We start from the raw sequence: 54,886 nt of genomic DNA, 5'->3' as shown, positions 1-54,886 counted from the left end.
GCCAGGACACCGAAACCACCCGGCTGCGCCTGGCCATCGCCCGGCTCTACCGGCAGATGGCCCAGGCGTCCCACAGCCAGGACCTCAACCTCTCCCAACTCTCGGCCCTGGCCCGGATCGAGGAACACGGCCCGCTGCGGCTGGGCGAACTGGCCAGCCGGGAGGGCGTCGCCGCCCCGTCGATGACCCGCACCCTGACCGCGCTCAGCTACGGCGGCCTGATCGAGCGCCGACCCGACCCCGACGACCGCCGCTCGTTCCTGGTCACAGCAACCCCGCAGGGCCTGGCCCTGCTGGCCAGGCTGCGTCAGGAGCGCTCGGAACTGCTCGCCGACCGCATCGGGCGGCTCACGGCCGAGCAGCGCGAAGCCCTGCGGTCGGCCCTGGACGTCCTGGAACTGCTCCTGGACCAGCCGACCCAGAACGCTGCCGCCCCCGACGACCGGACCCCGATCGGCTAACGGATCAGCTAACGGTGGGCGGCGAGATCGTCCACCCACTGCGCCACCGAAACAACGTCGGCCTGCCGCGGGAACACCTTCTCGGTCAGCACCCGGTGCACCTCCGCGTCCCCGTCGGCGCAGGCGTCCGCCAGGACCGTCAGCTGGAAGTCGCGGTCGGCGGCCTCCCGCAGGGTGGAGAGCACCACCCCGCTGGTGGCGATCCCGGTCAGCACCAAGTGGGACACGCCCAGCGACCGCAGCACCACGTCCAGGTCACTGCCGACGAAGGCACTCACCCTCTTCTTCAGCACGACCGGCTCGCCGGGAAGCGGCGCGACCGCCGGATGGATGCGAGTGCCGGGACTGTCCACACCAAAAGCGTCGCCGGCGGTCTCGGCGAGCAGGCTGAAGGTGCGGTTGTTCGCGCTCACCTCGGGAAAGCCGGGCCGGAACGCCACCCGGACGAAGACGACCGGGATCCTCGCCCCGCGGGCGGCGGCGACAGCCCGCGCCAGACGGTCCAGCAGGACCTCGTCCCCGAACCGCTCCACCGTGCCCTGCTGCACGTCCATCACCAGAAGGGCAACGCCCATGGCTGTCCTCATTCCTGAGTATTCCTCAATCCTCTGTCTGATTCCTCCGCGCCGGCCCAGGTCCGACCGCGCCGCGCGGCAACGCTACGGCGGTGCCCGGACGGCCCGTCAGAGCCGTCGGCGCAACGCCGCGTTCAGCTCCGGGTGGCGAGGCGGCCCCTGCCTGATATGTCTGTTCCGCTGGGGTCGCGGGCGGGTTCACTGAGGTATTCGGCCGCCACGGCGCGGTTGTACCGGTCGAACATGGTGCCGAGGGTGTCCAGGTCCTCCTGGCTCCAGCCGGCGAGCAGAGCCGCCAGGCTCTCGGTGCGCCGCTCCCGGACCACCTCCATCCTGCGCAAGCCGTCGTCAGTGGGGGTGATGATGCTGCGCCGGCGGTCGGCAGGCGCGGGCGCGCGTTGGACCAGTCCGCCGCGCTGGAGGACGGAGACCTGGCGTCCCGCCGTCGAGGGGTCCAGGCCCAAACAGACCGCCAGGCTGTTGATGTCCATCGGGCCGTGCTGGTCCAGGGTGCGCAGGAGCAGGTACTCGGCCCGGTCGAGGTCGTCGTGGATGTCCGTGCGCCGGTGCAGCAGCTCGAAGTTGCGCGCCAGCACCGCCGTCTGCCGCTCGATGACTCCAAGGGCCGCGGACGTTTCGACCATGCCTGTCCTCACCTCTCCCCGGTATACCGGTACGATACATGTTATTGTCGGCATCATACCGGCTTTTCTGGGGGCCTCGCCCACGGCGGGCAGCCCCACCGGTGAAAGACGCGGGGGTGGAAATGGCCAACGGCTGGATATCCGAGACCTGGGACCGGGTGGTGGCCTCCGACCCGGGCCTGCACCGGTTGCGCATGGCCCTGTCGGCGGCCGTGGCGATGACCACCACTCTCGCCGTGGAGTACGGGTACGCGCGGTGGACCGACGCCGGCTACCAGAGCACCGTCATCGCCATGCTGCTGGGCACGGTCATGGCGATGATGGGCTCGATGGCCCTCACCGGCACCCGGACCTGGCCCAAGATCCGCACCGCCGCGTTCTTCCCGGTCGCCATCGGCGCCGGGATGCTCCCCGGTGCCGCCGTCGCCGGGCACACCGATGCCATGCTGGTGGTGTTCGTGGCGGTCATGTTCCTGGCGGTGCTGATCCGCCGCTTCGGCGTGGCGTACTTCTTCTACGGCTTCATGGTCTGGATGGGCTACTTCTTCGCGGCCTTCCTCGGTGCCCGTCTGACCCAACTGCCCACCCTGCTGAGCGACGTCGTGGTGGCCAGCGCCTGGGTGCTGCTGCTGTCGGTCACCGCGCTACGGACCCATCCGCGCCGCAACCTCGCCCGCCTCCAGCGCGCGTTCGGCGCCCGCGCCGGCGCCGTGGCCCGAGCGAGCGCGGACCTGCTCCTGTCCGATCCGGATGACCGGCGCGGCCGGGCCCGGCTGCACCGTAGGCTCCACTCGCGCCAGATGCGCCTGGCCGAGACCGCGTTGGTCATCGAGGGCTGGTCCGGCGACACGAGCGGGCTGCCACCGGGGTGGTCCGCACCAGCTCTGCGCCGACGCGTGCTCGACGCCCACCTGGCCATGGAGGAGGTCGCCACCGCCGCCGAGTCTCTGGCCCGCACCGGTGGACGCCTGGCCGGTGAGGCGGCCCACATCGCCGCGCACCTGGCCCGGCGCGAGGACCGCGACGCCGCCCAGCGCGCCCGCGCCCTGCTGGTCCTCGACCGGGTCGGCGACGAGCGGAACGGCCACGAGCGCAACGGCCACGCCGCCGAGACCGGCGGCCCCCGGCGCCGTGGCCCTTCCGGGGAGGGCGACTGCCTGGCCGGACACCTGGCCGCCGCCGCCCTGCGCTACACCGCGATCGCAGACCGGGCCGCTACGCCGCCCGAGATGGACGAGTCCGAGGAGTTCACCCCGGCGGTCACCCTCGCCCTGGGCGCCCTGCCAGGATCCGGCGCCGTTGCCGCCGACGTCCGCGCGCGAGGCAGCTGGAACCCGTTCCACCGCACCTCCCTGACCACCCGCCAGGCGATCCAGGTCGCCGTCGCCGCGACCCTGGCCATCATCGCCGGACGCGAAATCTCCCAGGCCCGCTACTACTGGGCCGTGCTCGCCGCCTTCATCGCCTTCGCCGGCACGGCCACCCGCTCCGAGACCTTCATCAAGGCCGGGAACCGGGTCCTGGGCACACTGCTGGGCCTGGGCTTCGGAGTGGCCCTGGCCCATCTGACCGCCGGACACACGCTGTGGGTCCTGGCCACCGTGGTGGCCAGCATGAGCTGCGGGTTCTACCTGGTGAACATCACCTACGCGGGCATGATCTTCTTCGTGACGATCATGGTCTCCCAGCTCTACAGCCAGCTGCACGAGTTCTCCGCGCATCTGCTCGTGCTCCGACTGGAGGAGACCGCGCTCGGGGCCGCGATCGGGATCGCGGTGGCCGTGCTGGTCCTGCCCACCAGCACCCGCGACACCGTTCAGGCCGCCCGCAGCCGCTACTTCACCGCCCTGGCGGAACTGCTCCGCGCCACCGCTGCGCACCTCGGCAGGTGGGAGGCGGTCCCCGAGACCGCCCCGGCCGCAAACCTGGACGCGCTCGCCCGCGCCGCCGACCTGCGCCTGCAGCAACTCGCCCTGGTCGCCCGCCCGCTCACCCGCACCCTCGGCCGGCCGGTGATATGGAACAACAACCCGGCCCAGGTACGTCACCGGATGACCGCGTACGCGGCCCTCACCCGACAGACCCGCGCCCTCGCCGCCAGCGCCCGTCCGACACCACAGACAGCCTCCGGCCCCGGCAACGCCCGAGCTGACCTCGCCCAGGCGGCCGCCGCCCTGGCCGAGGCGGCCGAGTTCCTTGCCGTCTCACTCCCCCGCCCCGGGCGCCCCGCTCCCGAGGTGGCCGGGCCGCTGGCCACCGCCGAGACACTGCTGCTGTCCCGCCCGCCCGCCGATCCCGCGGAACCGGAACCCACAGCAGAACAACCGCTGGCCCGACTGCGCCGACTCCTGTACGAACTCGCCATCCTCCCCCCGGTCGTCGCCATCCGCCCGGCGGCACAGGAAGGCCGTTCGGGGGCCTGGCCCGGGTCGAGCGCCACCACACCTCCCGCTCAGCGCGCTGCGGACCTCACCACCTCCGGTCCGGTCAACTCCGCCTGCCGACCGGGCGCGAACAGCACTCCGGAGTAGGCAGGTGGGGCAGTTCGTGGACGCTGCACTTGGGCAGGCCGGCTTTGCGGGCGAGGTAGTGGAAGCGGTGAGTGCCGGTTCGCCGGTTGTCTCCGGACCTGTCCTCATGAACTCTCGGACCGGTTCCTGACCGGTTCCTGACCGGTGCGAATTCGGGCAGATCGCCGACTTTGACATGCGCCGAAAGACCGACCCGGCTGGTTCGTGCACGAGTACCGACACGTCGCCTGAACTGCACAGACGGGTCGGCAGGACCAGTGTCCGAAAGTGAGCTCCGGTCGGTCTGGCGGCCTTGCGCAGCCCGCAGGACGCCCGCAAGCCTGGGTGAACCGGCTGACGGTTCCTGCCAGCCTCCGACCAGCCGCCGACCAGCGGCCACCGCCCGGCACCAGGCGACGTTGTGGCCGTTCACCGAGATATGACGCAGCGTCAATCCCTCACCGCCGCATGTCGGCTTCGTGAGCGTCACCGACCACCCTTGCGGCTGTCCGACGCGTAGCTCAGCGCCGCCCGGTAGCCGGCGCCCCCTCTTCACCGCCTGCAGGAAGGTCCCGCTCGTGCCGTCTTCCTCGACCGCCCCGCTGCTGAAGTACCGCACGTCCACCAGTCCGGCGCCGCTGCAGGCGGAGGCCGACGTCCCCACCCAGGCCACCGTCAACCTGGCCGTCCTGCCCGGGAGCCAGGCCGTTCACTGCTCCCGCATCGAGATCGCCGTCCCCGCCGACGACACCCGCGACCGGGCGTACTTCGCCAAAGCGCCGGTGCCTGCCAGCAGCAGCACTGACTGGACCTTCTCGGTCCGGAAGGACACCGGGCAGAAGTTGAACCTCCCCGGGGCTCCCACGGGCTCGTACTACCTCATCACCTTCGCGCTGCAGAACCCGCAGAGAGACCTGATCAACTACCCGCTGAACCTCGGTCTGAACGGCAGTCTCCTCTCCTCCGGCGGCCCACTCACCTACCGCATCCTGGAGCGCTCGAAGACCTCCGCGAGTGCCGGCTACACGCAGAAGTACAGCAGGCGGACCATGACGGTCGTCCAACCCGCCTTCTACTTGCACAGCTTCCTGGCCCGCGGCAGTCAGGCCGCGACGAGCGCGCCGCTCACGAGCTTCACCGCCGGCAGCCCCATCCACCTCAGCTGGGAGAGCAACGGCACCCACTTCCAGCTGTACGACGGCACATCCACCAGCCCCGTCCACCAGGGTTCCGCCACCTCCTTCAGCCTCCCGAACGGCATTGCCAGCGACACCACGTTCATCGTCGCGGCAACCGTGCTCTCCGGGACCCAGGGAGCCGCCAACGGCTTCACCCCGGTCCACCAGTACGCGACCCTCGCGCTCACCGTCCCCAACCCCACCCTGGACTCACTGACCGTCCGCCAGGGCATCGCCGCCCAGTCCACGCTGATCGTGAGCGGACAGCTGTACGCCAACGACAACCTCGTCGTCAGTGAGGGCGGGAGCAGGAAGTTCACCACGGTCGGCGCCAACGGGCTCCACGTCCTGGGGGACCTCTCCGCCGACTCCCAGCTCAGTGTCGCGGGAACCCTCGTGGCGAACGGCTTCCTCGTCGCCAACAACAACGTCATCGTCAGTGAGGGCGGACGCACGAAGTTCTCCTCGGTCAACGTCACCGGCCTCCGCGTCGTGGGATCGCTCGCCGTCGAGTCGGGGCTCAGCGTCGACGGAGACCTGGTGGCACGCGGCGTACTCCACGCCGACAAGGACATCAACGTCGGCGACGGCGGCACCACGAAGTTCACCACGGTCGGGGTCAACGGCCTCCGCGTGACGGGAGAGCTCGCCGCCAAGTCCGGGCTCAGCGTCGACGGAGAGCTCGTGGCGCACGGCGTACTCCACGCCAACAAGGACATCAACGTCGGCGACGGCGGCACCACGAAGTTCACCACGGTCGGCGCCAACGGCCTCCGCGTGACCAAGGACCTCACCGCCGAGGGCATCGTCTACGCCAGGAAGGGCGTCAAGAAGTAGCCTCTCAGCCTGTCGGGACGACAGGACGTGAACCTGCGCCCCCTTGCTCCCCGGTCAGCCACGCGTCCGCCCGGCTGTCGTCCCGTCGCCCTTGACGCGCACGGCGGATAATGTGCCGAGGCCGGCAAACCGGCTGCGCCTGTGGCGCCGACCGACTGAGAGGCAGAGAACGGATGACCCTGGAGGAAGGCCGACGCGTCAGGTTGACGGAGGACCTCGGAATCGGTGAAGCAGTCGCCGGTGAGCCCGGAGCCGTCGTCGGATTCCTCTCGCTGGGAGCCGGGACCGAGGGCACCGTCGAGCGGGTGGACGGGGAACTCCCGGAGAGCGAGGAAGTCCTCGAGTACCAGCGACTCAAAGCGCTGTTCGATGCCTACGGGCACACCATGCCGCTCGCGAGTCTGGAGCGGTTGGAGACGGAGATCGCCGCACTGGAGCCGGAGTGGGCCGCGTACCGGGAACGCGGAAGCCGGGTGACGGTCCGGGTCCGTTGGGACAACGGCTTCGTCCTCGACGGGGCGCACCAGGACATCCTCACGCCGCTGTGAGCGGGGCAGTCCCGCACCGGACCGGCCTCGCACAGTGCACTCGGCGGCTTCCCGCGCACACCGCGTGCTCAGCCCATCGGCGCCGCTCCGGTGTTCACCACGGGAGACCCCACGGACGCTCGTGCCGCTCGCGACCTGCGCAGGTCCCGCGTCACAGCGATCCGCTTCAGCCAGCGGTCCCTACCGTCGTAGCGGGCCAGAAATGGTCGACGGCCGTGCACGGCCCGGTAGTTGTCCACGATCAGGAGCTCGCCGGGGGCGAGGGCGACGTCGCTGCTGCAGCGCCGCAGTTCGTCCGTGAGTGCCTGCAACGCCGCCTGTGCCTCCTGGTCGTCCGGGTCGGTCCCGAGGAAGTACTCGTCGAAGGCCAGATAGGGTGCGGACGAGCTGCCGAAGAGTACTCCGGTGTGAAGTGGCGCGGGCGGTTGCTCGCCTCTCTCGGCGGCGCGGCGAAGATGCTCCTCGTCGGGGGTCAGCATGTACCGGGGTTGGGCGAGTACCCGGCGTTGCGCGGGGGTCAGCGCCAACTGGTCGACGGAGGCGTATTCGGTGGGTACCCGGTCGTCGTTGCGCAGGCAGAGCAGGCCGAGATAGTCGCAGCGCAGCGGGGAGAAGGCGTCCTCGGTGTGGAGATCGAGCACGCTGTCACTGCTGCCGGCGTTCTTCTCCTTCTCCTCCCCGCGGACCGGGCACAGGTCCTGTACGAGTTTGCCGTCCTGCACGGTGCTCCACGAGAACACCTCGCCCAGGCCCGAGGCGATCACCATGAGATAGAGCTCGTGGGCCAACGTGGTGTGCTCGACGCCTGCGGTCGTGCGCCAGTGGACGGGTGTCGGGCCCAGCGCCACGTCGTCGACGTTCCAGCCGCTGACGACGAATCCGCCGGCGGGCTCCTCGCGTCGAAACTCGTCCAGGAATCGGAGCAGCCGTTCCGGCAGCAGCCGGACGGCCGCAGGCACGGCCCGGAGCAGCTCGGTGGGCGCGTCCGCAGCCTGCGGATGAGCCGCTTCGGCCAGGTCGGCGACGGCCGCCCGCACCTGGTCCGCCTCCTGGTCGGTCAGTCGGAAGCGCAACGGACCGCTGGAGGGTACTGGCAGGGAAGGGACTGGCAGGGAGGGGACTGCCTGGCCTGTTGCTCTGCTGGTGATCACTGGCTCTCCATTCCTGAGGAGGTGATGTCCTGAGGCCGGCTCAGCAGGTCTGTGGACGTCCTTCAGACCCGGGTTGCCAGGTAGTCGCCGATCGCGACAGCGTCGATGCGGGTTCCCAGGAAGGTCGCCAGCGCGTCCGCCGGCGAGCAGACGATGGGCTCGCTGTCGTTGAAGGAGGTATTGAGCACCATCGGAACGCCGGTGCGTGCGTGGAACTCGGAGATGAGCCGGTGGTAGCGCGGGTTCGCCTCGGCGGACACGGTCTGGATCCGGGAGGTACCGTCCACGTGCACCACCGCGGGTATCCGTGCCGCCAGTTCCGGGCGCACCGGGCAGGTGAAGAGCATGAACTGGAAGCTTGCCGAGTCCCGTCCCAGGTCGAACCAGTCCCGGGCCCGTTCGGCCAGTACGCTCGGGGCGAAGGGCCGGAAGGGCTCGCGGTGCTTGACCTTCTCGTTCAACATGTCGCGCATGCCGGGATCGCGCGGATCAGCCAACAGCGAGCGGTTGCCGAGGGCCCGTGGACCGAGCTCCATCCGGCCCTGGAACCAGCCGACCACCTCGCCTGCCGCGATCCGTCCGGCGACTTCTCCCGCGATGTCCGGGCACCGTCGCGGGGCGGCGCCTGCCTGGGCGAATGCCGCGAGGATCTGCGCGTCGCTGTACTCCGGGCCCGTGTACTCGCATCCGTCGGTGGACGGCTGCGGCAGGACACCGCTGGTCGCGTGCCAGACGGTGAGCGCGGCGCCGACGGCTGTTCCGGCGTCGTGCGGAGCGGAGGGGATGAAGACACGCGCGAACGGGCCCTCTTCCTTGAGCAGCCAGTTCGTGGTGCAGTTCAGTGCGACACCGCCGGAGAAACAGAGGGTGTCCGTCGGGTGGAGTCGGTACGCCTGTTCTGCGAGCCCGAGAACCGTCTTGTTGTTCCAACTTTGCAGCGTGGCCGCCAGATTGATGTGCCGCTGCTCGATCGGCTCGTCGGCACGGCGCTGCGGCCCGAAGCGCTGCTCCAGCGCGTCGAAGCCGGGGAGTCGGAACTCGAAGGCGTCGTCGAGCACGTGTGGTTCGGGTCCCTCGCCGACGATCTCCGCCAGGGCGGCGCTGAAGGGACGAGGGTCGCCGTAGGAGGCCAGGCCCATGACTTTGGAGGCGTCGTAGGCGCTGAAGCCGAGGTAGGCGCTGAGCTTCTCCCAGACGAAGCCGACTGAATTGGGGTAGCGCAGGTCCGCCAGGGACTCGACGAGAGCCCCTTTGCCGGCTCCCAGCAGTGCTGTCGCCGACTCCCCGATCCCGTCGACGACCAGGACTGCGGCCTGGTCGTCCCCGCAGGGGAAGTATGCGGACGCGCCGTGGGCCACGTGATGCGGTATCCAGCGCACAGCCTCCGTGCAGTCGAAGCCGAGCAGGTCGGAAAGCCGATCGGGTATGCGTGCCAGTCCTGCCTGGAAGAGCGCCTCCCCGTCGGCGCTGCCCCAGTCGCCGGGGACGCTGAGCGGGTCCGTCCGAAAGGTGTCGCGACGTACCTCGGGATCGAAGGCGACGGCGACGAGGTCGATGTCCTCGCTCTCGAGCCCTGCCTGCTCCAGGCAGAACGCGATCGCCTCGACCGGCAGTGTGTCCGCGTTCGATACCAGCGCCGGCTTGCCGTGCTTGAGGCGATTGAAGCGTTCTTCTTCCGCGGCGGCGACCACCCGTCCGTCCATGACGAGGGCGGCGGACGACTCGTGGTAGACGCAGTTGATTCCCAGAACGCGCAACGGAGGGCCCTTCCGGAACGGGTTCCCGAATGGGCGTCACGACTCGGTTCCGCGCCCGTTCGAGGAGATCCTTTGATGACTCGGGAAGGCCATGTTCTGCGTAACTTCCGTGCTGTGGCAACACCTTGGCGACGGATCTTTCCCCGCGTCACGTCATCCAGCGCAGCCGATCCGACCTGCACGCTGTTGCCGACGGCACGTCACCATGGCCCCCTGGGCCGGCAACGCAGATGCCTTCCAGTTCGGACCGCCGGCCCGCATCCCGCTCAGGGAGCTGTCCAGCCCACTTGATCAGCCACTCCGCCGGCGTCATGATGGTCCTCCCATGAATCTTCATCTTCGCCATCTGCGCTGGCGCAGCGACGAGGACTTCCAGGCCTGGATGTCCGGCCCGATGCAGGCCGCCCCGAAGTCGGCCTGACCCCAAGGCGCGAACCCTCCCATGCCCCACGCGACCGCCCTCGACGGAACCCGTATCGCCTACCAGGTCCATGGGAAGGGCGAGGGCCCGGCCCTGGTCCTGCTCTCCGGCCAGGCGAACAACCACCACTGGTGGGACTCCGTCCGCGCCGACTTCCACGCCACCCGCCGTACGATCACGCTCGACTACCGTGGCACCGGCGACAGCGACAAGCCTGACGAGCCCTACACCACCCCCGGCTTCGCCGAGGACGTCGTCGCCGTCCTCGGCGCGCTCGGCATCGAGCGCGCCGACGTCTACGGCACCTCGATGGGCGGCCGGGTGGCCCAGTGGCTGGGCGCACGCCATCCGGAGCGGGTCCGCAGGCTGGTCCTCGGCTGCACCACCCCCGGCGGAGCCCACGGCATCGAACGCGACCGGACGATCTCGGCGGCGCTCGCGTCCACCGATCCGGCGACGGCCAAGGCCACGCTGCTCGACCTGATGTACACGCCCGCCTGGCTGGCGGACCACCCCCACGGCCCCTGGTACGTGCTGGGCGACCGCGACATGCCCGCCTACGCCCGACGCCGCCACCTGCTGGCCAGCCGCCGCCACGACGCCTGGGACGTGCTGCCCGACATCACCGCGCCGACGCTGGTCGTCCACGGCACCGCCGACCGGTTCAACCCCGCCGAGAACGCGCCCCTCCTCGCCGCCCGGGTCCCGGACGCCCGGCTGCACCTGATCCCGGACGCGCGGCACGCCTACTTCGAGGAGTTCCGCGAGGTCGCCTCACCGCTGGTGCTGGACTTCCTCGACGCGCCGTGACCTGCCAGACCCGGCCCGCCGCCCGGCCTGTCACCCGGCCCGCGCGTCACCCCGGCGGGACGATCTGTCCGGTGTTGTACTGGTTCCCATGGCCACCCCACAGAGCCGACACCCCCGGCGGAGCAGACGGCGCAGCCGGGCCGCCCGGGCGGAGACGGCCCGGCGGACTGCGACCCTGCGCACCCGGATCCGGCTGCTGATCGAGCTGACCGCCCGGGCCGGCGCCTACCGCCGGGGCCTGGTCGTCGCCGCGTCCAACCTCAGTCCGGAGGAAGCCGAGATCCTGGCCGACCTCGAGTCCCACGGTCTCCAGGTGCCGCAGCTCCACGACGTGCTCTGCGGCGGACACGTCCTGGTGGACGACCCCGCCCTCTACGAGGCGTGGCAGTTCCCCTGGGCCAGCCATCCGCGCATCTCCAGCCACCACAAGGACATCGACAAGAAGCTCTACCCGGACATCGGCATGCGCGGCCGAGTGGTCCGCGAGAAGCTGCACGGCCGCACCGCCACCGGCACCTGGATGCAGTTGGAGAAGACCCCGGCGGCCTTCGGCAAGAACAAGCTGCCGAGCGTGGACGACCTGCGGCACCTCATGGACTACGTGGTCTACCGGATCACTCGAAGCAACGTCGGCCCGTGGGGGCTCTCCCGGCTGACCGAGCGCCGTCCGCTCTACCTCACCCCGGCCCTGGCCCAGCCCACCGACCTCACCCCGCCCGTCGCCGAGGCCCTCACCGACGCGCTGCGACGGATCGAGGAGGAGGACGACGCCACCTCCGTCTCGCAGGACCTCACGCCGCGCTTCCCACCGCCCGAGCGCCCGGACCCCTCGGACGAGCTCGGCCTGGCGCTGACCGGCCGCGGCGGTCGCGGGCTCTTCGGCAACTCCGAGGTGTGGGTGAGCGAGGCGGCGCTGCCGACCACCGCGTCCGTCCTGTCCGCCGCCGCGACCGCCCGCCCGCAGCGCCTCACCGAATGGCTGACGGAAACGGAGGAGGAAGACTCCGCATGAGCGAACCGACCGCAAGCCCCGAACCCGATCCTGCACCACAGCCCGGCGACACCCAGGTCCCCGCCGGGCTGGTGTCGGCGGTGGTCCACCTGGTGGGCACCGGCGCGGTCGCGCTCGGCGCGTACACCATCGCCGAACTCACCGCCGTCGACGCGGTGGTGGACTTCCTCGCGGCCCGGCCCTCGGACGAGGTGCTGGCGGAGGCGGTCCGTTCGCTGGCCGCACGGCAGTTGCTGCTCGCCGGTGACGGACCGGGGAGGATCGAGGTGCGCGGCGACCTCGGCCTTGCCGTCACCTTCCAGCGCCGCGCCCGGCTCGTGCTGGACGCCCGCGTGGCCGGCACCGAGTCGGGCGAACCGTGGCGGATGCTGGTGCTGCCCCAGCCCGAGCGGATCTGCCTGATGGTGCGGATCGACGCGCTCGGCGTCCACGAACTCTCCCTGCACACACTGGAGGAGACACTGGGCATGGTCTCCGACTGGCTCCCGCGCGGCTCCTGGGCCGACGCGGACGGCCATACCGACCCGGACGCGGTACTGGCCGCGGCCGAGCGCTCCGCGCTGCTGACCGCCGTCCACTACAAGGCGGTGGGCTCCGCCGAGACCGCCGAGTCCAGCACCGACCTGGTCCTTGCCCGCCGCAACGGTCGGCTGCACGCCTTCATCCGCGACCCGCAGGACGCAACCCGCCTCGTCCCCAGCCCGCGCGCACGCGGCCGGGGCCTGCGCGAGATCGTCGCCGCGCTGCTGGACCAGACCGTGGCCAAATAGCCTTTGAGCACGGCGAGTTCAGGGCACGGTGAGTTCAGGGCGCGCTGAGTTCAGGAGGCAGTGGGTTCAGGACGCGCTGACGAGCTCCAGCGCCGCCAGCACCTCGGACCGGCTGGGCGCTCCGGCGGAGCGGCGGGCGACCCGGCCGTGCCGGTCGAGCACCAGCACCGTCGGGGTGCGCATCACGTCCGCCCGGCGGACCAGGTCCAGCCGCTCCTCGGCGTCGATCTCGACCAGCCGCACGCCCGGCCGGTCGGCCGCGACCTCGCCGAGCAGCCGCCTGGTCCCAGGGCAGTTGGCACAGAAGTCGGTGGAGAACTGCACCAACGTCGCCTGGCCGCCAAGCGGTTCGCCGAGGTCGGCGCCGGTCAGGCGCAGCGCCGCGCCCGGCTTGGCGCGCCGCATCCTCCCGTCACGCGCGGCCCGTACCAGGCCGAAGGCCGTCGCCGCAGCCAGGACGACGGCGAGGACGAGCAGTCCGGTGAGCTCACTCATGAGAGCCGGGCCCGGCTCCGGACGGCCAACAGGTAGACCTCGCAACCGAGGCAGTACCCGAAGACCGCGTTGAGGAAGGCCGCGGCGAGCGCCAGCGCCGTCGCGGCGACGCCCACCCACAGCGCGCCGGAGAGGTAGCCGACCGTGCCGACGAGCGCGAAGGCCAGGCCGACGGCCTGGGCGAACCGGGGCGGACGCTCGTCCTCCAGCTCGGTCGGCGGCCCGAGGCGCGGGCGCACCAGACGCCGGAAGAGGAAGCCGTACGGCGAGAAGCGCAGGCCGAGCACCGCGCCGAGCGCGAAGACCACGCCCTGCGCGGCGAGCAGCGCGCCGCTGCTGGTCACCAGGGCGAGGGCGAGGACCACGGTGGTCAGGGACGCGGCGAAACGCGGGCCGCGGGGATCGATACGGGACGTGCCGGAGCTGCCGAGAGGCATGCGGGGACTCCGAGAGGTTCGAGGGTGCCGGGGGTTCCTTGGGGAGGGGTAATCAGGAACGACGACACGCCGCAGACCACACCCGACCGAAGTCGATGTGGTCCCGGGTCACCAGGAACGTCGCTACAGGCACGCGTCCATTGGAACACCGCCCCCAGCTCAGGTCAACGCACCGCAGGTCAACGCACCGCAGGTCAACGCACCGCAGGTCAACGCGCGTGCGACGGCGTCCGGCGGCGGGTGAGGTCCTCCAGCAGCGCCACCGCGTGGCTCGCCTGCCCGTAGGGGACGAAGAGGTGGTCGTGATGGAAGCCCGCGACGACGTTGCAGCTGAGCCCGGCCTCGGCCAGCACGTCCGCGACGGCGGCCGTCATGCCGACCGCCTCCAGCGCGGAGTGGACCCGCAGCGTGATCCAGCCCGCGACGTAGTGGTACGCGAGCCCGGCGGCGTCGGCCTCCTCCTGGGGCACGACCACGGTCAGACCCTCCGGCTCCTGCACCGTCACCACGGGCCGGACCTCAGCGGGCACCGGCCCCGACAGCGTGCAGAACACGTACGCGCCGGGGTGGAGCTCGGGCTTCATCTCGGCCAGCAGCTTGTCCAGCCTGATCTCACCGGTCATGGCTCAAGGCTAGGTGCGGACCCGGGTCCCCGCCTGCGGACGTGCCCTCTGGTCCGGTCAGCTCGGCTTCACCCCGCGCACCAGGCCAGCGCCGAGCAGCGCCTCGTGTGCCTGGCGGACCCCACGCCGGACCCGCTGCGGATCCGGCGGGCCGCCCGGGGTGTCCTCCAAGCCCTCCACGAGTTCGAGCAGCGCCTCGCCCAGGGCCTGTGCCCGCACCTCCAGCCGCGCGACCCGCTCGTCCAGGGTCGTCGCCTCCACTGCTGTCGGCACTGCCGTGTCCGTCACCGGCTCCGGCTCCGTCACCGTCACCGTCGCCGTCGCCGTCGGCTGCGGCTGCGGCTGCGGCTGCGGCGGCCGCTCGTCCGCACCCGTCGCGTCCGCGCCTGTCGCGTCCTCTCCGATCCCCGAACCCGCAGGGCTGATCAGGCCGTAGTGCCCGTCGTAGCGCGCGTAGAGGACGGCCCCGCGACCGGAGGCCGGGTCGGCGAAGAAGAGGAAGGGGTGGTCCGAGGCGTCCAGGCTGGCCCTCGCCTCCGCGACAGTCAGCACCGGCGCGGCGCTCTTGAGCACCGTGACCTGGACCGTCGGCGGGGTCAGGCCCTCCGGGTCGGGGGCGACCTGGGCCAGCCGGAACGGGCCGGGGCCGAAGCGGTAGAGCACGCTGTCCTGGCCGCTGCCGGACTCGGTGAAGAGGTGGAAGTCGAAGTCCATCGTCTCCAGGGTGAACGCCGCCTGGTCGATGGACTCGCGCACCAGGGCGACGTCCTTGTGGCGGCTGATCACACGCTGGTCGGCGGGCAGTTGCACCCTCGTGGGGCGGCGCAGCGGCTCGATGCCCTGGCGCCAGTCGGTGATCCCGGAGTGGTCGCTGTCCGGGGCGGCGTGCCCGCGCCGGGCCCACTCCATCCGGGAGAGCTGGATGTCGAGCCGATCGCGCAGCACGGCGATCGCCTCGGCCATGGTGTCGGCGGCGACCTGGGCGCGGACGGTGCCGCCCTCGACGGCCAGCACCGCCTCGGCCATCGCGGGTCGGCCGGTGGCCTGGCGCGTCCGGCTCAGCCGGACGTCAGCCGCGCGCGCGTGCTCGCCGGTGTCGTTCAGCAGCTCCTGGACGGTCGCGCGGGCCAGCTCGGTCGTGGCCGAGGACAGCTCGCCGCCCAGCACCGTCACCTGCAGATCGGGCGAGAGCCCGCTCGGAACGTCAGTGGTCATGTCTCTTCGCTCCGCTCGTCGCCGGGGCCGTCACCTTCGACGGTAAGGCGGGATGGCCCCCACGTCGCACCGGCAAGGTCCCTAACCGGCCAAACTCCGACCATTGCCCCAACATTGCCCGGCCACTGCCCGACGACGGAGCGGTCAGGACGCGCCGGAGTTGGTCTGTGCCGGGCCGCCGTTCCCCTGCGACGGCGGCTGCACGCTGCCGCCGCCCGTACTGCCGACGCTCCCCCCGGTGTTGCCCGTGCGCGAGCCGCCGCCACCGTCGTGCGAGGGGACGAGCTTGCCAAGCGCCGAGAGATTGGGCAGGTCATGGGCGTAGCCCAGGCCCAGGAGCAGCGCGGCGGCGGTGGAACCGATCGCGGTCCAGCGGGTCACACCGCTCACCCGATGCAGTCCGATGGTGCGGCGACGGGCCCGCTCGCTCGCGGACACGGGCCCGGACCCAGCCCCGGGTATGGCTGCGTTCATCGCGGCCCCCTCACCTCTGCTCTCTTCAGTGTGCTTGAGTGACCGTCAACCTGAGGTTCGAACCGGCTTCAGATCCGGTAAAGAACCCCGGACCGCGACCACCGGGGGCACTCGCGCCACTCCGAGAGCTCTACGCTGAAGCAATGGCACAGGTAACCGATCCGGCAGCAACGGCGGCGCCTCTCTCCGTGCTGGTGGTCGAGGACGACCAGGGCATCGCCGACTCCCTGGTGCGCGGGCTGAGCAGGGCCGGCTACGCGGTCCGTTGTGTCGGCACCGGCATCGACGCGCTGGCAACACGGCCGGTTCCCGACGTGGTGCTGCTCGACCTCGGCCTGCCAGACATCGACGGCGTCGAGGTGTGCCGACGGATGCGCCGCCAGTCCGACGCCGCGATCATCGTCGTCACCGCGCGCGGCGAGGAGGCGGACCGGGTCGCCGCGCTGGACGAGGGGGCGGACGACTACCTGGTCAAGCCCTTCGGGCTGGCCGAGCTGCTGGCCCGGCTCCGGGCCGTGCTGCGGCGGACCCGCCCCACCGGCGCCGAGCTGATCGTCCACGGCCCGCTGACCGTCGACCCGCGCACCCGCCGGGTGACCGTCGGCGGCGAGGAGATCGCGCTCACCCCGAAGGAGTTCGACATCCTGCACTGCCTGGCCGTCGACCCGGGCCGGGTGGTCACCCGTCAGGAGATCCTGGAGCGTGCCTGGGACGCCCACTGGTACGGGCCGACCAAGGTGCTGGACGTCCACATGGCCGCGCTGCGCCGCAAGCTCGGTGTGCCCGGCCTGGTCGAGACCGTCTACGGACGCGGCTTCCGTCTCGGCAGCGACTTCACCACCGCCCCTGACCCCGACACCGACTCCAGCACCGGCCCGGACTCCAGCGCCGAACCCGACTCCAGCACCGACGCCGACGCTGACAGCGCGACCTCGTGACCCGGCGGATCGCCCTCAGCGTGCTGGCCCTGGTGGTCGCGCTGCTGGTGCTCGCGGTGGTCCCGCTCGGCATCTCGATGACCCAGCGGGAGAACGACTCGTTCCGCGAGGAGACCGCCGCCAAGGCCAGGACCATCGCCTCCGCCGCCGAGGAGCACCTCTCCGACAACCGTCCGGACACCGACGCCCGCGAGCAGATCGAGGCCGCGACCGACGCGGGCGACTGCGCGCAGGTCTACGACGCGCACGGCGCACTCTTCCTCACCACCCCGTGCAAGGCCGGGCCGCTCCCTGCGGGCGCGGTCGCCGAGGTGCAGCGGACCGGGCAGTCGCAGACGGTCCAGGACGACAGCCGGATGGCGATGGTGGTCCCGGTCGGCGACTCGGTGCCCGCCTCGGGCGTGCTGGTCTTCTCCCGGTCGACCGACGACCTCAACGACCAACTGCTCGCCATCTGGGGCTGGCTCAGCCTGTGCGGGCTGGGGGCGCTGGTGGCGTCGATGCTGGTGGCCACCCGGCTGGCACGCTGGGTCGGCCGCCCGCTGGTCTCGCTGGACGACGCGGCCGCCCGGCTCGGCGAGGGCGACCTGACCGCGCGCGCCGAGGTGACCCAGGGGCCGCCGGAGGTCCGACGGCTCGCGGCGACCTTCAACTCGATGGCCGCCCGGACCGAGAACCTGATCCACGGCCATCGTGCGGTGATCGCCGACGTCTCCCACCAACTGCGCACCCCTCTCACCGCGCTGCGCCTCCGGCTGGACCTGCTGGCCGCCGACGCGGCCGCCGATCCCGAGGGCGAGGACGACACCGCGCACGAGCTGGCCGGAGCGCAGGAGGAGATCGCCCGGCTCTCCCGGATGGTCGACGGCCTGCTCGCGGTGGCGCGCGCCGAGAACGCGGTGCCGCGCCAGTCCTCGGTCCGGGTCGACCAGGTGGTCGCCGACCGGATCGCCGCCTGGCAACCGGTCGCCGACGAGCGCGAGACCCGGCTGCGGCCCCGTGGCGGCCACGGCGTGATCGTCTCGCTCGGCGAGGGCGACCTGGAGCAGATCCTCGACAACCTGATCGCCAACGCCCTGGAGGCGGTGCCGGCCGGCGGCTCGGTCGAGCTGGTCACCTCACGGGACGCGGAGCGCGGTGAGGTCCGCCTCTCCGTGGTCGACCACGGCCCGGGGATGGACCAGGCCGCCCGCGAACGTGCCTTCCGTCGCTTCGACTCGGGCCGGGAGAGCGGAACCGGACTGGGCCTGGCGATCGTCCACCGCCTGGTGACCGCGAACGGCGGCAGGGCCGAACTCGAGCAGACGCCCGGCGGCGGGCTGACCGTGCACCTGCTCCTCCCCGCCGCCCCGCCCGAGGCGCGCGCCCCGCGCCGCGACCGACGTCCGCCGCGCAGCGGGCTGTCAAACCCAGGCCCGAACGGATGATCCCCGTCACCTTCCGGGCCGTGCGGGAGCTGCGCGAACGTGGACCCTTGCCAGTTCTTAGTAATTCCTGAACCGGAATCCGACCTCTCCCTGGGCACGCTGGACGAGCAGACCGCCCCACCCTCACCTGTCCAGGAGGAGTCAAGGATGGACTCGACCGAACATCCGGCCGCTGCCGACCGCGCTCGTTCCCATCGCCGGGACCGTTCCGTGCGTCGGGTCGGAGCCACCACGCGCTGGGTCACCGTGGCCGCAGCCGCCGGCTCCGTCGCGCTGGCCACCGGCTACGCCTCGGCCTCGACGCCCGCCGCCGGGGCGCACAGCAGCACGGCCGCGCCGAGCCCGGACGCCTCCCACGTCGCCCACACAGCGAAGCCGTCCGCGAAGCCGAGCCCCACCCACACGGTCGCGCCCAAGCCGAAGCCCCACATCACCCCCACGGTGGCTCCCCACACCGTGGCCCCGGCGCCGGTGCAGCAGCCCACCACCGCGCCCGCCCCCGCCTACACGCCGCCGCCCGCTCCGGCGCCCGTTCCCACCACTGCGGCCCCCGTGCCGACCCAGGCGGCCCCGCCGCCCGCACCCGCGCCCGCGCCGTCCCAGACCACGACGGGCGGTTCATGACGATGCTCGCCCAGGAGCCCGGCCAGGCCGTCTTCCCGGTCTTCGGTACCAGCGGACATCTGCTGGTCAGCGACCCGGGGCTGCTGCCCGAGGCCCTGGTCAGGCTCCAGTCCGAGCTGGCCGCGATCGACGTCGCGTGCAGCCGCTTCCGTCCCGACGCCGAGCTGGCCCGGGCCAACGCCATGGCCGGGTCGACCGTCGTGGTCGGCCCCCTGCTCGCGGAGGCCCTGGACGTGGCCTGGCGCGCGGCCGAGGAGACCGGCGGGATCGTCGACCCCACCGTCGGCGCGGCCGTCCGCGGCCTCGGCTACGACCGCACCTTCGCCTCGCTGCGCCCGGAGCAGGTCGGCGCGGCCACGACCACGCCCGCACCGGGGCTGGCCGGCATCGAGTGGGAGCCCGCCCGGCGTCGGCTGCGACTGCCCGCGGGCGTCGCGCTCGATCTGGGCGCGACCGCCAAGGCCTGGGCCGCCGACCGCTGCGCCGCCCTGCTCGCGCAGAGCACCGGGTGCGGCGTGCTGGTCAACCTCGGCGGCGACCTGGCCGCCACCGGGCCCGCGCCCGAGGGCGGTTGGCGGGTCGGTGTCGCCGACGACCACCGCGCGCCGCAGCCCGACTCCCCCGTCGTGGCCGTGGAGCGCGGCGGACTGGCCACCTCCGGCACCGCCGTCCGCGCCTGGACGCGCGACGGCCGCCGGGTGCACCACATCGTCGACCCGCGCACCGGCCGTAACCCGCAGCCGTGCTGGCGCACCGTCACGGTCGCGGCTCGGTCCTGCGTCGCCGCCAACACCGCCGCCACCGCGGCACTGATACTCGGCCCCGAAGCCCCCGACCGGCTGCGTGAGGCCATGCTCCCCGCCCGACTCGCGCACGAGAACGGCGACGTCGTCCGCGTCTGCGGCTGGCCCGCGGACGCGCCCGCTCCCCGGCGAGGTGCCGCATGAACCCCGCGCTGACCCCTGCTCTGCACTCGGCCCTGCTGGCCGCGTCCAGCGGGCCCAGCCCGCTCTGGTACGCCACCCGCGCGGGCGGCACCATCGCGCTGGTGCTGCTGACCGCGACCCTGGCCCTCGGCATCGCCGTCGGCGGACGCCACGAGCCGCGTACCCTCGCCCGGTTCGAGGTGACCTCGCTGCACCGCAACCTTTCCGTGCTGACCCTGGTCTTCCTCGCCATCCACATCGTCACGGCGATCCTGGACACCTTCGTCCACCTCGGTTGGTGGATCACCCTGGTGCCCTTCACGTCCGGGTACCGCACGCTCTGGCTCGGACTCGGCACGGTCGCGTTCGACCTGATGCTCGCCGTCGCGATCACCAGCGCGACCAGCGGCATCCGGCTGCGTATGGGACAGCAGCGCTGGAAGGCGGTGCACTGGCTCGCCTACGGCTCCTGGCCGATCGCGGTCTTCCACGCCGCCGGCACCGGCACGGACACCACGTCCACGCTCCAACTCGCCCTGTACGCCGTCTGCCTGGCCGTCGTCATCGCCGCCGTCTGGTGGCGGCTGTACCGCGCCGGGCCCGCGCACCGCGCCCTGCGCCTCTGGACGGGCGTGGCAACCCTGGCGGTCCCCCTCGCCCTCGCCGCGTTCCTGCACGTCGGCCCGCTGGCCCCCGGCTGGTCCCACCGCGCCGACGCACCCGTAAGTCCCGTGGCAACCATGGAAGGAGCCGTGACCCGATGACCGCAGAAGCCGCCTACGACTCCTACGACTCCGTCCACGCCACCCGGGCCCTGCCGCTCGCCGACGGCTCCCGGCCCGGCCCGCACGGCACCCGGCTCTTCTCCGGCTGGTTCACCGACGGCCGCCCGGCCGACCTGACGGACCATCTGGACCGCTACGGTCCGCCGCCGATCGAGCGCGCCGCCGGACGCCACGGGCACGAGTCCGCGCTGATCCGCGCCGCCGAGGCGGCCGGGCTGACCGGACGCGGCGGCGCCGCGTTCCCCACCGCGATCAAGATGCGGGGCGTCGCGTCCGGTCGCGGTCCGGCCGTGGTCGTGGCCAACGGCATGGAGAGCGAGCCGGCCAGCTCCAAGGACCGGACGCTGCTCCAGCTCGCCCCTCACCTGGTCCTGGACGGGATCGCGCTGGCGGCCCAGGCGGTCGGCGCCGACGAGGCCCACTTCTGCGTGGCCCGTCCCCGTACCGGGCAGATCCGCGAGCTGCGCGCCGCCCTGGCCGAGCGCGCGCAGCGCGGCCTGGACCGGATTCCGGTACAGCTGCACGAGCTGCCGCACCACTACGTCTCCAGCGAGGAGACGTCCCTGGTCAACTGGCTCAACGGCGGCGACGCCCGGCCGATGTCCACGCCCCCGCGCCCGTTCGAGAAGGGCGTCGGCAAGCGCCCCACGCTGATCGACAACGTGGAGACCCTGGCCCACCTGGCGCTGATCGCCCGTTACGGCCCCGAGTGGTACCGGGAGGCGGGCGCACCCGACGCGCCCGGCACCACGCTGGTCAGCCTCTCCGGCGCGGTCCGGCACCCCGGCGTCTACGAGGCCCCGATGGGCGCCACCATCGGCCACCTGCTCAACCACGGCGGCGGCCCGAGCGGCCCGCTCTCCGCGATCCTGGTCGGCGGGTTCTTCGGCAGTTGGCTCCCCGCCCGGACAGCTGCGGAGACCCGGTTCACCAAGGAAGACCTGTCCGCCCTCGGCGCGGGCCCCGGCGCCGGAATCCTGGTCGCCCTGCCGCACCAGGCCTGCGGACTGGCCGAGACCGCCTCGATCCTGAGCTTCCTGGCCAACAACAGCGCCCAGCAGTGCGGCCCCTGCCGCTTCGGCATGCCCGCCGTCGCAGACGACTTCGCGACGCTGGCCTTCGGCGAGGCGGATCCGTCGGTCCTGATGCGGCTGGAACAGCGCGCCGGTCTGCTCGCCGGACGCGGGGCCTGCCGCCACCCCGACGGGGCCTCCCGCCTCGCCGCCACGGCGCTGCGGACCTTCGCCGCCGACGTGCAGAACCACCTGCGCTTCGGCCCCTGCCCCGGCACCAACCTGCCCCCGGTGCTCGACGTCCCGGACAGCCCTGTCCCCGACCCGGAGGAGTGGAAGTGAGCGTCATGCCGTTCACGCGGTCCCGTGAGCTGACCCTGCGCATCGACCGGATCGCCTGCGAGGGCCACGGAGCCTGCGCCGAACTGCTGCCGGAGCTGCTGTCGCTGGACGAGTGGGGCTACCCGATCGTCCACTCCGCGACCGTCCCGCCGGAGCTGTTGGCGCACGCCAAGCGCGCCGTCGCCGCCTGCCCGGTGCTGGCGCTGCGGACGGACCGCTCCGCGCGCTGAGCCGGCCCGTCGGATAACCTGCCCGGGGGCCTCCGGGGCCTCCGTGGCCTGAACGAGTTCTTAGTCATCGATCATGCAGACTCTCCCCGACAGGCCCGCCGTAGGCCCGTCCGGAAGGAAGCACCGGTGACCACTGCAAGCGTCGCGCCGTCCCGCCAGGAGCAGCGGCAGTCGCACGGCCCCGAGGGCAACGCCCGACTGACCGGTGCCGTGGGGACCGTGCTGCTGGTGCTCTTCGCCGTGCAGGGCTTCACGATCCTGTCGCTGACGCAGCTGCTGCCGGTGCACTTCTTCTTCGGCATGCTGATCATCGGCCCCGTGCTGCTGAAGATCGGCACCACCGGCTACCGCGCCTTCCGCTACTACACCGGTGCGCCCGCGTTCCGCCGCCACGGCGCCCCGCACCTGGCGCTGCGGCTGCTCGGCCCGCTGCAGATCCTGATGTCCGTCGCGTTGCTGACGACCGGCATGACGCTGGCGCTGGTCGGCCCGGGCACGCTGGCCCAGCAGGTGCTCTTCCTGCACAAGGCCTCGTTCTGGCTCTGGGTCGGACTGACCTCCATCCACGTGCTGACCCACCTGTGGCGGCTGCCCCGGCTGGTCGGCTCGGAGCTGCGCCGCGACGCCGTCCCCGGGCGCGGCCTGCGCTGGACCCTGCTGGCCTCCTCGCTGGCCACCGGCGCCCTGATCGCCCTCTGGGGCCAGCACCTGGTCACCAACTGGGGACGCTGAGGCGACACCGCAGAAGGCCGCCCCCGCTCGACGCGGGGGCGGCCTTCTTGCTTCACCTGGGTCAGGAGACCGTCAACGGTGCGGAGAGGGCGACGTCGTACGGCGTCGTGTCGTCGTTGTCGATCTGCACCTGGTAGCCGCCCGGCTGGACGGTCGGCGCGGCGGCAGAGTCGATGTCGCCCTGGCTCACCGCCAACTGCCGCAGGTCGAAGCTGATCCGGACGGTCTTCGACTGCCCGGCGGCCAGGTCGACCCGGGTGAAGCCGACCAGACGCTGCGGCGGGGCGATGGTCTGGTCACTGACCGGCTGCGCCACATAGAGCGGCACGATGTCGGTCCCGGCCCGACTGCCCGTGTTGCTCACCGTCACCGTCGCGGTGACCTGGCCGCCGCGCGCGGATGCCGTCGGCGGCACGCTCAGGTCCTTGACCGCGAAGCTCGTGTAGGAGAGGCCGTAGCCGAACGGGTAGAGCGGGTTGTAGGCGTGGCCCGCCCCCGAACCGGTGCCCGGGAGTTGGTCGAAGAACTTCGGCTCGTCGCCGAGCGGCGAGGGCGCGGTGCCGTTGAAGTCACCGCCCACCGTGGTCGCGTCCGAGGCCCAGGTGATCGGCAGCTTGCCACTCGGGTCGATCGTGCCGAACAGCGCCTGCGCGACGGCCTGACCGGCCTCGGTGCTGCCCTGGAAGTCCATCAGCACGGCATTGGCGTTCTCCGCCGGGCCAAGGCCCAACGGTCGTCCGGCGATGACGACGACGATGACCGGCTTGCCGGTGGCCTCCAGCGCGGAGATCAGCGCCTTCTGGTCGTCGGCCAGCGCCGGGGCCGGGTTGTCGCCGAGCCCTTCGGCGTAGGCCTTCTCGCCGACGGCGACCACATACGCACTGGTGCTCGACGAGTCTGCCACGGCAGTCGCCTGGTCGGGCGCGTAGACAGCGTTCGGGTCCATCGACTTGATGCCGCCCAGCACGGTCGTCCCGGGCGGGATCTGGTTCGGGTCGCCCATGCAGCAGACGTGCCCGGCCCCGGCGACGCCCTGCCAGCTGACGCTCCATCCGCCGAGCTGGTTGGTCATCGAGTCGGCGCTGGGCCCGGTGACCACGATGTGGCTGCCCGCGGGCAGCGGCAGGGCGTTGTTCTGGTTGCGCAGCAGGACCAGCGACTCCTGGGCAGCCTTGAGGGTCTGGTCACGCCCGGAGGTGACGGCGGCGTCGGCGGCCGACGCGTCCACGCAGGGGGCGTTCGCGTCCGTCAGACAGGGCAGGTCGAAGAGACCCAGCTTGAACTTGAGCGTGAGGATCCGGCCGACGGCCTGGTCGATCCGCTGCTGGGAGATCCGACCGGTCCGCACGTCCTGGAGGATCGCCTGCTGCCACGAGGCCGGGTCGTTGACCTGCATGCTCATGTCCACACCGGCGTTGACCGCGGCGGCGATGGCGCCGGGCAGGTCGGCCGCGATGTGGTAGGTCGTCTGCAGCGCGGTGACGTCCTGGTAGTCGCTGATCACGACCCCGCCGAAGTGCATCTGGTTGCGCAGGATGTCGGTGAGCAGGTAGTGCGAGGAGGTCGCCGGGACGCCGTTGATCGAACCCGAGTCGACCATCACGGTGTCGGCGCCCGCGTCGATGCCCGCCTCGTAGGAGGGCAGGATGGTGGACTGGAGGTAGTTGAGGGGCAGCAGCGCCTCGTCCCGGTCGTGGCCGTTGATCGACTGCGAGTAGCCCGCGAAATGCTTGACGGTCGCGCTGACCGGCAGCGAGCCCTTGGGACCGGGGGCCTGCATGCCGGTGATGTTCGCGGCGCCCATCGCCTCGGCGAGTGCCGGTTCCTCGGACCAGGTCTCGTACGTGCGGCCCCAGCGGGGATCGCGGGCCAGATCCTGGACCGGTGCGAAGTCCCAGTTCCAGCCGGTGGACCGGAGCGCGTTCGCGGTGACCTGGCCGCCCGCCTGGGCGAGCGACGGGTCCCAGGTCGCGCCCATGCCGAGCGACTGCGGGAAGAGCGGCGCCTGGTAGGGGTGCCCGAAGCCGTGGACGGCGTCGACCCCGAAGAGCAGCGGCAGGTGCAGCCGCGAGTGCTGAATCGCGTAACTCTGGATGATGTTGTACTCGTTGGCCCAGTCGTAGCCGGTGTTCCCGGTCCCGCCCTTGCCGGTGGTGTCGACCGGGTCGTTGGTGCCGCCCGCCAGCACCGAGCCGACGTCCTGGCCGACCAGGATCTTCTGCATGCAGGACGGGTTGGGCACGTTGAAGCCGTTGTCGGCGCAGGTGGCGCCGTTCGGGTCGGTCAGGGTGGTGACCAACTGCTGGTCCATCTGCCCGACCTTCTCCGGCAGCGTCATGGCGTGCAGCAGCGCGTCCACGCGGGTGGCGACGGGCAGGGACCGGTCCAGCCACGCGGCGGAGCCCGACGCCGAACCGGCGCCCGGGGCGCCCCGGCCGGCGGAGGCGGCGGAGGCGTTCCCGCCGGCGGTGAGCAGCGGGACGGCCAGGGCGACCGCAGCGGTCGCCGTGGCAGCCGCCAACAGTCGGGGATGGCGGGTGGCACTGAAGAGCTGGGCACTGAAGCTGGAGGATCTGGGGATCGTCACGAGGACTCCTGGTTCGGGCCGTTCGGCTTCGATCGGAAGGGAGCGCTCTCTCACAGGCCGTCAGGCATGCCCCACCACCGCGCGGCGCGGGCATGCGTTCAACTGATGACGCCTCACATGGAGCCACTGATGCGGCACGAGCGTCAAGACTGCTTACAGCGTTGACTTCTTGAACGCAGGTGCCCTCCTGAGCGCCGACGCCGTCATCTCGTCAAACACAGGGACGGCTCAGCCAAGCGCGCGCGAGCGCTCCCCCACGGCGGGCGGTCCAGGTAGGGTCGGTTCCTTCCGCCTCCACGAAAGGCCCGCACAGGTGTCCTCCACCCGGCCGTGCTCCACTCCGGAGTCCTCCACGGAGTCCTCCACGCGGCTCCGCCTGCGCGCCGAGGCCGACCTCGACGCCTGCGTGCGCGTGCTGGCCGAAGTCCACGAACGCGACGACTACCCACAGGACTGGCCCGACCTCCCGGCCGCCTGGCTGACGCCGCGTCGGATGCTGACGGCCTGGGTGGCGACGGTCCCTACGCCTCGCGGCGATAGCGGGAGCGTCAACTTCGGTGGTGGAACCGGGATCGCAGGCCATGTCGCGCTCTCCGCGAGCGGGCCGGGCGACTCCGCACCGGCGCTGTGGAGCAGGGCGACCGGCCGTCCCGAGGCCGAGGCGGCCGTGGTCAGCCGGCTCTTCGTCGACCCCGCCGCGCGCAGCCTCGGCACGGGCGCACTGCTGTTGACGCGGGCGACCGAGGAGGCGCGCCGTCGCGGTCTCGCACCGGTCCTCGACGTGGTGACCACCGGCGCCTCCGCCGTCGCCCTGTACGAACGCGCGGGCTGGTCCCTGCTCGGCACGGTCGACCAGCAGTGGGGACCGGACCGCCTTGTCCCCGTCTACTGCTACGCCGCACCCGCGTGACGGCTTCTCAGCTTCTCCGCTTCTCCGCGCGTCGGCGGTCCTCAGCCGAGGCCGTCCGGCCCCTGCAGCAGTTCCGCGATGCGCGCGTCGACCTGCTGCCGGTCGTAGCCACGCCAGGCCACGTCGAACGCCGGCGGCTGCCCCTGCGCCTCCCCCTGTGCCGGAAGGTCACCGCGGGCGAGCGCCGCAAGGAAGGTGTCCACCTGCGCACGCACGTATCCCCGCCGCACCACGTCGAAGCCCGTGCGGACAGCGTAGTGCGCTCAGCCGCTGTACCCGAGACGCTTCGCCGCGAGTCCGGTCAGGATCTCGTCCGCGCCGCCGCCGATGGCGAGGATGCGGACGTCGCGGTAGTGGCGCTCGATCTCCGACTCGCGCATGTAGCCCATGCCGCCATGGAGTTGGAGGGCCTCGTGGACCACCCACTCCGCGGTCTCCACCGCCGTGTTCTTGGCGAAGCACGCCTCGGTCACCACGTCCCGGCCCGACCCGTCGCCCGCACCGCCGCCGGCCCCGCCGCCCGCGATGTGGCGTTGCGCCACATGGTGGGTGTAGACGCGGGCGACGTCGATCCGCCGCGCCATCTCGGCGAGCGTGTGCTGGACGACCTGACGGGAGATCAGCGGACGGCCGAAGGTGTGCCGCACCCGGCACCAGTCGACGGCCAGGTCGAGCGCACGCTGGGCATGCCCGTACGCCTGCGCCGCGAGCGCGAGCCGCTCGGTGACGAACTGCGTGGCGATCTGCACGAACCCGCTGTTCTCCGCCCCCACCAGGTTGGCCACCGGCACCCGCGCGTCCGTGAAGGACAGCTCGGCCGTGTCCGAGCAGCGCCAACCCATCTTCTCCAGCCGCCGGGTCACCGTGAATCCCGGCGTGCCGCGCTCCACCACCAGCAGCGAGATCCCGTGCGCGCCCGGTCCGCCGGTGCGGACCGCGGTGGTGACGAAGTCGGCCCTGCAGCCGGAGGTGATGAAGGTCTTAGCCCCGTTCACCACATAGTGGTCGCCCTCCCGGCGCGCGGTGGTGCGGATCGACGCGACGTCGGACCCGGCGTCGGGTTCGGTGATGCCCAGCGCACCGATCGCCTCCCCCGCCAGCACCGGCCGGACCCAGCCGTCGAGTTGGGCCGGGTCGCCCGCCGCGACGAGGTGCGGCAGGGCGATGCCGCCGGTCAGCAACGACGCCACCAGCCCGCCCGAGCCGCCCGCGCAGAGCAGTTCCTCGGTGACGGCCAGGGCGTCGAGCAGATCCCCGCCTCCGCCGCCGAGCGCGGTCGGCAACGCGACACTCAGCAGCCCGATCGCGGCGGCCTTGCGGTGCAGCTCGCGCGGGAGTTCGCCATCCTGCTCCCACCGGTCGAGCTCGGGCAGGACCTCGGCCTTGACGAAACGCCGTACCAGCGCCCGCAGTTCGCTTCGCTCAGCGGTCTCCGTCACAACTCCTCCCGGATCCTGGTCGCGTCCGTGCCCATCGCACCGCGTCCGACTCCGGGCGGTCCGGCGAAGGCCTGGGCGATCCGCAGCCAGGTGGCGGCGTCCGGGCCGACGGCCTGCAGATCGGTGTCGGCAAGGGCCCTGCGCTGGGTGACCAGCAGGCAGAAGTCCAACGCGCTGCCGCTCACCCGCTGGTCGGCGCCCTCCGGCCCGTAGCCCCAGACGCTGCCGCCCTGGCCGCCCGGCGCGCGCAGCTCCACCCGGAACTCGGCGGCCGGCGGCGTCAACCCGTGCACGGCGAAGGCGAAGTCGCGGGTCCGGACGCCGAGTCGGGCGATGTGGCGCAGCCCGTCGGTGGGTTCGCGGACCAGTCCCAGCGCGTCGTGGACGTCCTGGCCGTGCGCCCAGGTCTCCATCAGCCGTGCCGTGGCCATGGACGCCACGCTCATCGGTGGCCCGTACCAGGGCAGTCGCAGCTCCGGCGCGGCGTCGGACAGCGCCCGCGACAGTTCCTCGCGCCCGGCACGCCACTGCGCCAGCAGCCGCTCGCGCGGCCGGGCGGCCCACTCACGCGCACATGCGTCGACGTACGCGTCACCGGCCTGCAACGCGCGGACGCGCTCCTCGGCAAAGGCCTCCGGCGTCCGGACGGCGACGAGCGCCTTGGCGTCCGTCCAGGCCAGGTGGGCGATCTGGTGGGCGACGGTCCACCCCTCCGCCGGGGTGGACGTGGCCCAGTCGGTCTTCTCGTCGGCCACCACGGCGTCGATACGCCGTGACTCGGTGTCAAGGTCGGCCAGGATCGGCCGTGGGTCCGCCATGGATCGTCTCCCACTGCTGCGTTCCGGACAGCTCGCGCGTCGACGATGACACGGCGTCAGAAAAGAATCAATGACGCCTGATTGTTTTGCCACCCCCGCACGACCGGGAAATCCGTGAGCGCCGAGGAGGTATCCGCCGTCCGAGTGGTTGCCGGAGCAGACCCGGCTCGTTGTTCCGAGTATGAACACGGACGCACCGGAAGCCGGCCCTGCAGTCGCGGGCGAAGAAACGTTCCAGCAGACGTGGCTGCCAGGCCGTGAACCGGAGTCCGCGCAGCATCCGCGGCCGGCGCTCGCAGCTGCTCCAACACCCACTCCGACACCGGAACCGGAACTGGAGCCGGAGCCGATCTACGCCGATCTGTCCCGCGTCTGGGTGCGCGAGGGCCGGACCGTGCCCGGGGTCCCCGACCAGGAGTGGCAGCATCTCGCCCGCGCCGCGCCGCGCTTCTTCACCCCGCCGCTGTCGTCCGGCCTGCTCCCCGGCCCGCGGAGCGAGTCCTCGGGCCGCCATCGCCGCGACCCGGACAGCGGCGACGGCGGCGACGGCGGCGAGCAGCATGAACGGCGCGAGCAGCAGGACGCCTGAGAGAGCGCCCAAACCTCACGCGCCGCTCCCCCAGAGCGACGCGACGACCGCGCGGGTCGTCACCCGGAAGAGCCGGTCCACGTCCGGCGGTTCGGCGAAGGCCTGGGCCAGGCCGGGGTCCTGCTCGGCGGTCGCGTCGTCCCACAGGTCCGGCTCGCCGGGATGCTGCACCGGCGCGCGCTCGCGGTTGCGCTCCACCAGGACGAAGCCGACGACGTGGAACTGGACCGCTCGCACCGCCTCCGCCGCAGCGGCCCCGCGCAGCCCCGCCGCGTGCGCCTCATGGGCGAGGGCGCGCTGCGCGGGGAGCATCATCCGCTCGGTCAGCCCGCGTTCGTGCACCAGCGCGATCAGATGCGGGCGGGCGCGCAGCTTCCGGCGCAGCTCCAGGGCGACGGACTCGGCCCGAGCGGCGGGCGTGGCGCCCTCGGCGCGGATCCGGCCCATCTCGCGTACAGTCCGGGCGACCAACTCGTCCAGCAGCGCCTCGCGGTTGCCGACATGCCAGTAGATCGCGGTCACGGCGCAGCCGAGTTCGGCGGCGAGCCGTCGCATGGTCAGCGCCGCGGGCCCCTGGGCGCGGACCAGGTCCGCAGCGGCGTCCAGGACCGCGTCCTTGCTGAGCCTGCCGAGCCGCTCGTTCACCACCACGTGTCCCTCACCTCCCCTTGGGTCCCCTGGGGGATCAAAACTGACGCACCATCAATTCTCCTCCTCCAGCGCCGCCGTGGCCGACCTCCCGGCATCGGCGACCCGCTCCAGGAACTCCGCGATCACGCGCAGCTCCTCGGCGTCGTAGTCGGAGCAGATCTGCCGCACCGCTCCGTTCATGCCCGCGAACTGCTGGAACACCTCCCCGCCGCGCTGTGCCAGCGCCCGGACCAGCACCGCCCGCCGGTCCTCCGGCGCACGCTCGCGCACGATCCAGCCGTCCCGTTCCAGCCGGTCCAGGATCCCGGTGACGGTGGCCGGATGCAGGCCCGCCGTCCGAGCCAGCGCGCCGGGACCGATCGGACCGAGACGATTGATGAGGTCCAGGCAGTCCATGTCGACATCGCGCAGCCCGAGCCGCCCGCTGACCCGGCGGTTCAGCTGCGCCAGCTGGATCCCGAGCTCGCGCAGGCTCTCGGTCACGTCACGACGGACCACGCCGCGCCCCTCTGGTCGAGATGTTTTGGAATCCATATGATATCATCTCCATAGAGTACGGCGTACAAAGTAGACCCTACCCACGCCCACCCCAGGGAAGACGCCATGAAGCTCGTCATCGTCGCAGCGACCGGTGGCATCGGCCGCCAGCTGCTCGCCCAGGCCCTCGCCGCAGGACACCAGGTCACCGCCGTGGTCCGCACCCCGTCCAAGCTCGACGCCGACGTCCCGGCGGTGACCGTCGACCTCTCCCACCCGGATCCCGAGGCCCTCCGTACCGCCGTGACCGGCGCGGACGCGGTGCTCTCCGGCCTCGGCGCCCGCACCAAGGCCGACCACGGCGTCGCCACCCGCGGCACGGTCGCACTGGTCGACGCGATGCAGACCGTCGGCACGCAGCGCCTGGTCCTGGTCAGCGCCGCCCCGATCGGCACGGTCCCGTCCCCCGGCCGGCCGAACCCACCGCGTCACGACCCGGGCGACGGCTTTTTCATGCGTCATCTGCTCAACCCCATGGTCAAGCAGGCGTTCAAGGGCCATTACACCGACCTGGCCGCCATGGAGGACGCCGTCCGCGCCTGCTCCCTCGACTGGACCCTCATCCGGCCGCCGCAGCTCACCGACGGCCCCCGCACCGGCGACTACCGCACCGCCCTCGGCCGCAACCTCAAGGGCGGCACCAAGATCTCCCGCGCCGACGTCGCCGACCTGATGCTCCGCACGCTGACGCGACCGGAGTCCGTGCGGCAGGTTGTCGGGATCGCGTACTGACGGGCCGTCAACCTGGCCTAGTCTCGGGAAATGACACAAGGCCCTATCCCCCAAGGCCCGATCACCCGCGATGTGCTGATGACCCTGGACGAGGCGCGGGATCGCATCCTCGCCCGCCTCGACGGGCTGAGCGACGCGGAGTACCTGTGGCAGCCCGTCCCCGACTGCCTGACCGTCCGTCCCTCCGACGACGGGGGCCGCTTCCGCGCGGATCCGCGACCGGGGCGGGACGCCACGCCCGCGCCGTTCAGCACCATCGCCTGGCGGATCTGGCACATCGGCGCGGACTGCCTGCGCGGCTACGACCGGTACTTCAAGGGCGGGTTGGTCGTTCCGGCGGACGACAGCCGGGACTGGCCCGGCACGGCTGCCGAGGGCATCGCCCTGCTGGCCGAGGACTGGGGCCGGTTCCGGGCCCGGGTCGCCGCGACGGGCGACGCGAGGCTGGTCGAGCCGATGGGACCGATCGCGGACCCCTACGGCGCGGACAGCTACCTCGCGCTCGCCCTGCACGCCCTGGACGAGGTCGCGCACCACGGCGCCGAAGTGGCCGTGCTGCGCGACCTCTACCTCCACGGACTGCGCTGATCCCTACTGCTCACACCACCTGACTATGCGTCAGCGGTGCGAGGTGTACTGCACCACCTGCTGGTAGGTCGGGCGGTTCTGCCAGTTCATGTTGGGGTCGGTGACGCCGCCCAGCGGGCGCTGGACGATGGAGTCGGCGCACCACTGGTCGCCCGCCGCGCAGGTGCTGTCGGCGGGGTAGACCTGGGAGGCCGGTTCGGCCGCCGCCTGCTGAAGGGTCATCAGCAGCAGCTGCCGGCACTGGGCCAGGTCGCCGCCGCCGCAGTACGGGCGGGCGAGCGGGTCGGCCGGGTGCTGGCCCAGGACCGTGCGCAGGTCCAGGTCGACGTAGGACCACCAGCCGAACTGGAACGACGAACCCTTGTGCGGGATCGACTGGCTGGCGTCCGACGGACCGTCGGACGGGCCGGTCTGGCCGCCCGAGGGCGACTCGTTGATCTGCAGTGCGCCGATCATCGCGTTGAACAGGTCCTGGCCCATGTCGGGTTGGAACTCCGCCTGTACGAACAGCGGCCACCAGGCGTCGAAGGTCTGGATCGTGGAGGCGTCCGCGTAGGTGTGGCTGCCGGCCGACGTCTCCCTGCGCTGCGCGCCGCCCGCCAGCCATGCCTGCAGCTGCGCGACCAGGGCCTTCTGGGCGGGGTCGGTGACCGGCGCGCTGTTGATGACGGCCAGCAGCTCGGGCAGCACGTCCTCACCGCGCAGGTCGGTCACGGCCGCGTTCTCCATCGCCTGGGTCAGCGTGGCGCGGGTGATCTTCTTGCCCTGCTCGGCCCCCGCGACGAGCGCCCGCACCCGGCTGTCGAGCAGGTTGGCCCGGTGGACCGGCCCGTCACCGAAGTTGGCGGAGGCGTAGCCGGTGGCCTGCTTGTTGTTCCAGGAGACGTAGTAGTCCTGGTCGACGCTCTGCGGGTGCTGCACGGGCGGGGTGTAGGCGGCGGTGTACGCGGCCGGGTCGAAGTCCGTCCAGGCGTACTGTGGCGTGCCCCAGGTGGGCAGGTCGGCCGCGACGGTCGCCGGACGCACCGGGTTCAGGCCGGAGTTGTAGTAGGCCGTGTGCGCGTCGTCGACGTAGAACCAGTTGAAGGTGAAGTCGATGTGCTGCGCCGCCTGTTGGAAGGTCTGCGGTGAGTCCACCGCGCCCGGGTCGTTGAGCATCTGGAAGCCGATGATCGAGTCGGCCTCGTGCATGTACGTCGAGCGCAGCGAGGTGTACGCGACCGGGACGCCCTGCACCGTCGCCCGCGAGGCGACCAGGCCGTACGCGGTCCGGTACATGATGAGCTTGTACGAGCCGGCGGGCGTGCTGTCGGCGAGGGTCGGACTCCAGGAGTCGTCGCGCTCCAGCGGGGTCATCGGCGTGCAGACGCCGTTGTCCAGGTACGCCATCGAGTCCTTGGTGGCGGGCGTGCCGTTCGTGTTGCAGAGCTTGACCGCGTAGGTATCGGTGATGTCCTGTCCGGCGCTGGTGGCGCTCCAGGAGTAGTCCTGGCCACGGCCGAGCTCCACGTAGAAGCTGAGCCCGGCGAAGGACGCGCCACGGGCGCTGATCCCCGGACCCTGGATCTCCTCCAGCATCAGCAGCTGCGGCGCGAAGTAGCCGGTCTGCGGGCCGAAGACGGCGACCGGGTGTCCGTCGTCGGTGTACTTGCCGGAGACGACAAGGGCGTTGGACATGCCGTGCTTGGCGGTGAGCAGGTTGCCGGGCACCACGCCCTGGTCGAACACCCCGGCCAGCGGCCGCAGTCGCGCGGGCGCCTTGGCCGCCTGCGCCTTGTCCTCGCTCTTGACCGCGGCCTTCGCCGCCGTGGTGGCCGCGCTCGTACCCGAGCTCGACGCCGCCGATCCCGTCGGGTCGAAGACGAGCTGCTGCGGGGTCACCGAGCCCGGGTCCGGCATCGCGACACCCTGCGGCTTCGGCGGATCCTGGCCGTAGTTGTAGCTCTGGCCGTCGTGCAGCGTGGTCACCGCGCTCGACGCCTCGCGCTCACGGAACGAGTTCCAGACCTGGTCGCCCTCCGTGGCCCCGTACTTGGCGTCGGCGGCCTCCTTGACCAGCGCGGACTGGATCTGGTTTCCGCCGCCCGAGCCGAACAGCGCGCCGATCACCGAGGACAGCGCCACGAGATCGGTCAGCTTGAACGGCTGGATCGCACCCTGGTTGGTGATCGCGTTGACCTGCCCGGTCAGGTCGTACTCGCCGGGAAAGGTACGGGAGTTGTAGGCCTTGGTGATGTACGCGTTGATCCCGTCGACGTACGCCTGCGCGTCGGCCAGCGCCTGCTTGCCGCGCGGGCCCTGGTTGGCCACGGCGTCGATCTGCTGCTGCAGTTCGCTCTCGGTGTAGGGGGCGGCCTGCCAGAAGCTCTGCTCCAGCTGCCGGTTGGCGAGCGCGCCACCGGCGAAGCTGCTCAACTCCCCGCGTCCGACGTGCCGGAACAGGTCCATCACCCACAGCCGGTCCTGCGCTGCGGCGTAACCCGCGCCGTACTCGGTGCCGTAGCGCGTGGTCCCGTATATGTGCGGCGTGCCGGTCGACTTGTCCCGGACGATGGTGACGTCGGTGCGCGGCTTGATGCTGCTGTCGACCTGACCCGGCGGGACGCCGAAGGACGAGTCGTTGAAGTAGCTGCCGAGGTCCGCGTCGGTGAGTCCGGTGTAGTCGTCCACCAGCGCGGCGTAGGGAGCGAGTTGGTCGTCCGTATGAGCGGGTCTGGTGCCGAACGCGCGGTTGCCGATGATGTCCAGCAGCGTCGCGTTGCCGTTCTCTCCCGGCGGCAGGATGTCGTTGCACTGCCCGCCGCAGTAGTCGTACGGGACCGTGGCCGCCGAGGTGCGCTGGGCCGTGTTCGGCGCCGTGCCTTCAGCCCCGGCCGTTCTGGCCACCGCTCCGGACGGCAACGCCAGCGCCACCGCGGTGACCAGTACGGCCACCGCGGCGACGGGTCGGGACCGCAGGAGGAATCGCCGCATGTCCGCTCCCTTCCCTTGCGTGAGCCCAGCTGATCCGGGTGATCAAGCTGGTCGAGTGGCCCTGACAGTAGGTCAGTTACTGACCGGTCAGGAAGGTGTCGGACAGCAGCATTTTTTCCTGCTCATGCCAGGGAGCCGGCCCGCTCCGCCGCCGAAACAGCCTCCGACTTGGTCAAATGACCCACTCTCGCCGGGATGTGGCGGAGCGAACAGTTACGCCGTCGTGACCCTTCCCCCTTCGCGCGGTTCGGAGTAACACCGTTACAGAGCTCGCCGAGGTGCTGAACTCGCCGAGCGGAACCCAGCGAAGGGACGGCACGCCATGGCACGCGTTCGTTACGGCCCGCGCACCGAGGTTGAGATTCAGGCAGCACGGGACGCCCGGTCCGTCCTCCCCGACATCTGGTCCACCGGTGTGGTGGCCGTCTGGGAGACGGACCCCGACGTGGTGGCGCAGGTGCTGCCCGCGCCGCTCAAACCCGGCGAGCGGCCGCTGGTCCGGGTCAACATCAGCCAGGTGGACATCTTCGGCTCGCCGCTCGGCGCCGGGTCGTTCGCCGTCGCCGCACAGCACGGCGCGCAAAGCGGCTGGTACCCGCTGGTGATGCCGATGACCACCGAGCGCGCGCTGACCGGCGGCCGGGAGGTCTTCGGCGAGCCGAAGAAGCTGGGCGAGGTGAGCGTCGCGCGCGACGGCGAGGCGGTCGTCGCCCGACTCGGCCGCCACGGCGTCGACTTCGTCGAGGTACGCGGCCGGGTCACCGGCGCGCTGCCGCTCCCGAAGGAGACCGAGAAGGTCGACTTCTACTTCAAGTTCCTGCCCGCCGTCGACGGCGACGGCTTCGACCTGGACCCGGTGCTGGTCCACTGCACCCGCACCGAGCGCGTCCGCAGGCTGGAGGCCGTCGACGGGGAGGTGATCCTGCGCGAGTCCGCCTTCGACCCGGTCGCCGACCTGCCGGTGCGGCGGCTGCTGGAGATCACCCTCGGCGAGAAGACCTCCGACCAGCGCGGACGCGTCGTCGAACGGGTCAGCCCGCAGGCGCTGCTGCCCTTCGTCCACCAGCGCTACGACGACCCGGCGCAGGTGCTCGACTCGGTCACGCCGCCTGCGGCCGCCCCGCCCCCAGCCACGACTGAGGAGGTCTGAATGGAGCTGACACCGGGTCAGGTCGCTGTCGTCACCGGCGCGGCGAGCGGCATCGGGCTGGCGATGGCGCAGCGCTTCGCCGCCGAGGGCCTGCGCGTCGTGCTCGCCGACGTCGAGGAGGCCGCGCTGGACAAAGCCGTGGCCGGACTGCGCGAACAGGGCGCGGAGGCGTTCGGGCAGCTCACCGACGTCTCCGAACGCGACAGCGTCGAGGCGCTGGCCGAGACCGCGTACCGGGCGTTCGGCGCGGTCCATGTGCTCTGCAACAACGCGGGCGTCGGCTCCGGCGCCGAGGGCCGGATGTGGGAGCACGAGCCCAACGACTGGAAGTGGGCCTTCGCCGTCAACATCTGGGGCGTCTTCCACGGCGTCCAGGCCTTCGTGCCGCGCATGCTCGCGGGCGGCGAGGCCGGACACGTCGTCAACACCTCCTCCGGCGACGGCGGCATCGCACCGCTGCCGACCGCGTCCGTCTACGCGGTGACCAAGTCGGCCGTGGTCACCATGACCGAGTCGCTCTACGCGCACCTGCGCGCCGAGGGAGCGCCGATCGGCGCGTCCGTACTCTTCCCCGGCCCGCACATGCTGCGCACCGGACTGTGGGAATCGCACCGCAACCGCCCCGACCGCTACGCCAAGCAGCGCCCGCGGAAGACCCCGTACCGCAGCCTGGCCCAGTGGGAGGCTGCGATGGAAGCCGCGGGGCAGACGATCGAGTTCACGCCCGTCGAGGACGTGGCCGCCACCGTCGTGGACGGAATCCGCGCGGACCGGTTCTGGATGCTGCCGCCGAGCGAGCACAGCGACCGTCAGATCCGGGCCCGCTCGCAGTCGATGCTCGACCGCAGCAACCCGGCCTACCTGGAGAAGTTCGTCCTCGGCGACGACTGACAGCTCGCTGAAGCGGAGGAAGCGTGACCTACGACGACCCGTATCCGTACGACGACCCCTATCTGATCATCTCCTCGGACTGCCATGCCGGGCTGCCGACCGAGGAGTACCGCCCGTACCTGGAGACGGCCCACCACCGCGCCTTCGACGAGTTCCTCGCCCAGGCGGAGGCGCGCCGCGAGGAGGCGACCCGGCTGGGCGTCCGAAACGAGGCCTTCGCGCAGAAGTGGTTCGAGGACCACGAGGAGGGTCTGCGCGGCGGCTGGGACGCCGTCCAGCGCGACAAGGAGCTGGACGGCGACGGCGTCGCGGGCGAGGTGGTGTTCCCGGACGCGGACGCCGTCGACTCGCGCACCGCCGCGCCGTTCGGCGTCGGTCTCGGCCTGAGCGGCGACCAGGACCCGGTACTCGGCATGGCCGGGGCCCGCGCCCACAACCGCTGGCTCGCCGAGTTCGTCCGCGCCGGCGGCAGCCCCGAACGCCGTTGCGGCGTGGCGCTGTTGCCGATCACCGGCGACCCGGACACGGTCGTGGCCGAAGTCCGCCGCGCCCACGCCGACGGGCTGGGCGCGGTGATGATCCCGGCCATGTGGGTGGACCAGGCGCCCTACCACGACCGGCGTTACGACCCGGTCTGGGCCGTCTGCGAGGAGCTGCGGATGCCGGTGGTCACCCACTCCGGCGCGGCGCCGCGCCACGAGTACGGCGACCATCTGGGCATCTACGTCACCGAGGTGACCTTCTGGCCGTCCCGGCCGCTCTGGTTCCTGCTCTGGTCGGGCGTCTTCGAGCGGTTCCCCGGGCTCCGGTTCGGCGTCGCGGAGTCCGGCTGCTGGTGGCTGCCCAACCTGCTCTGGTTCATGGACCGGCTCTACCTGGGCGCGCACGGCGGCAAGAAGCTCTCGCCGTTCTCCGAGCTGACCATGGCCCCGAGCGCCTACGTCGACCGCAACTGCTTCATCGCCGCCACCAACACCAAGCGCCGCGAACTGGCCCACCGCTACGAGATCGGCGTGGACAACATCTGCTGGGGCAGCGACTTCCCGCACCCCGAGGGCACCTGGCCGAACACCCGGCAGTGGATGCGCACCACCTTCCACGACATCCCGATCGCCGAGACCCGACGGATGCTGGGCGGCAGCTGCGCGGAGATCTTCGGCTTCGACACGGCGAAACTGGCCCCGATCGCCCGCCGGATCGGCCCGGCCCCGGCCGAACTCGGCCAGCCCGAGGACCAGTCCGCCGCCGAGGCCGCCTGGGCTCCGGCCAAGGCGGTCGGCCGGCACTGGCTGACCGGCCACGACTTCCCGTTCCTCGGCACGACCGCCCCGACGGAGGGGAGGACGCTGTGACGGCGTCGTCGGAGCAAGGACCCGAATCGCCCGTACCAGGCCCCGAGCGCTACACCGTCGTCTCCGCCGACTGCCACGCGGGCGCGGACCTGCTCGACTATCGTCCCTACCTGCCCGGTGCGCTCCACGAGGAGTTCGACGCCTGGGCCGCGCGCTACGTCAACCCGTTCACCGACCTGATGGCCCCCGAGGCCGCCCGCAACTGGGACTCCGACCGCCGGCTCGCCGAGCTGGAGCAGGACGGCATCGTCGCCGAGGTGGTCTTCCCCAACACCGTCCCGCCGTTCTTCCCCAGCGCCTCGCTGAGCGCCGTCCAGCCCACCGCCGAGGAGTTCGACCTGCGCTGGGCCGGACTGCAGGCCCACAACCGCTGGATGGCGGACTTCTGCGCCCAGGCACCGGGCCGCCGGGCGGGGACCTTCCAGATCCTGCTGAACGACGTCGACGAGGCCGTCGACGAGGTACGACGCTGCCACGCTGCCGGCCTGTCGGGCGGTCTGCTGCTGCCGGGCGTGCCGCCGGGCTCGCCGGTACCGGAGCTCTGGTCGGACGTCTACGAGCCGCTCTGGGCGGTCTGCGCCGAGCTGGGCGTCCCGGTCAACCACCATGCGGGCTCGGCCAGTCCGGAGCTGCGCGAGGAGCCGGCGGCGCGGGCCGTCTTCATGGTGGAGACCACCTGGTTCTCGCACCGGGCGCTGTGGCATCTCGCCTTCGCCGGGGTGTTCCACCGGCATCCGCAGCTCCGGCTGGTGCTCACCGAGCAGGGCTCCGGCTGGATCCCCGGCGTGCTGGACATGCTGGAGTACTACCACCGGCGGCTGGTCGGCGCCTCCACCCGGGCGGCCACGGCGGAGTCCAAGTTCGGCGCGGGACTGGCCGAGCTGATGGGCGACGGCCCGCGCACCGCGTGGGAGCGCAACTGCTATGTCGGCGCGAGTTTCATGCGGGCCCACGAGGTCCCGATGCGCGACCGGATCGGCCTCGACAAGATCATGTGGGGCAGCGACTTCCCCCACGACGAGGGCACCTACCCGTACACGACGGAAGCGCTGCGCGTCGCCTTCGCGGGCGTGCCGCACGACGAGGTCGCGGCGATGGTCGGCGGCAACGCCGCCCGCGTCTACGGCTTCGACCTCCCGGCGCTGGACGCGCTCGCCGCCAAGGTCGGCCCGCTGGCCTGTGAGGTCGCCCGCCCGCTGACCGAGATCCCGCCGGGCGCGACCAGCCCGGCCTTCGCCAAGGGTTCGTCCGTGCGGGTGTGGTGATGTTCAGTCCGTCGGCAGCAGGGCGGCGGCCGGTACGAGCGCTTCGGTGGCGCTGTCGGCCGGCCGCCAGCCCGGCCCGCGGAACAGGTAGCCGAGGCGCTCGCGCCAGCCCCGGGCGACGGCGAGGTCCTGGCCGATCGAGAGGTACTCGTGCGTCGCCACCCGCAGCGGGTTGAATGTCGTGATGTTCTTGGTCAGCCCGTAGACCGGCTGATCGGCCTCCTCGGTGAACGACCCGAAGAGCCGGTCCCAGACGATCAGGATGCCGCCGAAGTTCCGGTCCAGATAGCCGCCCTGGGACGCGTGGTGGACCCGGTGGTGCGAGGGCGTGTTGAACAGCAGCTCGACCGGCCTCCCGAGCTTGCCGATCCGCTCGGTGTGGATCCAGAACTGGTAGACCAGGCTGACCGAGGAACAGAACGCCACCGCCACGGGCGAGATGCCGAGCGCGATCATCGGCAGGTAGAAGACGCCGAAGGTGAGGTCGGTCCACGGCTGCCGCAACGCCGTCGACAGGTTGTAGTGCCGGCTGGAGTGGTGCACCACGTGCTGCGCCCAGAGCAGCCGAACCCGGTGCTGGCTGCGGTGCGACCAGTAGTAGCAGAAGTCCTGCGCCGGCAGCATCAGCGGCACCGTCGTCCACCAGTGGACGCCGATCCGCAACGGCGTCAGCGCGTAGACGAGGGTGTACAGCGCGAAGGCCGGGATCTTCCAGAGCAGGTTGGTGAGGAGACTGCCCAGTCCCATGCTGATGCTGGTCGCGGTGTCCCTGGTCGCGTACCCCTGCTCGTCCTCGTCCGGACGGACCAGGAAGGAGACGATCTCGATGATCGTCAGCAGCAGGAACGCGGGTATGGACCACAGCACGGGATCGGGCAGATTCGGCATGCGGGCAGCGTAGGGGCGCCGACCTGCGCTGACCAGAGGTCGTTACCGGTCGGTATCCGACGCCGTGCCGTCGTCGCCCTCGACCAGCAGCCGGGCGTAGTTCGCCATGGACCGCTGGTAGCGCGGCAGATGAGGCGCCAGCGCGCCGACGGCCAGGGACACCGCTTCACGGCCCCGGCCCACCTCCACCAGGCAGAGCGCGAGCGTCGCGGCGACGGCGTCCTTCAGCACGGCCGCGTCCGGGTCGTGGTTCTCCTGTTCGGCGGTCAGCCACTCGATAGCCTCGTCGACACGGCCGATGTTCCGCAGCGAGCTCGACATCTGCACCACCGCCCGACGCCGCCGCATCCCGGCCAGGCCACGCTCCAGCGACTCCCGGTAGAGCGGTACGGCCTTGTCCGAGTGGCCGGTCGAGTCCCAGGCGCAGGCCCGCTCGAACGACGCGACCGGATCGCCGGCGGGCAGTTCGTCGGCCAGCCTGTCGATCCGTTCCCGGAACTCCGCCTCGGCCTCGCGCGCGTAGTAGCCGTCGATCTCGGCCCACGCCTCGTTGCTCCGGCGCTCCCAGTCGTTGACGTCGAGCGCACCCATGTGGATCTTGTCGGTCATGCCCGGAAGCCTGACACAGCCGGACCGGGCAAGGCGAACGCGGTGGCCGGGGCAGCCAGTGTCAGGGTCAGAGCGACAGGTCCACCACGACCGGGGCGTGGTCCGAGGTGCCCTTGCCCTTCCGCGCCTCGCGGTCGACGTAGGAGTCGCTGACCGCCCCGACGAACGGCTTGTTGCCGTAGACCAGGTCGATCCTTATCCCGAAGTTCTTGGGGAAGCTCAGCTGACGGTAGTCCCAGTAGGTGTACGGGTGGTCGTACTTGAGCGCGCGCGGGAACACGTCCGCCAGACCGACGTCCTGCAGGTCCGTCAGCGCGGCACGCTCCGCGGCCGTCACGTGCGTGGCGCCGTCGAACTTGGCGATGTCCCAGACGTCCGCGTCGGTCGGCGCGATGTTGTAGTCGCCGAGCACGGCGAACGGCCGGTCACCCGCCGCGTCGGCGACCACCGCGTCGCGCAGTGCGCCGAGCCAGCGCAGCTTGTAGGCGTAGTGGGGGTGGTCGACCTCGCGACCGTTCGGCACGTAGACCGACCAGACCCGGACCGGCCCGCAGGTGGCGGCGACGGCCCGCGCCTCGACCTCCGGCTCGGCCGGGATCAGCGAATCCTCCGCGGCGGCGGCCGGGTCGAGGTAACCCGGCTGGCCCGGCAGGTCGCGGACCACGTCCTCGATGCCGATCTTGGAGAGGATCGCCACGCCGTTCCACCGGCCCGTGCCGTGCGCGGCGGTCTCGTAGCCCAGCTCGGCGACGGCGTCGTAGGGGAAGGCGTCGGTGGCGCACTTCAGCTCCTGCAGGCAGACGACGTCCGGCTGCGCCGAACGGAGCCACTCCAGCAGCTTCTCCAGCCGGGCGTTGACGGAGTTGATGTTCCACGTGGCGATACGAACGGTCATGGCCACAACCTACCGTCCGCCACCGACAGCGCCGCCGAAGCGGCCCCATCCCCGCGCCGGGCGACTACATCTGCATCGCCTGCGGCAGCAGCGACGCCAGGAACTCGCCCTCCAGCGGGTTCCCGTAGTCGCGCGAGGAGACGACCAGACCGTCCACCACCCGGATCACGTTGACGAAGCCCAGCGTGAACTCCGTGCCGTCGGCGCTCGTGCGGCCGTGGACACGGAACTCCGCGATAACGACCTCCGGATCGACGGTCTCGTGCAGCGCCACGACGTCGACCGCGTCGTAGCTCCACAGACCCTCGACGGCCTTCATTCGGCTGCGCAGCGTCTCACTCCCCTCCGTCCGCCAGGGGAAACCCGGCCGGACGAACGGCATCTCCACGACGACGTCCGGCGCGTAGAGGTCGGCGAGGTCGTCACGGCTCCCCTCGACCGTCGTACGCAGCAGCAGTTCGACGGTCTCGCGGGCGGTGCGGTGCTGGTTCGACATGGATCTCTCCCCTGTGGGACGGGCGCACGTACGGGTAGGACGCGCGCACGGCAGACGGAACCAGGGCTGGGTCGTAGAATCGGAACGACCGCCCCGCTTCGACTTTACGGAACGCACGCCCCGCTTGTCCACGGAAGTTCCGGACGGGCGCGGCACGGAACAGGAGCCCCCATGGCCGAGAGCCGCCCGCTGCGCGCCGACGCACGCCGCAACCGCGCCAAAGTGCTGGCCGCGGCGAACGAGGTCTTCGCCGCCGAGGGCCTGGCCGTGCCGTTGGACGAGATCGCCCGCAGGGCGGGAGTCGGCGCAGGCACGGTGTACCGGCACTTCCCCACGAAGGAGGCCCTCTTCGAAGCCGTCGTCTCCGACCGGATCGAGTCGTTGACTGCCGTGGGGCGCGAAGCGCTGGCGTCGCTCCCGGAAGCGGGTGACGCTGCCGCGACCGAGCAGGCTTTCTTCCGCTTCCTGGACGTGATGGTGACCGACGCGGGCAGCAAGATGGACCTCGCCGACGCGCTCACCGGCGCCGGGGTCGACCTGCAGCAGTCCACCCTCGCCGTGGCTGCCGACCTGCGCGCGGTGCTCACCGACCTGCTCCGGCGCGCGCAGGCGGCGGATACGGTCCGCACCGACATCGACCTCTCCGACCTGCACGCCCTCGTCATCGGCGCGGTCGCCGCGGAGCGCTCCCGTGCGGGGCACAGCGGTCTCGCCAGACAGGTCATCTACGACGGCCTACGGACCGCTCCGCGCCCGTAGTCATGCCGACGCGTCGTCATGCCCACCCGTCGTCATCCCCGCCCGTACTCCTCCTCCGCGCGCCAGAAGTGCACGTACCCCACCACGCCTGCGACGAGCGCCCAGCCGAGGGCGAGCAGCCAGATGTGGCGGGTCAGGCTGCTGGCCTGGACGGAGTCCATCAGCGCGTAGCGCATCAGCTCGTTGAAGACCAGCGCGGGGTTGACGTTGAGCAGGGTCCGCACCGCCTGCGGGAGGTGCGCGCCGACGGTCTGGACGCTCCAGAAGACGCCGGACATGTACATCCACGTACGGATCACGAACGGCATGAGCTGGGAGAGATCCGTCGTCTTGGAACCCCAGCGCGCCAGCAGCATCGCCAGCCCCGCGTTGAAGACCGTCTGCAGCACCAGGACCGGCAGGACCAGCAGCCACTTCAGGGTCAGCGGCTCGCCCGTGGAAAGGATGATGAACGCCAGCACGACCATCGAGACCACCAGCTCCTGGAGCTGAACGATGGTCAGCGCCAGCGGCAGGCAGGCCCGGGGGAACTGCAGCGCCCGGATCAGCCCCAGGTTCCCCGAGATCGCCCGCGTCCCGGCCAGCACCGCCGACTGGGTGAACTGGAAGGTGAAGATGCCGGTGCAGAGATAGGCGATGTAGTTCTGGATGCCGCGGTTGGTATGCAGCAGCATGCCGAAGACCAGGTAGTAGACGGCCGCGTTGAGCAGCGGCGTCATCACCTGCCAGATCTGGCCCAGCCGCGCCGAGGTGTAGGCGGCCGTCAGCCGAGCCGTGGCGAAGGCCAGCACGAAGTGGCGGCGTGACCACAGCTGCCTGCTGTACTCGACCAGCGGCGGACGCTTTCCGCTCAGCGCCAGACCGTACTTCGCGGCGAGCTCGCCCGGGGTCAGCCCCGCGTCGGGGTCGCCCGGACTGTCCGCGTCGAGCGTCGCGCTGACGACTCCTTCGCTCACCCCCCGACGTTCTCACGCGTCACGTGAGGTCGCCCGGCACAAGAGCCGTACGTGGGTCAGCGCCGCACGTGGGTCAGCGCGGACGTCGGTCAGCACCGCACGCGCGTCAGAGCCGCACGTGGGCCAGGTCGAGGGTGGCGATCGACGGCTCGGTCAGCGAGCCGAGATAGAGGCGGCCGTCGTGCTCCGCCACGCCGGTGACGGCGCGGAAGGCCGGGGTCGGCCCCTGAAGGTCGTGGACCACTCGTCCGGACGTGTCGACGGCCATCACCCAGACGGTGGACTTGGGCCCCGGCAGCAGCGCGTCCGGAACGCGCCAGAGCGCCTGACGCGCCGCCGGATGCATGCGGTGCAGCGTGTCCAGCAGGGGGTCGCGCGGCGCGACCATCGCGATCCAGAGCAGCCCGTGGGTGCCCGCGCCGAGGTTGTCCGGGAATCCGGGGAGGTCGATCAGGGTGTCCCGCGTGCCCGCCCGCTCTCCGGTGAGCCAGTACCGCGACACCCGGTACGCACCGGTCTCGGCGACGGCCAGGTACGACTCGTCCGGACCGAACGCCAGCCCGTTGGCGAACTGCAGCCCGTCCAACAGCACTTCCGGCTCGCCGTGCCCCTTGCCGTGCCCTTTTCCGCCAGAGGCACGCAGCCGCAGCAGGCGACCGGTGCCGGAGTGTTCCAGCAGGTCACCACGCCAGTTGTCGATGACGAAGCGGCGACTGGACTCGGTGAAGTAGACGGTCCCGTCGGCGGCGCAGACCACGTTGCTGACCAGCTTCAGCGGGACGCCGCCGATCCGGTCGGCCAGCGTCTCGACGGTTCCCTTGTCCGGGTCCACGCGAAGCAGCCGTCCGCCGCGGGCGTCGCAGACGAGGACCCGCCCGTCCGGCAGCGCCTCGAGACCGGCCGGGCGGCCGGGGGCGATGTCGGCGAGCGTCACCGCCTCGCGCCCGTCCGGGCTGAGCCGGAGCAGCCGCCCGTCGGCGACGCCGCAGAGCACCCGGCCCTGGACGTCGACCACGACGTCCTCCGGTCCCAGCCCGGACAACGGGATCAGGTCGACCGGGGGCAGCGACCGCTGGTGCTTCCACGCCCGCGCCCGCCCGCTCCGACGCGGCGGCGTCCACACCTCGGGACGGATCGGCGGCCGATGGGCCATGGCGGCGAACCCCCTGCCAGAGTCTCAGCACCCGGCTCCACGGCACGCGCGCTGCTGAGGCCTCATCATGCCGCGCGGCGAGCCGGTACGGAACCACCGCAGGTCAGGCGGCATATGCGACCAGCCCCTCACGCACCGCGATCCTGCTCCGCCCGATACCCGCCGTCGCGGGGCGGTCGGGCATCCTTCAGCTCAACGTGGACAGCACCGTGTCGAGGCGTTCGTATCCCTCGACCACTCCGCGCTCCATTCCGCTGGCCAGGATGCCGTCCCGGGCGGCGAAGGAGTCCGCAACGGAGAGGATGGTGACGCGGGTGCGGTCGTCACCGAGGTCCTCGAAAGTCGCCGTACCGAGGGTGACCCCGTCCGGAACGCCCTCGTAGGTGAAGGTCTGGACGATGCGCGTCTCGGGCCGGACCTCATGGAACGACCCGTAGAAGGACGCGACCTCCTGACCGTCGCGCAGTTGGCGGTAGCGGTAGCTGCCGCCGGTGCGCAGGTCCCAGGAGTCGAACTTGGTGGTGAGGTCCTTGGGGCCGAGCCACTGACCGACCAGCTCGGGCTCGATCCAGGCCCGGAAGACCCGGGACCGCGGCGCGTCGAACTCACGGGTGATGCGGATGGTCGGCACCTCGGGGTCGGCCTCGATCACGGTCTGAGGAACCGGTCGCGTCGTCATGGCAATGCAACTCCTTCGTCGTACGGATCCGTTCGGGCTTTCCGCTCTGTACGTCGTGCCTGCTCCGCACGCTGTGGCTGTGCCGGGCGGTGCGTCGGCGTCGGGGCCTCGACGTCCATGGCGGCGAGGACGGCGTCCAGGCGGTGGAACCGCTCCTCGGCGTTGCGCCGGTAGCGGTCGACCCAGGCAGTCATCTCCGCGAGCACAGCCGTCTCCAGATGACATGGGCGGCGCTGCGCGTCGCGGCTCCGGCTGATCAGCCCGGCCTCCTCCAGCACCTTCACATGCTTGGAGACCGCCTGAAGTGACATCGCGAACGGCTCGGCCAGCTGGCCGGGTGTGGCGTCACCGAGGGACAGCCGGGCCACTATGTCCCGTCTGGTCGGATCGGCGAGCGCGGTGAACGCCCGGGAGAGCTGATCGTCGGCCACCACTGTCCTCCAGGCGCCTTCTCAACCGATTGGTTGAGAACAACGCTACGCCGCTCCCCGAGTTTGTCAACCGATTGGTTGAGAAAGATGCCCGAGGCTGCGCTCAGGACTCCGACGGACCCTCGACCTCGCCCACCCCCTCACCCGCGCCCTCGCCCTCGCCCTCGACATTGGCCGTGAGGCGGCGGAGGAGATCGGCTAGCAGGCCGCGCTCCAGATCCGTCAGACCGTCGTTGAGCCGCTCGTCGAAGGCCGTGGCCACCTCGCGCATCCGCAGGAACGCCGCCTCGCCCTCCTCCGTGAGACTGACGACGTGGATGCGGCGGTTGTCCGGATCGCGATGACGGGAGATCAGTCCCCGCTTGTCGAGCGCATTGAGGTGGTGGGTGAGCGTGGCCTCGCGCAACCCGACCGCCTGGGCCAGCTCACGCTGGGTGCCCGGACGTCGGATCTTGAGGTTGAGGAGGATCAGCCACACCGGCAGCGATCCCCCGGCCCGCTCCAACGCGTCGTCGAACGCCCGGCTCACCACTCGGGCCGCCTGCCCCAGCTGGAGCCCGGTGGGCGTGTGCATCGGCGGCGTCGACTGAGACGGTTGCAGGCTCTCCATGGCGCGAGCCTAGCAGGATGCATAGACGCCGAACCCTTTGACTTCGAAGCATGAGAGGTCTATGTTTGCCGGAGAAGGCAGCGAAAGGGACCTCAAGAGCCAGCAACACCGAGAGACCGTGAGGGAACCGTGAACGCACTGCAGAACCGCATCGCCCTGGTCACCGGAAGCTCCCGGGGCATCGGGGCAGCCATTGCCGAACGCTTCGCCGCCGAGGGTGCACGCGTGGTCGTCCACGGACGCGACGTCGAGGCGCTCGAAGCCGTCCATGCCAAACTCGCCGCCACCGGAGCCGAGGTGCTGGCCGTGCCCGCCGATCTGACCCGGTTCGACGAGATCGAGGCCCTGCGCGCCCGAGTGGAGGCCGAGTTCGGCCCCGTCGACGTCCTCGTCACCAACGCCGGCGGCAACCCCGTGCCGCCCGGCCCGATCGAGCTGATCAGCGAAGAGGGCTGGCGCGCCAGCATCGACGCCAACCTCACCAGCACCTTTCTCACCGTCAAGAGCTTCCTTCCGGGCATGAAGGAGCGCGGCCACGGCAGCATCGTCACTCTGTCGTCCGCAGCCGCCCGTCGTCCGACGCCGCACTCCCCCGCCGCCTATGCAGCGGCCAAAGCGGGTGTCGAGTTGCTCACCCGGTCCCTCGCCACGCAGGCCGGCCCGCACGGCGTACGGGTCAACTGCATCGCCCCGGAAACGATCCTGACGGAGCGCAACCAGCGCCAGATACCCGCCGAGATTCAGCGCACCATGGTCGACGCCCATCCGGTCCGCCGCCTGGGCACCCCGGAGGACGTCGCTCAGGCCGCGCTCTTCCTCGCGGCGGAGTCGGCGTCGTGGATCAGCGGCGTGGTGCTGGACGTGGCGGGAGGCTCGGTCCTGGCGTGAGCCGTGCGAGGTGCTCCTCGCGGGTAATCGCGTGGACCACGACGGACTGCCCCCAGCCGGCGTACTCACCGACGTCGCAGGTGATCACCGACAGCATGCCGTAGCCGTTCTCCGCCCAGCCCGGCCGCGCCCGCGCGACGATCCCGGCCGTGGCTTCGCGGTCCACCGGCCCGATTGAACCGTCGCCGATGTAGCGCATGACGTCGGGGACGGTGTTCATCTCCGACAAAGGCTCGATGTCCGCCTCGGTCGGCGGCCGGAGCAGGAGTCTGGCGGTGGTCAGCGTATCCGAGCCGGAAGACGAACCCTGGGACTTCAGGGAATCACTCCACCTATGGACGCCATCTCCGTCTTCACACCCGCCCCCGAACATCGAGGCGTCGATACAAACGGTGACACCGCACCAGCCCCAACCCAAACCCCAGCGGTAACCCCAGGAGTGAAAAACCCCAGCTCAGACCCGACTTAAGGCACTCCCTACCGCCCAACACCCGGCGCAGCCGCACAAACAAAAACCGGGATGCTTGGCATCCCGGCAAAAGGCTCGTATATTAGAAAATCCGTGTCGCAATCGCCAAGCGTACTCGCAAAGCAATGCCCACGGATCATTACAGCTTCACTATATCCGAGCGGGAGCAGAATTGTCAAACGCGCCGAACGAAGAAATGGGCCGAGAGCAGGATTTCCTCGACCTGCTCCGGGCGCGCGTCGTCGCGCTCGAGACGGCGGCCGGGCAGGCCGTCAGCGCCGCGCTTCGGCAGGACGTGATCTCCGCGCAGTCGCGGCTGGAGCGGGATGTGATGGTGGCCGAGCAGTCGGGGCTGTTGGCGGCGCTCGCGTCCGGCGAGGAGGGGTTGTGCTTCGGCCGGCTGGTGTTCCGGGACGGGGGTGACCACCACATCGGGCGGATCGGGATCCGCGCGGACGACGCCGAGCGGACACCGCTGGTCGTCGACTGGCGGGCCGACATGGCGAGGCCCTTCTACCTCGCCACCGGGCACACGCCGATGGGGCTGCGCCGCAGGCGGCACATCACGACGCACCGCAACCAGGTGACCGCGCTGCACGACGAGATCCTCGACCTGGAGGACACCGAACGCACGGGGTACGAGGGCTCCGATGCCGACGCGGTGCTGCTGTCCGCGCTGGACGCGGCCCGTACCGGGCGGATGCACGACATCGTGCAGACCATCCAGTCCGACCAGGACAGGATCATCCGCGCGCCGCACCAGGGTGTCATGGTCGTCGAGGGTGGTCCGGGCACCGGCAAGACGGCTGTGGCGCTGCACCGCGCGGCGTATCTCCTCTACGCACAGCGCGAGTTGCTCGCCCGCCGGGCCGTGCTGATCGTCGGGCCGAACGCCGCCTTCCTCAGCTACATCGGGCAAGTCCTTCCGTCGCTCGGCGAGACCGGAGTCCTGCTGGCGACACCGGCCGAGCTCTACCCGGGCGTGGTCGCGACGGGGACGGACACGCCGCCGGCCGCGGCCGTCAAGGGCGGTGCGGGGATGGCCGACGCCCTCGCCGCGCACCTGCGGGACCTGCAACGGCTGCCCGAGTCGGCCGCGTTGGTGATCGAGCACGAGGACGGCGTGCTGCTCCTGGACCGCGAGATCGCCGCCGTCGCGCGCGAGCGTGCCCGGGCAGCGCAGCTGCCGCACAACCTGGCCCGGCCGCACTTCGCCTTCTCCGTGATCGACCAGCTCACCGCACAGATCGTCGAGCGGATCGGCACGGACCCCTACGGCGGGCCGAACCTGCTCGGGCCCGACGACCAGGCGCAGCTCGGCAAGGCCGTCGCCACCAGCTCCGCCTTGCATGCCGCGATCGACGAGCTGTGGCCGCTGCTGACGCCGGAACAGCTGGTCGCGGACTACCTCAGCGATCCCACCCACCTCCCGCAGCGAGAAGCCGCGGCGATCCGGCGGCCGGACCCGACCGCTTCCATCCCGCCGCAGGAGCCCGACTGGACGCCGGCCGACGTCGCGCTGCTGGACGAGGCGGCGGAGCTGCTGGGCGACGACTTCTCGGCGCGGCGTGCCGCCGAGGAGGCGCGGCGACAGGAGGAGATCGCATACGCGCAGGGCGTGCTCGACCTCTCCTACGGCTCGCGGACGCAGGAGTTCGAGGACAAGGACGAGGATGACTCCGAGGTGCTGGCCGCGCACGACCTGATCGACGCGGAGCGGCTGGCCGACCGGCAGGAGGAGCGGGACCACCGCAGCGCGGCGGAGCGCGCGGCGGCGGACCGGACCTGGGCGTTCGGGCACATCATCGTCGACGAGGCGCAGGAACTGTCGCCGATGCTGTGGCGGTTGCTGATGCGGCGCTGCCCCACCCGGTCGATGACCCTGGTCGGCGACCCGGCGCAGACCTCCGAGCCGGGTGGGTGCGGCAGTTGGGACGCGGCGCTGACGCCGCACGTCGGGGACCGGTGGCAGCGGGTCGTGCTGGACGTCAACTACCGCACCCCGGCGGAGATCATGGACGTGGCCGCGCGGATCCCGCAGGCGACGGACCCGGGGTACACGCCGCCACGCTCGGTCCGGTCCACGGGTGTGCCGCCGCGCGCGGAGCATGTCGCCGACGCGGCGGCGCTGCCCTCGGCCGTGGCGCGGGTGGTCGCGGCGGAGCAGCGGGCGCTGACCGGCGCCGAGCGCCGCCTCGCGGTGATCGCCACGCCCGAGCACCATGCCGCGCTGCTCGCGGAGTTGCCCACGGCGTCGGCGGCGACCGGATCGCTGGAGGTGACACCGGACCTGACGCAGCCGGTGGTGCTGCTGACTCCGGGGCAGGCCAAGGGGCTGGAGTTCGACGCAGTGGTCGTGGTCGAGCCGGGCGGCTTCGGGGCGAACGAGCTGTACGTGGCTCTGACCCGCGCCACGCAGCGACTCGCCGTCGTTCATGCCGAGCAGCTTCCGCACGCCCTCGCACCAGCCCTGGCGGAGGCGACGGTCTGACACGGCGTCGGCGCGGACGCGGCGTGGGCGCGGACGCGGCGTGGGCGCGGACGCCGCCTGTGAAAGGTCGTCACGTGTGCAAGGTATTCATGAGCGGGAAACAGTGCAGTGACCCGGAGTTCGCGACCACCGATCATGATCGTGGTGAGTCCGGGCGCGGCAAGACCCGTTCGAGGACGCGGAGGGCACCCACCTGGTGGCCGGGAACCGGTGACCAGTGACGGCTTGACCGGCGACCCGCAGCCGGTCACGTTACGCTGCCCCACGGCGGGCCGGGCCTCGGCCTCGGCCCGCCGACTGACGACAGCTCCCTACCGACGCAGCCGACCATCACCCCGAGGTCCCGCATGACGACGACTCCCGGCACCGCCACTCCCTGGCTGCACGTCACCACCCCACGGCCCGACGCCGGGCTGCGGCTGGTGTGTCTGCACCCGGCCGGGGCGGGGCCGATGTTCTTCCGCAGCTGGGACGCCGTGCTGCCGCAGGACGTCGAGGTCGCGGCGGTCCACCTGCCGGGGCGGGAAAGCCGGTTCGCCGAGACGCCCGTGCCGGACTACCAGCAGGCGGTCGCCGCCCTGCACGCGGCGCTGCGTCCGGTGCTGACCGACGCCACCCCCTACGCGCTGTTCGGACACAGCATGGGCGCGCTCCTGGCGTACGGACTGGCGGTCGCGGCGCGGCGCCACGGTGACCCCGAGCCGGTCCGACTCTTCGTCAGCGGGTCGGCGGGCCCGGGCGTGCCGCGTCGCCGCAGGGGGCGGCACACGTGGACCGACGCGGAGCTCGTCGACGACCTGCGCGCGATGGGCGGCACCCCCGAAGAGGTGCTGGCCGACCGGGAGTTGCTGGAGCTGATCCTGCCGCCGCTGCGCGCCGACTACGCGCTCTGCGACACCTTCGAGTCCTCCCCGACCGCGGCGGCCTTCGGCGCGGCGCGCGTCCTCACCTGCCCGGTCTCGATCCTGGGCGGCGAGGATGACGAGTACACGGCCGAGGACCTCGCCCACTGGTCCACGGTGACGAGCGGACCGTCGGTCCAACGGGCCTTCCCCGGCGGGCACTTCTTCCTCACCTCCCCCTCCGCCGACGCCGTGCACGCCACGGTCCGCGCAGATCTCGGGCTCGGCGGGTAGCACCCGGCCAGGCCCGAGCCGGGTTCTGTCGCTATGCCCTGCGACGGCATCCGGCGAGGAGGGTGGCCACCATCTGCTTGGCGTCGGCCTGGTCGTAGTCGGGGCCGGTGATGCAGAGGTTTCCGATGGCGCGCATGAGCGTGTAGGCGGTGACGCCGGGGCTGAGTTCGTCGGCGGCGACGCAGGCGTCGAGCAGCGTTGCGCAGGCCGGGACCAGGGTGTCGAGCATGAGGGCGTGGAGGTTCTCCAGCCCTGGATCACCGGACCCCAGGGCGGCACCGAGGCCGTGCTTGGTCACCAGGAACTCCACGAACGCGTCCGCCCAGCGGGTCAGGGCGGTGAACGGGGAGGCTGACTCCTTCAGGAGCTGGGGCGCGAGCGCGGTGCAGGTGTCGATCTGATGCCGGTAGACGGCGGTGACGAGGTCCGCCCGGGTCGGGAAGTTTCGGTAGATCGTGCCGACGCCGACGCCGGCGCGTTCGGCGATGTCTCGGATGGGGGCCTGGACGCCCTGGTCCACGAAGACCGCGGCTGCGGCCGCCAGCACGCCGCTTCGGGTGCGCTGTGCCTGTGCTTGGCGTACTCCGACCGGTTCGGACATGGATCCTCCCGTTGCTCGCGGAACAATGTTCCGCTAGATTGGCGGAACGGCGCTCCGCCAAAGTATGGCAGAGCGATACCGTGGAGAAAGCGCAGGTCCCCCATGTCTTCCCGCCACCTCGACCAGCGGATCGTCTCGGTCAAGCCCATCACCGTTCCCGCGCCCGGCCGCAGCGTCGACCTGCTGGTGAAGGTCACCGCTCCGCTGTCGGGCCAGAACCTGCCCGTCATCGTGTTCTCCCACGGCAACGCCTGGTCCCTGGACGGATACGAGCCCCTTGTCGACCGGTGGGCCGCAGCCGGATTCATCGTGGTGCAGCCCACCCACCTGGACTCCCGGCGCAACGGCATCGGGTGGGACGACCCGCGCTTTGCCACCATCTGGCGCGTCCGGATCGCCGACCTCCACGCGGTCCTCGACGGCCTCGGCGACATCCTGCTCCAGGCCGGCGGCCTGGACACCCGCGTCGACCGGGAGCGCATCGCGGTCGTCGGCCACTCCTGGGGCGCCCAGACCGCCGGCGCGATCCTCGGCGTGCGCGTGCTCGACGCCGACGGCGTTCCCGGAGAGGACTTCTCCCACGCTGCGGTCTCGGCCGGCGCGCTGATCGCCGTGACCGGAACGGGCGACCAGCTCACCCCGTTCGCCGCCGAACACCTTCCGTTCATGAGGCCGGACTACTCCACCATGGCCAGCCCGGCTCTGGTCATCGCGGGTGGCAAGGACCAGTCGCAGCTCTCCACCCGGGGGCCGGAGTGGTTCACCGACGCCTACCACCTCAGCCCGTCCCCGAAGAGCCTGCTCACCATCGCCGAGGGCGAGCACACCCTGGGCGGCGTCGCCGGCGAGATGGCCGCCGAGACCACCGACGAGGACCCCGCCCGCGTCGCCCTCGTCGCCGACGCGATCTCCGCCTACCTCCTCGACGCCTTCAAGCTCGGCGACGCCGCGTGGACCGCCCTCAACGACGCTGCTGCGGCCGGCGACGGTGCCTGGAGCATCTCCAGCAAGTGAACCCGGCCGGAAGGCGTCGTCGGCCGAGCCGAGGGCGGGCGGCGTTGACCCGACTGCGGCAGCCAGCCGCTGGTGATCGGCGTGCGGGAGAGGACGCGTCAGCCCTTGGCCGAGCCGAGGGTGAGCCCAGAGACGAACTGCTTCTGCAGCGCGAAGAACACCACCAGCGTGGGCACCGCCACCATCAGGGCCGCCGCGGAGATGAGGTTGTTGTTGACGAAGAACTCCCCGCTGAGGTTGTTGAGTGCTGCGGTGATCGGCCGGTTCGCTCCGGTCTGCATCAGGACGGTGGCCCAGAAGAAGTCGTTGTAGATCCAGGTGAACTCCAGCGTCGCAAGCGCGCCGAGCACGGGCCTGCAGAGCGGCATGATGATCTGCCAGTAGTAGCGCCAGCTCGACGCGCCGTCGATGATGGCGGCCTCGCCCAACTCGGCCGGCAGGGTGCGCATGTAGTTCGACATGACGAAGGCGCAGAAGCCGGTCTGGAAGGCGACGTGGACCAGGATCAGTCCGACGAACGAGTCGTCGAGCTTCCCTGAGCTCGCCAGCCAGGTGGGCAGCGGGACCAGCTGGTAGAGCTTGTAGAGCGGGGTGATCAGGGCCTGCTGCGGAAGCAGGTTGCCGGCGGTGAAGAGCATCAGCAGGGCGACGTTGATGCGGAAGCTGTAGCGGGAGACCACGAAGGCCACCATGCTCGCCAGCCAGAGCGTCAGCACCAGGGCCGGCACGGTGATGATCAGCGAGTTGAGGAAGTACTGCGGCAGCTGTGCCTGCGTCCAGGCCGCGGTGAAGTTGCCGAACCCGTAGTGGCCGCCGACGGAGACGTAGCCGAGTCGCTGCGTGTCCGCATAGGGGCGCAGGGCGGTGTAGAAGGCGTAGAGCAGCGGTGCGATCCACACCAGGCAGGTGCCCGCGAGGAACACGTGCAGGGCGATCCGTGCGGCGCGTGTCCGGCGGACGGGCTTGGCGCCGTCCCGCTCGGACGCCGCGCGGCGGGGTGAGGAGAGCAGGCTCGTGGTCACGTCCGGGAGTCCTTTCGGAACACGGTCACCAGGTACGGGACGATGAAGGCCATCGAGATCACCAGGAGGATCGTCGCCAGCGCGGAGCCGAAGCCGATGCGGCTCGCCTCACCGATGATGTTGTCGGTGACCAGGACCGAGAGCAGTTCCAGCCCGTCGGTGCCGCGGTTGATCACGTAGACGATGTCGAACGCGCGCAGCGACTCGATCACGGTGATGACCAGCACCACCACGTTGATCGGTCGCAGCGCCGGCCACACGACGTGCCGGAAGGTCTGCCACCCGCTCGCCCCGTCCAGGGAGGCGGCCTCCTTGAGCGAGGGGTCCACGGACTTGAGCCCGGCCAGATACATGATCATGACGTAGCCGGTC

The 54,886-nt window shown here is 71.4% G+C and carries 57 protein-coding genes (2 of these 57 running past the window's edge); 28 read left to right on the top strand and 29 right to left on the bottom strand.

The genetic code is table 11. The features are described 5' to 3' along the window. Positions 1 to 461, top strand: the 3' end of a protein-coding gene (locus ABH928_RS22720; protein ID WP_370069341.1) for an MFS transporter. Its footprint begins 1,771 nt before the window's first position; the window shows 461 of its 2,232 coding nt (coding positions 1,772-2,232); the start codon falls outside the window, past its left edge; the stop codon is at positions 459 to 461. A gap of 8 nt (positions 462 to 469) precedes the next feature. Here ABH928_RS22720 and ABH928_RS22715 read toward each other — a convergent pair whose 3' ends face one another. Beyond that, on the bottom strand, positions 470 to 1,036 hold the full coding sequence (locus ABH928_RS22715; protein ID WP_370069339.1) for a cysteine hydrolase family protein: 567 nt from the start codon (positions 1,034 to 1,036) through the stop codon (positions 470 to 472). A gap of 134 nt (positions 1,037 to 1,170) precedes the next feature. Continuing rightward, a complete protein-coding gene (locus ABH928_RS22710; RefSeq protein WP_370069337.1) occupies positions 1,171 to 1,680 on the bottom strand; it encodes a MarR family winged helix-turn-helix transcriptional regulator in 510 nt (169 codons plus the stop codon). 122 nt (positions 1,681 to 1,802) lie between these two features. Between ABH928_RS22710 and ABH928_RS22705 the strand changes: the two genes are divergently transcribed. The 3 genes from ABH928_RS22705 to ABH928_RS22695 all read left to right on the top strand — a co-directional run bounded on the left by ABH928_RS22705 (position 1,803) and on the right by ABH928_RS22695 (position 6,753). Continuing rightward, positions 1,803 to 4,211 (top strand): FUSC family protein, encoded by a 2,409-nt coding sequence (locus ABH928_RS22705; RefSeq protein ID WP_370069359.1) that lies wholly within the window; start codon positions 1,803 to 1,805, stop codon positions 4,209 to 4,211. A gap of 557 nt (positions 4,212 to 4,768) precedes the next feature. Continuing rightward, positions 4,769 to 6,205 (top strand): hypothetical protein, encoded by a 1,437-nt coding sequence (locus tag ABH928_RS22700; protein WP_370069335.1) that lies wholly within the window; start codon positions 4,769 to 4,771, stop codon positions 6,203 to 6,205. Positions 6,206 to 6,378: 173 nt separating this feature from the next. Continuing rightward, positions 6,379 to 6,753: a hypothetical protein gene (locus tag ABH928_RS22695; RefSeq protein WP_370069333.1), complete on the top strand. Its 375-nt coding sequence runs from the start codon at positions 6,379 to 6,381 to the stop codon at positions 6,751 to 6,753. Positions 6,754 to 6,821: 68 nt separating this feature from the next. Here the strand turns inward: ABH928_RS22695 and gntD are convergent, their stop codons facing one another. Together gntD and ABH928_RS22685 are read right to left on the bottom strand one after the other, a co-directional pair. After that, positions 6,822 to 7,826, bottom strand: coding sequence for a guanitoxin biosynthesis L-enduracididine beta-hydroxylase GntD (gene gntD, locus ABH928_RS22690; protein ID WP_370069331.1), 1,005 nt, complete (start codon positions 7,824 to 7,826; stop codon positions 6,822 to 6,824). Between the two features lie 140 nt (positions 7,827 to 7,966). Then, a complete protein-coding gene (locus ABH928_RS22685) occupies positions 7,967 to 9,661 on the bottom strand; it encodes a carbamoyltransferase (RefSeq protein ID WP_370069329.1) in 1,695 nt (564 codons plus the stop codon). A gap of 442 nt (positions 9,662 to 10,103) precedes the next feature. On the opposite strand from ABH928_RS22685, the gene ABH928_RS22680 reads away from it, so the two are divergent. The 3 genes from ABH928_RS22680 (at position 10,104) to ABH928_RS22670 (ending at position 12,674) form a co-directional block, all read left to right on the top strand. After that, positions 10,104 to 10,892 (top strand): alpha/beta fold hydrolase, encoded by a 789-nt coding sequence (locus ABH928_RS22680; RefSeq protein WP_370069327.1) that lies wholly within the window; start codon positions 10,104 to 10,106, stop codon positions 10,890 to 10,892. Positions 10,893 to 10,980: 88 nt separating this feature from the next. Beyond that, on the top strand, positions 10,981 to 11,904 hold the full coding sequence (locus ABH928_RS22675) for a hypothetical protein (RefSeq protein ID WP_370069325.1): 924 nt from the start codon (positions 10,981 to 10,983) through the stop codon (positions 11,902 to 11,904). Beyond that, positions 11,901 to 12,674 (top strand): hypothetical protein, encoded by a 774-nt coding sequence (locus tag ABH928_RS22670; protein WP_370069323.1) that lies wholly within the window; start codon positions 11,901 to 11,903, stop codon positions 12,672 to 12,674. The genes ABH928_RS22675 and ABH928_RS22670 overlap by 4 nt, the downstream gene beginning before the upstream one ends. Positions 12,675 to 12,740: 66 nt before the next feature. Here the strand turns inward: ABH928_RS22670 and ABH928_RS22665 are convergent, their stop codons facing one another. The 5 genes from ABH928_RS22665 to ABH928_RS22645 all read right to left on the bottom strand — a co-directional run bounded on the left by ABH928_RS22665 (position 12,741) and on the right by ABH928_RS22645 (position 15,918). Continuing rightward, complete coding sequence (locus tag ABH928_RS22665; RefSeq protein WP_370069321.1) at positions 12,741 to 13,169, bottom strand: TlpA family protein disulfide reductase; 429 nt, start codon at positions 13,167 to 13,169, stop codon at positions 12,741 to 12,743. Further along, on the bottom strand, positions 13,166 to 13,606 hold the full coding sequence (locus ABH928_RS22660; RefSeq protein WP_370069319.1) for a DUF4395 domain-containing protein: 441 nt from the start codon (positions 13,604 to 13,606) through the stop codon (positions 13,166 to 13,168). Before ABH928_RS22660 ends, ABH928_RS22665 begins: the two co-directional genes overlap by 4 nt. Positions 13,607 to 13,815: 209 nt before the next feature. Beyond that, a complete protein-coding gene (locus ABH928_RS22655; protein WP_370069317.1) occupies positions 13,816 to 14,229 on the bottom strand; it encodes an ACT domain-containing protein in 414 nt (137 codons plus the stop codon). A 57-nt stretch (positions 14,230 to 14,286) separates the two neighbouring features. Beyond that, on the bottom strand, positions 14,287 to 15,444 hold the full coding sequence (locus ABH928_RS22650; RefSeq protein ID WP_370069315.1) for a sigma 54 modulation/S30EA ribosomal C-terminal domain-containing protein: 1,158 nt from the start codon (positions 15,442 to 15,444) through the stop codon (positions 14,287 to 14,289). Between the two features lie 144 nt (positions 15,445 to 15,588). Continuing rightward, positions 15,589 to 15,918 carry a hypothetical protein gene (locus tag ABH928_RS22645; RefSeq protein ID WP_370069313.1) on the bottom strand — a complete coding sequence of 110 codons (330 nt, stop codon included), beginning with the start codon at positions 15,916 to 15,918 and terminating at the stop codon, positions 15,589 to 15,591. Positions 15,919 to 16,061: 143 nt separating this feature from the next. Here ABH928_RS22645 and ABH928_RS22640 point away from each other — a divergent pair, with 143 nt between their 5' ends. From ABH928_RS22640 to ABH928_RS22605, 8 genes are all read left to right on the top strand, one after another. Further along, positions 16,062 to 16,856, top strand: coding sequence for a response regulator transcription factor (locus ABH928_RS22640; RefSeq protein ID WP_370069311.1), 795 nt, complete (start codon positions 16,062 to 16,064; stop codon positions 16,854 to 16,856). Continuing rightward, the gene (locus ABH928_RS22635; protein ID WP_370069309.1) at positions 16,853 to 18,283 is read left to right on the top strand and encodes an ATP-binding protein; all 1,431 of its coding nucleotides are present in this window, start codon (positions 16,853 to 16,855) and stop codon (positions 18,281 to 18,283) included. The genes ABH928_RS22640 and ABH928_RS22635 overlap by 4 nt, the downstream gene beginning before the upstream one ends. Before the next feature lie 147 nt (positions 18,284 to 18,430). Beyond that, positions 18,431 to 18,907, top strand: a complete 477-nt coding sequence (locus tag ABH928_RS22630) for a hypothetical protein (protein ID WP_370069307.1) — start codon at positions 18,431 to 18,433, stop codon at positions 18,905 to 18,907. Next, entirely contained in the window at positions 18,904 to 19,854 is a 951-nt protein-coding gene (locus tag ABH928_RS22625) for an FAD:protein FMN transferase (RefSeq protein WP_370069305.1), read from the top strand. The genes ABH928_RS22630 and ABH928_RS22625 overlap by 4 nt, the downstream gene beginning before the upstream one ends. After that, on the top strand, positions 19,851 to 20,597 hold the full coding sequence (locus tag ABH928_RS22620) for a ferric reductase-like transmembrane domain-containing protein (RefSeq protein WP_370069303.1): 747 nt from the start codon (positions 19,851 to 19,853) through the stop codon (positions 20,595 to 20,597). The genes ABH928_RS22625 and ABH928_RS22620 overlap by 4 nt, the downstream gene beginning before the upstream one ends. Further along, entirely contained in the window at positions 20,594 to 21,973 is a 1,380-nt protein-coding gene (locus tag ABH928_RS22615) for an NADH-ubiquinone oxidoreductase-F iron-sulfur binding region domain-containing protein (RefSeq protein ID WP_370069301.1), read from the top strand. The genes ABH928_RS22620 and ABH928_RS22615 overlap by 4 nt, the downstream gene beginning before the upstream one ends. 5 nt (positions 21,974 to 21,978) lie before the next feature. Beyond that, positions 21,979 to 22,203 carry a ferredoxin gene (locus ABH928_RS22610; RefSeq protein WP_370069357.1) on the top strand — a complete coding sequence of 75 codons (225 nt, stop codon included), beginning with the start codon at positions 21,979 to 21,981 and terminating at the stop codon, positions 22,201 to 22,203. 126 nt (positions 22,204 to 22,329) lie between these two features. Next, entirely contained in the window at positions 22,330 to 22,935 is a 606-nt protein-coding gene (locus ABH928_RS22605) for a hypothetical protein (protein ID WP_370069299.1), read from the top strand. Between the two features lie 61 nt (positions 22,936 to 22,996). On the opposite strand, the gene ABH928_RS22600 is transcribed toward ABH928_RS22605, so the two are convergent. Continuing rightward, positions 22,997 to 25,522: a glycoside hydrolase family 3 N-terminal domain-containing protein gene (locus ABH928_RS22600; RefSeq protein WP_370069297.1), complete on the bottom strand. Its 2,526-nt coding sequence runs from the start codon at positions 25,520 to 25,522 to the stop codon at positions 22,997 to 22,999. 313 nt (positions 25,523 to 25,835) lie between these two features. On the opposite strand from ABH928_RS22600, the gene ABH928_RS22595 reads away from it, so the two are divergent. Further along, entirely contained in the window at positions 25,836 to 26,432 is a 597-nt protein-coding gene (locus tag ABH928_RS22595) for a GNAT family N-acetyltransferase (protein ID WP_370069295.1), read from the top strand. Positions 26,433 to 26,473: 41 nt separating this feature from the next. On the opposite strand, the gene ABH928_RS22590 is transcribed toward ABH928_RS22595, so the two are convergent. Genes ABH928_RS22590 through ABH928_RS22580 form a run of 3 tightly spaced genes read right to left on the bottom strand, consistent with a single transcriptional unit; the run spans position 26,474 to position 28,689 of the window. Beyond that, positions 26,474 to 26,665 carry a hypothetical protein gene (locus ABH928_RS22590; protein WP_370069293.1) on the bottom strand — a complete coding sequence of 64 codons (192 nt, stop codon included), beginning with the start codon at positions 26,663 to 26,665 and terminating at the stop codon, positions 26,474 to 26,476. A gap of 30 nt (positions 26,666 to 26,695) precedes the next feature. Then, the gene (locus tag ABH928_RS22585; RefSeq protein WP_370069291.1) at positions 26,696 to 27,871 is read right to left on the bottom strand and encodes an acyl-CoA dehydrogenase family protein; all 1,176 of its coding nucleotides are present in this window, start codon (positions 27,869 to 27,871) and stop codon (positions 26,696 to 26,698) included. After that, positions 27,868 to 28,689, bottom strand: coding sequence for a TIGR03084 family metal-binding protein (locus ABH928_RS22580; protein WP_370069289.1), 822 nt, complete (start codon positions 28,687 to 28,689; stop codon positions 27,868 to 27,870). Before ABH928_RS22580 ends, ABH928_RS22585 begins: the two co-directional genes overlap by 4 nt. 181 nt (positions 28,690 to 28,870) lie before the next feature. Between ABH928_RS22580 and ABH928_RS22575 the strand changes: the two genes are divergently transcribed. After that, positions 28,871 to 29,278, top strand: a complete 408-nt coding sequence (locus ABH928_RS22575) for a hypothetical protein (protein ID WP_370069287.1) — start codon at positions 28,871 to 28,873, stop codon at positions 29,276 to 29,278. Between the two features lie 15 nt (positions 29,279 to 29,293). On the opposite strand, the gene ABH928_RS22570 is transcribed toward ABH928_RS22575, so the two are convergent. Then, the gene (locus ABH928_RS22570) at positions 29,294 to 29,929 is read right to left on the bottom strand and encodes a TetR/AcrR family transcriptional regulator (RefSeq protein WP_370069285.1); all 636 of its coding nucleotides are present in this window, start codon (positions 29,927 to 29,929) and stop codon (positions 29,294 to 29,296) included. Between the two features lie 51 nt (positions 29,930 to 29,980). After that, complete coding sequence (locus tag ABH928_RS22565) at positions 29,981 to 30,427, bottom strand: MarR family winged helix-turn-helix transcriptional regulator (RefSeq protein WP_370069283.1); 447 nt, start codon at positions 30,425 to 30,427, stop codon at positions 29,981 to 29,983. 105 nt (positions 30,428 to 30,532) lie between these two features. Here ABH928_RS22565 and ABH928_RS22560 point away from each other — a divergent pair, with 105 nt between their 5' ends. Beyond that, entirely contained in the window at positions 30,533 to 31,198 is a 666-nt protein-coding gene (locus tag ABH928_RS22560; protein ID WP_370069281.1) for an NAD(P)-dependent oxidoreductase, read from the top strand. Positions 31,199 to 31,228: 30 nt separating this feature from the next. Further along, complete coding sequence (locus tag ABH928_RS22555) at positions 31,229 to 31,786, top strand: DinB family protein (RefSeq protein WP_370069279.1); 558 nt, start codon at positions 31,229 to 31,231, stop codon at positions 31,784 to 31,786. A gap of 30 nt (positions 31,787 to 31,816) precedes the next feature. Here ABH928_RS22555 and ABH928_RS22550 read toward each other — a convergent pair whose 3' ends face one another. Next, positions 31,817 to 34,759 (bottom strand): penicillin acylase family protein, encoded by a 2,943-nt coding sequence (locus ABH928_RS22550; protein WP_370069277.1) that lies wholly within the window; start codon positions 34,757 to 34,759, stop codon positions 31,817 to 31,819. Positions 34,760 to 35,081: 322 nt separating this feature from the next. Here ABH928_RS22550 and ABH928_RS22545 point away from each other — a divergent pair, with 322 nt between their 5' ends. The 4 genes from ABH928_RS22545 to ABH928_RS22530 are packed head-to-tail and all read left to right on the top strand — an operon-like array spanning position 35,082 to position 39,417. Beyond that, on the top strand, positions 35,082 to 35,909 hold the full coding sequence (locus ABH928_RS22545) for an acetoacetate decarboxylase family protein (protein ID WP_370069275.1): 828 nt from the start codon (positions 35,082 to 35,084) through the stop codon (positions 35,907 to 35,909). After that, on the top strand, positions 35,910 to 36,800 hold the full coding sequence (locus tag ABH928_RS22540) for an SDR family NAD(P)-dependent oxidoreductase (RefSeq protein WP_370069273.1): 891 nt from the start codon (positions 35,910 to 35,912) through the stop codon (positions 36,798 to 36,800). It abuts the gene before it with no gap. Positions 36,801 to 36,823: 23 nt separating this feature from the next. Continuing rightward, complete coding sequence (locus tag ABH928_RS22535) at positions 36,824 to 38,152, top strand: amidohydrolase family protein (RefSeq protein ID WP_370069271.1); 1,329 nt, start codon at positions 36,824 to 36,826, stop codon at positions 38,150 to 38,152. Further along, positions 38,149 to 39,417, top strand: a complete 1,269-nt coding sequence (locus ABH928_RS22530) for an amidohydrolase family protein (protein WP_370069269.1) — start codon at positions 38,149 to 38,151, stop codon at positions 39,415 to 39,417. The genes ABH928_RS22535 and ABH928_RS22530 overlap by 4 nt, the downstream gene beginning before the upstream one ends. Positions 39,418 to 39,420: 3 nt before the next feature. Here ABH928_RS22530 and ABH928_RS22525 read toward each other — a convergent pair whose 3' ends face one another. The 4 genes from ABH928_RS22525 to ABH928_RS22510 form a co-directional block, all read right to left on the bottom strand. After that, positions 39,421 to 40,305 (bottom strand): sterol desaturase family protein, encoded by an 885-nt coding sequence (locus tag ABH928_RS22525; protein WP_370069267.1) that lies wholly within the window; start codon positions 40,303 to 40,305, stop codon positions 39,421 to 39,423. A gap of 42 nt (positions 40,306 to 40,347) precedes the next feature. Continuing rightward, positions 40,348 to 40,914 (bottom strand): tetratricopeptide repeat protein, encoded by a 567-nt coding sequence (locus tag ABH928_RS22520; protein ID WP_370069265.1) that lies wholly within the window; start codon positions 40,912 to 40,914, stop codon positions 40,348 to 40,350. 67 nt (positions 40,915 to 40,981) lie between these two features. Next, complete coding sequence (locus ABH928_RS22515; RefSeq protein WP_370069263.1) at positions 40,982 to 41,809, bottom strand: exodeoxyribonuclease III; 828 nt, start codon at positions 41,807 to 41,809, stop codon at positions 40,982 to 40,984. Positions 41,810 to 41,873: 64 nt separating this feature from the next. Further along, positions 41,874 to 42,305, bottom strand: a complete 432-nt coding sequence (locus ABH928_RS22510) for a nuclear transport factor 2 family protein (protein ID WP_370069261.1) — start codon at positions 42,303 to 42,305, stop codon at positions 41,874 to 41,876. Positions 42,306 to 42,476: 171 nt separating this feature from the next. On the opposite strand from ABH928_RS22510, the gene ABH928_RS22505 reads away from it, so the two are divergent. Then, positions 42,477 to 43,064 carry a TetR/AcrR family transcriptional regulator gene (locus ABH928_RS22505; RefSeq protein ID WP_370069259.1) on the top strand — a complete coding sequence of 196 codons (588 nt, stop codon included), beginning with the start codon at positions 42,477 to 42,479 and terminating at the stop codon, positions 43,062 to 43,064. Between the two features lie 32 nt (positions 43,065 to 43,096). On the opposite strand, the gene ABH928_RS22500 is transcribed toward ABH928_RS22505, so the two are convergent. The 5 genes from ABH928_RS22500 to ABH928_RS22480 form a co-directional block, all read right to left on the bottom strand. After that, on the bottom strand, positions 43,097 to 44,020 hold the full coding sequence (locus ABH928_RS22500; RefSeq protein WP_370069257.1) for an ABC transporter permease: 924 nt from the start codon (positions 44,018 to 44,020) through the stop codon (positions 43,097 to 43,099). A 106-nt stretch (positions 44,021 to 44,126) separates the two neighbouring features. Further along, the gene (locus ABH928_RS22495) at positions 44,127 to 45,173 is read right to left on the bottom strand and encodes an SMP-30/gluconolactonase/LRE family protein (protein ID WP_370069255.1); all 1,047 of its coding nucleotides are present in this window, start codon (positions 45,171 to 45,173) and stop codon (positions 44,127 to 44,129) included. Positions 45,174 to 45,360: 187 nt separating this feature from the next. Further along, positions 45,361 to 45,852 (bottom strand): SRPBCC family protein, encoded by a 492-nt coding sequence (locus tag ABH928_RS22490; RefSeq protein WP_370069253.1) that lies wholly within the window; start codon positions 45,850 to 45,852, stop codon positions 45,361 to 45,363. Beyond that, the gene (locus ABH928_RS22485; protein WP_370069251.1) at positions 45,849 to 46,283 is read right to left on the bottom strand and encodes an ArsR/SmtB family transcription factor; all 435 of its coding nucleotides are present in this window, start codon (positions 46,281 to 46,283) and stop codon (positions 45,849 to 45,851) included. Before ABH928_RS22485 ends, ABH928_RS22490 begins: the two co-directional genes overlap by 4 nt. 103 nt (positions 46,284 to 46,386) lie before the next feature. After that, on the bottom strand, positions 46,387 to 46,893 hold the full coding sequence (locus tag ABH928_RS22480) for a MarR family winged helix-turn-helix transcriptional regulator (protein ID WP_370069249.1): 507 nt from the start codon (positions 46,891 to 46,893) through the stop codon (positions 46,387 to 46,389). Between the two features lie 129 nt (positions 46,894 to 47,022). Here ABH928_RS22480 and ABH928_RS22475 point away from each other — a divergent pair, with 129 nt between their 5' ends. After that, a complete protein-coding gene (locus ABH928_RS22475) occupies positions 47,023 to 47,781 on the top strand; it encodes an SDR family NAD(P)-dependent oxidoreductase (RefSeq protein ID WP_370069247.1) in 759 nt (252 codons plus the stop codon). On the opposite strand, the gene ABH928_RS22470 is transcribed toward ABH928_RS22475, so the two are convergent. Continuing rightward, entirely contained in the window at positions 47,735 to 48,154 is a 420-nt protein-coding gene (locus ABH928_RS22470) for a GNAT family N-acetyltransferase (RefSeq protein ID WP_370069355.1), read from the bottom strand. The two genes, ABH928_RS22475 and ABH928_RS22470, sit on opposite strands and share 47 nt — an antisense overlap. A 292-nt stretch (positions 48,155 to 48,446) precedes the next feature. Between ABH928_RS22470 and ABH928_RS22465 the strand changes: the two genes are divergently transcribed. Both ABH928_RS22465 and ABH928_RS22460 read left to right on the top strand, forming a co-directional pair. Next, entirely contained in the window at positions 48,447 to 50,741 is a 2,295-nt protein-coding gene (locus ABH928_RS22465) for an ATP-binding domain-containing protein (protein ID WP_370069245.1), read from the top strand. A 347-nt stretch (positions 50,742 to 51,088) separates the two neighbouring features. Then, a complete protein-coding gene (locus ABH928_RS22460; protein WP_370069243.1) occupies positions 51,089 to 51,877 on the top strand; it encodes a thioesterase II family protein in 789 nt (262 codons plus the stop codon). 31 nt (positions 51,878 to 51,908) lie between these two features. Here ABH928_RS22460 and ABH928_RS22455 read toward each other — a convergent pair whose 3' ends face one another. Beyond that, positions 51,909 to 52,478: a TetR/AcrR family transcriptional regulator gene (locus tag ABH928_RS22455; protein WP_370069241.1), complete on the bottom strand. Its 570-nt coding sequence runs from the start codon at positions 52,476 to 52,478 to the stop codon at positions 51,909 to 51,911. Between the two features lie 102 nt (positions 52,479 to 52,580). Between ABH928_RS22455 and ABH928_RS22450 the strand changes: the two genes are divergently transcribed. Beyond that, entirely contained in the window at positions 52,581 to 53,492 is a 912-nt protein-coding gene (locus ABH928_RS22450) for an alpha/beta hydrolase family protein (RefSeq protein WP_370069239.1), read from the top strand. Between the two features lie 98 nt (positions 53,493 to 53,590). Here ABH928_RS22450 and ABH928_RS22445 read toward each other — a convergent pair whose 3' ends face one another. Then, positions 53,591 to 54,514, bottom strand: a complete 924-nt coding sequence (locus ABH928_RS22445; protein ID WP_370069237.1) for a carbohydrate ABC transporter permease — start codon at positions 54,512 to 54,514, stop codon at positions 53,591 to 53,593. Beyond that, positions 54,511 to 54,886, bottom strand: partial view of a carbohydrate ABC transporter permease gene (locus tag ABH928_RS22440; protein WP_370069235.1) — the end only. 533 nt of this gene lie beyond the right edge of the window; only the last 376 of its 909 coding nucleotides appear in the window; its start codon lies beyond the right edge, outside the window; the stop codon is at positions 54,511 to 54,513. The genes ABH928_RS22445 and ABH928_RS22440 overlap by 4 nt, the downstream gene beginning before the upstream one ends.

Source organism: Streptacidiphilus sp. MAP5-3 (assembly GCF_041262505.1).
Lineage (GTDB): Bacteria > Actinomycetota > Actinomycetes > Streptomycetales > Streptomycetaceae > Streptacidiphilus.
This window is presented reverse-complemented; position numbering and strand designations above follow the sequence as displayed.

Excerpts from the sequence above, each read along its gene's own strand:
- ABH928_RS22505 (WP_370069259.1), top strand. The coding sequence starts at position 42,477 with ATGGCCGAGAGCCGCCCGCTGCGCGCCGACGCACGCCGCAACCGCGCC.
- ABH928_RS22575 (WP_370069287.1), top strand. The coding sequence starts at position 28,871 with ATGAACACGGACGCACCGGAAGCCGGCCCTGCAGTCGCGGGCGAAGAA.
- ABH928_RS22560 (WP_370069281.1), top strand. The coding sequence starts at position 30,533 with ATGAAGCTCGTCATCGTCGCAGCGACCGGTGGCATCGGCCGCCAGCTG.
- ABH928_RS22510 (WP_370069261.1), bottom strand. The coding sequence starts at position 42,305 with ATGTCGAACCAGCACCGCACCGCCCGCGAGACCGTCGAACTGCTGCTG.
- ABH928_RS22640 (WP_370069311.1), top strand. The coding sequence starts at position 16,062 with ATGGCACAGGTAACCGATCCGGCAGCAACGGCGGCGCCTCTCTCCGTG.
- ABH928_RS22550 (WP_370069277.1), bottom strand. The coding sequence starts at position 34,759 with ATGCGGCGATTCCTCCTGCGGTCCCGACCCGTCGCCGCGGTGGCCGTA.
- ABH928_RS22710 (WP_370069337.1), bottom strand. The coding sequence starts at position 1,680 with ATGGTCGAAACGTCCGCGGCCCTTGGAGTCATCGAGCGGCAGACGGCG.
- ABH928_RS22620 (WP_370069303.1), top strand. The coding sequence starts at position 19,851 with ATGAACCCCGCGCTGACCCCTGCTCTGCACTCGGCCCTGCTGGCCGCG.
- ABH928_RS22675 (WP_370069325.1), top strand. The coding sequence starts at position 10,981 with ATGGCCACCCCACAGAGCCGACACCCCCGGCGGAGCAGACGGCGCAGC.
- ABH928_RS22665 (WP_370069321.1), bottom strand. The coding sequence starts at position 13,169 with ATGAGTGAGCTCACCGGACTGCTCGTCCTCGCCGTCGTCCTGGCTGCG.
- ABH928_RS22525 (WP_370069267.1), bottom strand. The coding sequence starts at position 40,305 with ATGCCGAATCTGCCCGATCCCGTGCTGTGGTCCATACCCGCGTTCCTG.
- ABH928_RS22515 (WP_370069263.1), bottom strand. The coding sequence starts at position 41,809 with ATGACCGTTCGTATCGCCACGTGGAACATCAACTCCGTCAACGCCCGG.
- ABH928_RS22705 (WP_370069359.1), top strand. The coding sequence starts at position 1,803 with ATGGCCAACGGCTGGATATCCGAGACCTGGGACCGGGTGGTGGCCTCC.
- ABH928_RS22545 (WP_370069275.1), top strand. The coding sequence starts at position 35,082 with ATGGCACGCGTTCGTTACGGCCCGCGCACCGAGGTTGAGATTCAGGCA.
- ABH928_RS22630 (WP_370069307.1), top strand. The coding sequence starts at position 18,431 with ATGGACTCGACCGAACATCCGGCCGCTGCCGACCGCGCTCGTTCCCAT.
- ABH928_RS22670 (WP_370069323.1), top strand. The coding sequence starts at position 11,901 with ATGAGCGAACCGACCGCAAGCCCCGAACCCGATCCTGCACCACAGCCC.
- ABH928_RS22615 (WP_370069301.1), top strand. The coding sequence starts at position 20,594 with ATGACCGCAGAAGCCGCCTACGACTCCTACGACTCCGTCCACGCCACC.
- ABH928_RS22465 (WP_370069245.1), top strand. The coding sequence starts at position 48,447 with ATGGGCCGAGAGCAGGATTTCCTCGACCTGCTCCGGGCGCGCGTCGTC.
- ABH928_RS22650 (WP_370069315.1), bottom strand. The coding sequence starts at position 15,444 with ATGACCACTGACGTTCCGAGCGGGCTCTCGCCCGATCTGCAGGTGACG.
- ABH928_RS22540 (WP_370069273.1), top strand. The coding sequence starts at position 35,910 with ATGGAGCTGACACCGGGTCAGGTCGCTGTCGTCACCGGCGCGGCGAGC.
- ABH928_RS22490 (WP_370069253.1), bottom strand. The coding sequence starts at position 45,852 with ATGACGACGCGACCGGTTCCTCAGACCGTGATCGAGGCCGACCCCGAG.
- ABH928_RS22520 (WP_370069265.1), bottom strand. The coding sequence starts at position 40,914 with ATGACCGACAAGATCCACATGGGTGCGCTCGACGTCAACGACTGGGAG.
- ABH928_RS22495 (WP_370069255.1), bottom strand. The coding sequence starts at position 45,173 with ATGGCCCATCGGCCGCCGATCCGTCCCGAGGTGTGGACGCCGCCGCGT.
- ABH928_RS22450 (WP_370069239.1), top strand. The coding sequence starts at position 52,581 with ATGTCTTCCCGCCACCTCGACCAGCGGATCGTCTCGGTCAAGCCCATC.
- ABH928_RS22680 (WP_370069327.1), top strand. The coding sequence starts at position 10,104 with ATGCCCCACGCGACCGCCCTCGACGGAACCCGTATCGCCTACCAGGTC.
- ABH928_RS22715 (WP_370069339.1), bottom strand. The coding sequence starts at position 1,036 with ATGGGCGTTGCCCTTCTGGTGATGGACGTGCAGCAGGGCACGGTGGAG.
- ABH928_RS22470 (WP_370069355.1), bottom strand. The coding sequence starts at position 48,154 with ATGTTCGGGGGCGGGTGTGAAGACGGAGATGGCGTCCATAGGTGGAGT.
- ABH928_RS22695 (WP_370069333.1), top strand. The coding sequence starts at position 6,379 with ATGACCCTGGAGGAAGGCCGACGCGTCAGGTTGACGGAGGACCTCGGA.
- ABH928_RS22555 (WP_370069279.1), top strand. The coding sequence starts at position 31,229 with ATGACACAAGGCCCTATCCCCCAAGGCCCGATCACCCGCGATGTGCTG.
- ABH928_RS22625 (WP_370069305.1), top strand. The coding sequence starts at position 18,904 with ATGACGATGCTCGCCCAGGAGCCCGGCCAGGCCGTCTTCCCGGTCTTC.
- ABH928_RS22660 (WP_370069319.1), bottom strand. The coding sequence starts at position 13,606 with ATGCCTCTCGGCAGCTCCGGCACGTCCCGTATCGATCCCCGCGGCCCG.
- ABH928_RS22645 (WP_370069313.1), bottom strand. The coding sequence starts at position 15,918 with ATGAACGCAGCCATACCCGGGGCTGGGTCCGGGCCCGTGTCCGCGAGC.
- ABH928_RS22455 (WP_370069241.1), bottom strand. The coding sequence starts at position 52,478 with ATGTCCGAACCGGTCGGAGTACGCCAAGCACAGGCACAGCGCACCCGA.
- ABH928_RS22580 (WP_370069289.1), bottom strand. The coding sequence starts at position 28,689 with ATGGCGGACCCACGGCCGATCCTGGCCGACCTTGACACCGAGTCACGG.
- ABH928_RS22480 (WP_370069249.1), bottom strand. The coding sequence starts at position 46,893 with ATGGAGAGCCTGCAACCGTCTCAGTCGACGCCGCCGATGCACACGCCC.
- ABH928_RS22460 (WP_370069243.1), top strand. The coding sequence starts at position 51,089 with ATGACGACGACTCCCGGCACCGCCACTCCCTGGCTGCACGTCACCACC.
- ABH928_RS22610 (WP_370069357.1), top strand. The coding sequence starts at position 21,979 with ATGCCGTTCACGCGGTCCCGTGAGCTGACCCTGCGCATCGACCGGATC.
- ABH928_RS22655 (WP_370069317.1), bottom strand. The coding sequence starts at position 14,229 with ATGACCGGTGAGATCAGGCTGGACAAGCTGCTGGCCGAGATGAAGCCC.